Consider the following 55,355-nt stretch of genomic DNA (forward strand, 5'->3'; position numbering starts at 1 on the left):
CCACGAGGGGGACGGGGAACGGGAACGGGGAGGGACCGGGCGGCGGGCGCCCGATCCCTCCCCGAAGGCGGAGGCTAGGCCTCCTGGTCCTCGCGGCGACGGCTGCGGGCGATCAGGAGCGAGCCGAGGCCGAGGGCGACAGCACCTCCCGAGAGCAGCAGCCAGGAGCCGGTCTCCACTCCGGTGGAGGGGAGGCCGCCGGGGCCGGTCGGTGCGGTGATCGGCGCGGCCGTGGCGGTCGGTCCGGCCGTCGGCACGACGGTGGGCTCCGGGGTCGACGTGGGCTCCGGGGTCGGCGTGGGCTCCGGGGTCGACGTGGGCTCGGGGCTCACGGTCGGCTCGGGCGTCGCGGTGGGCTCGGGCGTCGCCGTCGGCTCAGGCGTCGCCGTCGGCTCAGGCGTCGCGGTCGGCTCCGGCGTCGGCGTGGGCTCCGGGGTCCCCGGCAGCTCGACGTCGGCGCCCTCCGGCGCCACGGCGAGCAGCGCCCGGGCGACGTCGCTGAACGCTCCGACCGGGTGGTTGCGGAACACCGGCGAGGTGCCGAAGAGGAAGCCCTCGGTGCCCGACTCCGTCGAGAACGAGACGGCCGAGGCCTGCCCGGCCGCGTCGCTCCGGGACTGACCCTCGGAGTCGACCCAGTGCCCGGCGACGAACGTGCCGTCCTCCGAGTAGCTCTGCTCGACAGCGACCGACTCGTCGAAACCGGCGAACCACAGTGCCGGCGAGACGAACGCGGTGTCCTGCGGGTAGTCGCCCAGGACTCCGCCGGCGGGCGTCTCGACCGAGACGATGCCGTTGGAGCCGCTGGTGCCGGTCTGCGCGGTCAGCTCGGCCAGGCCGAAGTCGGACACGAAGGCCGCTCCAGCGCCACCGCGGCCGACGACGTCGCCGCCCGCCGCGAGGAACTCCTCGACCACGGTGCGGCCTGCGGCCTGCTCCGGGGTGAAGGAGAGGGCGCGTCCCACGTAGAGCACGTCGGCACCCTCGAGGGTCGCGGTGCCCGCGGTGAGCGCGGCCGCGTCGACGGCGACCGCATCGGCGAAGCCGAGCTTGGCCAGCGCGTCGCGGTCCTCGTTCGTGCCGGAGTAGGCGACGCGGAGGGCGTCGAGCGCCTTCCCGTCCTCGGCGCGCACGCGGTCGGCGGTGGTCGCCGTGAAGTCGACGCCGAAGACGGCGGCGGCTCCCTCGGCGGCCGTGAGCCCGGCGGCGTCGGCACGCAGGGCGATGGTGCCGTCCTCGAACTGCTCGAGGGCGACCCCGTCGGCCAGCAGCGCGTTGACGGCCTGGTACTCCAGGACGCCGCGCGGCTCGAAGGCGAGGTAGTCGGCGTCTGCCGGGACGGAGCCGACCGGAGCGACGGCGGTGACCGGCTCCAGGCCGACGGCCGGAAGGGCGTCGGTGGTGGAGCCGATCGCCTGCACGTCGGCGCCCCAGAGGAGCGAGAGGCTCCAGGCCGAGACGTCGTACATCTCGGGCACGCGGCTCGAGATGTCGCTGCCGTCGGCGAGGAGGACGTTGGCGAGGCCGCGGACCGACTGGTGCATGTCGACCAGGTAGGTGCCCGCGGGGTAGGAGACTCCTCCGACGCTCGTGGCGGCCGTGGTCCGCGACACCTCGACTCCGTGGGCGAGCAGCTGCGCGACGAGTGTCTCGGCGTCCGAGACGGAGCGCTGCGTGCCGTCGACGGGGATGACGTAGGCGCGCGGGTACTCGGTCGTGTAGACGTCGGTCTCGTCCCAGATCTCGGTCCACTCGGTCGGCACGCCCGCGGGCAGGTCGGCCGCGGAGACGTCGGCGGGGATCTCGACGGCGGGGGCGCCGGTGACGCCGCGCTCGAAGATGGCGACCTGGTTGCTCAGGAGCGCGTCGCGGTTGGCCTCGATGTAGTCGACGGAGGCGTCCATGACGATCCCGGCGACCTCGACGTCGATGTCCGCGTTGGCCTGGCCCTGGGCGATCTCCTCCGGAGTGCTGTTGGCCGTGCGGCCGAGCGGAAGCTCCACCGTGTTGGTGATCGCACCCTGGAAGGCGACGTACTGCGGGGCGAAGATGGGGGGCCAGTCGTCCCAGCCCGCGCGGATGTCGCGGTAGGGGATGAGGATCTTCCCGGTGTTGTCCGTGGTGGCGCTGCCGTCCTCGGCGAGGTAGGTGTTGCCGGGCACGTCGGCCTCGACGACGCGGCGCTCGATCTCGAGCGCGGTCGCGTAGGCGTGCGGGAGGAAGAGGTCGTACTCGTAGTTCTCGCCGTGCGGCGGGCCGCAGGGCTCGACCTGGAGGATCCCGGTGTAGCCGTGGATGTCGATGAAGTACGTGGGCTGGAGCACGCTCGAGAGGTCGCGGATCACGGCCGCCTCGCTGGTGGCTCCGGTGATCATGTCGCGGTTCGGGTCGTAGCCCGCGGCGACGGCGCGCTGGCCGAGGGCGCGGCCGTCGGGGTTGTTGGTGACGGTGAAGTAGAGGCGGTTGCCCTCGAGCAGCGCCTCGGTCTCCGCGTCCTCGGCGGTGGCGACGCCCTCGATGTACTCGAGGATCGCGTCGCTGCCCTCCCACTCGTTGCCGTGGATGTTGCCGTTGAACCAGACCGGCACCTTGTAGCCGTCCATCAGCTCGGCGTCGGCGGCCGCGGCGGCGGGCTCGTACTTGAGCCGGTCGCGCCACTCGGCCTGCTGCGCCGTCTCGGCCTCGGTCTCGGGGGCGGTGATGGTGACCAGGTAGATGTCGCGGCCGAGGCCGGACTTCCCGACCACCTGGGTCGAGACCCTGTCGGAGCGGGCGGCGAGCGCGTTCAGCTGCGGCGCGATGGCGTCGTAGGGGGTGACTCCGCGCAGGAGCGAGGCGTCGGTCGGGTCGACGGGCACCTCGGTCAGCGGGGTCTGCTGCGGGTAGCTGGTCGGCACCGCGATCGGAGCGGACGGCGGACGCACGATGTCCACGCGGGTGTAGTCGGCGGGTGCTGCGGTCGTGGCGGTCGCCGGCGGGGCGACCAGGAGACCGCCGGCGGCGAGCGCGAGCGCGGCGCATCCGGAGGCGAGGGCGGTTCGAGATCTCAAGCGGAGTTCTTCCCTTGTCGAGGCGTGACGGAACGGATCGGGCCCCCGTCGGCGTCTGGATCTCCGAATCGGATGTGAACCCTCTCAGGAAGATAGAGGCTCCATGTTTCCGTCACGTGTCGGCCGGGTCACCTCCGCGAGATGCCTCTTCGGTACGCCTCGCCCGGCGACTCGAGTGCCCGAGTGGCATCCGGCGAGAGGAGGAAGGAGGGCCCGGTCAGAGGAAGAGGGAGAGGACGAGCGTGGCGCCGAGCGCGAGGACGGAGGCGAGGGAGACGCCGACGGTCACGGACTTGAGAGCGCCGCGGACCGACTGACCGAGGAAGCTCTGCAGCAGCCAGAAGGTGTTCGAGGTGACGTGGATGCAGAACAGCGCGCCGGAGCCCGCGGCGAGTGCGATCAGCAGCGGGTCGAGGCCGAATGTCGCGGCGACCGGCGCGACGACTCCGGCCGCCGTGATCGCCGAGAGGGTGACCGAGCCGACCGCGATGTGCAGCACGGCCGCCATCACCCAGACGAGCAGCAGCGGCGCGGTCGCCGAGGTCGAGAAATAGCCCTTCAGGATCTCGCCGAGGTCGCCCTGGGCGATCACCGCGGCGAGCGCCCCGCCGACGCCGGTGAGCAGGAAGATCTGCCCACCATCCTGGAAGCCCTTGGCGACCGCTTTCTCCATCCGCGCGGTTCCCACGGTGGACCGGCCGACCACTCCGGTGCCGATCACGGCGAGGAGGAGCGCGATGACGGGGTTCCCGAGGAACTGCAGCACCGGCAGCTCGACCCCGGAGACGGTGAGCACCGCCTGCGCGGCGATGAGCAGGAGGGCGAGGAGCATGGGCGCGAAGAGGAGCAGGAGCGGGCGCTCGCGGGCGGCGTGGGCGTCCTGCGCTCCGGCGGGACCCGCCGCGTCCTCGACGGACGAGCCGGACGAGCCGCCCGATGCCGCTCCGGCTCCGCCCGAGGACGCCCCGCCGCTCCCCCGCGCTCCGAACGACGGCAGCCGTCCGCCGTCCGCGGCGGGCGACGCCCCCACCGTCGCGAGCCCGGTCGTGTCGTCGCGCACGACCAGCTGCTCGTCGCGCGCCGGGTCCCAGAAGCCGAGGCGGAACGCGAGCGACATCAGCAGGATCGTGACCACGACCGTCGGCGCCACCACCGCGAATCCGCCGAGCATCATCACGCCCAGCGGCACTCCGAGCAGCCCCGCGAGCGCGACCGCGGCGAAGCCGGGCACCATCATCACGATGCCCGTCTCGAGCCCGACGGCGAAGGTCACGGCGACGATGCCGGTGCCCGCGCGCCCCAGCCGCGGCGCGATCCGGCGGGCGAGCGGGGCCGCGATCACGATCAGCGCGTCGACGAAGATCGTCTGCAGGTAGGTGGCGAAGGAGAGGCCCAGCGCGTAGGGGATCCCGCGGCGGCCGAAGACGCGCAGCAGGCCCTCGACGAGCCGGACGACGGCGCCCATCTCGTTGAGCATCGCGCCGATGAGCACGCCCCAGCCGATCAGGAGGCCCGCCTCCATCATCACCTCGCCGAAGCCGGTGGTCATCGTGGAGACGGTGTCGACGGGGCCGAGCCCGGTGAGCAGGCCGATCGCGGCGGCTCCGACGGCCAGCGCCAGCACCGGGTTGAACCGGAAGCGCACGATCGCGACGACCACCACGACGATCACGAGGGCGACGACGCCCAGGGTGTACCACTCGGGCATGACGTCCTCCTCCGCCCGCGACTGCGCGTGCCGTCACACCCTAGGGGACCGCCGCGCACCCCCTCGCCCCCGCCGGGCACGGGGCCCTAGCGTGGACGCATGGCACTGACGCTCCCCGAGCCCCGACTCCCCTCCCTCCTCGACTCCCCCGTCCTGCGCTGGGGGGTGATCGCGCCCGGCTCGATCGCCGGCTCGTTCGTCGAGGCGCTGCAGAAGCACACCCGGCAGCGCGTGGTCTCGGTGGGCTCCCGCTCGCTGGAGCGCGCGGAGCGGTTCGCGAGCCGGTTCGGGATCGAGCGGGCCTCGGCCGGCTACGAGGCCGTGGTGGAGGATCCGGAGGTCGACGTGGTCTACATCGCGTCGCCGCACTCGGAGCACGCCCGACAGGCGCTGCTCGCCATCGCCGCGGGCAAGCACATCCTGGTCGAGAAGCCGTTCGCGCCGACCCCGGGCGAGGCCGAGATGATGGTGCACGCCGCGCGCGACGCCGGAGTCTTCGCGATGGAGGCGATGTGGATGCGCTACCTGCCGCACATGGACGTCGTGCGGCAGCTGCTCGCCGACGGGGCGGTCGGCGCGCCCGCCGTCGTCTCGGCCGACTTCGGCGCCGCCTTCGACTTCGACCCCTCCAGCCGGATCTTCGACCCGGCGCTCGCGGGCGGCGGCCTGCTGGACGTCGGCGTCTACGCCTCCTCCTTCGTCTCGATGGTGGCGGGCACCCCGCAGAGCACCGTCGTCGCCGGCAGCATGACCTCGACCGGCGTCGACGCGACCGCGACGATCGTCGGCAGCCACGCGCACGGGGTGCAGTCGGTGGCCACCTCGACCGTGCTGGCCGACACCCGCCACGCGGCGAGCGTCGCGGGGCGGGCGGGGCGGATCGACGTGCACCCGTCGTTCTGGACGCCGGGCGGCGTGACGCTCACCCGCGGCTCCGAGAGCGGGTCGTGGATCGACGAGACGCCGCTCCAGGGCGGCGAGGGCCTCGCCTGGGAGGCGCTGCACGTCGCGCAGTACGTGACGGAGGGGCGCACCGAGTCGCCGCTGCACCCGCTCGACGAGGTGGTCGCCGTGGTGCGGACCCTCGACGACGCGCGCCGCCGGCTGGGCGTCTCGGTGTAGGGCGGGCGGCGGGAGACCGCCGTCCCGGCCCTCAGCCCGCCGGCAGCTCGACGCGGAAGCTCGTGCGCCCCGGCTCGGACGCGACGAGGACGCGCCCGCCGTGGGCGTCGACGACCGCCGCCACGATCGCCAGGCCCAGCCCCGTCGATCCGGTCGTGCGCGCTCGGGAGGAGTCGCCGCGGGCGAAGCGCTCGAACAGCACCGGCACCAGCTCCGGCGCGATGCCCGGGCCGGAATCGGTGACCGTCACGACTGCGATCGGCCGCCCCTCCGACACCTCCTCGGCGAGGGCCGCCACGACCCGGGTGCCGGGGGGCGTGTGCACGGTCGCGTTCCGCAGCAGATTGGCGACCACCTGGTGCAGCCGGAAGCCGTCGCCGCGGATCTCGATCGGCTCCTCGGGGAGCTCGAGGTCCCACTCGTGGTCGGGGCCCGCGGCGTGCGCGTCCGAGAGCGCCTCGATCACGAGCAGCGTCAGGTCGACGGGCTCCTTCTCGAGGTCGCGGCCCTCGTCGAGGCGGGCGAGCAGGAGGAGGTCCTCGACCAGCGAGGTCATCCGGGTGGCGGCGGACTCGATCCGATCGAGGGAGTAGGCGGCCGACTCCGGCAGCTCGGTCCCGCCGCGCCGGGGCAGCTCCGCGTAGCCGCGGATCGCCGCGAGGGGAGTGCGCAGCTCGTGCGAGGCGTCGGCGACGAACTGCCGCACCTTGTCCTCGCTCGCCTGCCGCGACTCCAGAGCACCGGTGACGTGGTCGAGCATGCGGTTGAAGGCGGCGCCGACGCGGCCGACCTCGGTGCGGGTGTCGGCGTCCTCCTCCGGGACCCGCTCGACCAGCTCGACGGCGCCGCGGTCCAGCGGCAGCTCGGCCACGCGGGTCGCCGTCGCCTCCACCCGCTCCAAGGGCCGCAGTGCCACGCGGATGATCGCGGTGGCGACGAGGGCGACCAGCAGCATCGCCAGCAGCACCACCACGACGACCACCCAGGTGAGGGAGGCGAGCGTCTCGGCGACCTCGCCCAGGGGGACGCCGACGACGACGACGGAGCCCTCGACCGCCGCCGCGCGCACGCGGTAGGTCCCGAGGCTCCCGGGCAGCTCGATGGTCGCCTCCTCGCCCCCCGCGGCGACGGCCGCCGCGAGCACCGAGTCGGCCGGGTCCGAGAACTGCCGGCAGACCCCGTCGGCGTCGACGTAGGCGCCGATGAAGGAGCCGTCCGAGCCCTGGACGGCGGTGATGGTGCTGAGGTTCTGGCTCGGGCCGCCGCCGAAGGATCCGCTCGGGCAGGTCGTGGCCTGCTCGATCGCGCTCGACCCGCCGAAGCGGCTCGGCTCGTCGAAGTCCTGGAGGCGCGTGACCGACTGGCTGAGCGACGCGTCCGTGCTGCCGTAGAGGATCGACCGCGCCGAGAGCACGCTCACCGCTCCCACGACGCCCGCCGTCACCGCGACGAGCGCGACCACGGCGACGACCATCCGCCGCCGCAGAGTCCACGGCGCGCGCCGGCCGCGGCGGGAGCCGCGGAGGGCGGAGCGGGTCGCGAAGTCGCCGAGCGACGGGCGGCCGGTGCGGCTCACTGGTCGGCGGGCTTCAGGAGGTAGCCGGCGCCGCGCACGGTGTGGATCATCGGCGAGCGGCCGGCGTCGATCTTCTTGCGCAGGTACGAGATGTAGATCTCGACCACGCTCGACTTGCCGCCGAAGTCGTACGACCAGACCCGGTCGAGGATCTGGGCCTTGCTGAGCACGCGGCGCGGATTGCGCATCAGGAAGCGCAGCAGCTCGAACTCGGTGGCGGTCAGCTCGATCTCGTCGCCGCCCCGGCGGACCTCGTGGCTGTCCTCGTTCAGCACCAGGTCACCCACGACGACCTCGGGGTCGTCCGCGTCGTTGGCGAGCAGGGTGCTGCGGCGGATGAGGCCGCGCATCCGGGCGACCAGCTCCTCGAGGGAGAAGGGCTTGGTGACGTAGTCGTCGCCGCCGGCGGTGAGCCCGGCGATCCGGTCGTCGAGCGCGTCCTTCGCGGTGAGGAAGAGGACCGGGGTCTCGCTGCCGTCCGCGCGGACCCGCTGCAGGACCTGGAGGCCGTCGATGTCGGGGAGCATCACGTCGAGCACGATCACGTCGGGCCGGAACTCGCGGGTGATCGTGATCGCGGCGCGGCCCTCGGCGGCGGTGCGCACCTCCCAGCCCTCGTAGCGCAGCGCCATCTGGAGCAGGTCGGTGAGGGTGCTCTCGTCGTCGACGACGAGGACGCGGATCGGCGTCCCGTCGGCCCGCTTCAGGCGGGTGCGCTGCGCGGGGGCGAGGTGCTTCGAGGGGGCCGGGGTGCTCATGACTCCAGTATCGGGAGTTCCCTATGGATCGGCTATGACCGGCCGATGCCGTCGCTGTGCGCTCCCGATGCGTCCTCCGCGGGATCGGCGTCGAGCTCCTCCGGAGCGATCGCCGCGGTGCGCGCGTAGCCGCGGACCCGCCGGTCGATGAAGGTCGCCGCCCAGAGCAGGACGCCGATCACGAGCAGCACCCCCGCGATCCCGTACTGGGCCGTGTCGCGTCCCGAGGTGATCGGCAGCACCAGGTAGACGCAGGCGATCGTGCCCAGCACCGGCAGCACGGTGGGGGTCCGGAAGTGCCGGTGCTCGACCGGCTGCCGCCGCAGCACCAGCACGGAGACGTTGACGACGGCGAAGACCGCCAGCAGGAGGAGCGACGTGGTCCCGCCCAGCAGCACCGCGATGGGGTCGGAGGGGTCGCGCGACACGTAGGCGGTGAGGAGCAGGGCGATCACCGTCGTGAAGAGGATCGCGGCCCACGGCGTGCGCCGTCCGCGCAGCACGTTCTGCAGGAACGGCGGCAGCACGCCCTGGCGGCTCATCCCGTAGAGCAGGCGGCTGGCCATCATCATGTTGATCAGCGCGCTGTTGGCCACGGCGAAGAGCGAGATGAAGGGCAGGAGCGTCGAGATCGGGAAGTCGGGCGCCGCGGCCTCGACGACCGTGACGAGCGGAGTGTCGTTGCCTGCCAGCTCCCCCACGGGGACGATCGCGACGGCGAGCGTGGACACGAGCACGTAGACCACGGCGGTGATGCCGAGACCCGTGAGCATCACGCGCGGGAAGATGCGGCTGGGCTCCTTCGTCTCCTCCGCCATGTTCACGGAGTCCTCGAATCCGACCATCGCGAAGAACGCCAGCGAGGTCGCGGTGCTCACCGCGAGCAGCAGCGACTTGTCCTCCGGCGCCTCGAACGCGACCACCCGCGAGAAGTCGGCCTGCCCGCCGAACACGGCGAAGAAGCACACGAAGATCACCAGCAGCAGGCCCGAGAGCTCGATCAGGGTGAGCACCACGTTCAGCCCGACGCTCTCGGCGACGCCCCGCAGGTTCACCAGGGCGATGCAGACCATGAACACCAGCGCGATGCTCAACCGCGTCCCCGCGCCGTCCCCGAGCCCGAAGCCGATCGCGAAGTTGCTCGCGAAGGCGCCCGAGGCAGCGGAGGCCGAGGTGATCCCGCTCGCCATCACGGTGAAGCAGACGAGGAACGTGACGAAGTGGATCCCGAACGCCTTGTGCGCGTAGAGCGCGGCGCCCGCCGCCTGCGGGTACTTCGTCACCAGCTCCAGGTAGGAGCAGGCGGTGAGCGTGGCGACAACGAACGCGATCACGAAGGGGAGCCACGCGGCCCCGCCCACCTCGGCCGCGACCTGCCCGGTGAGGGCGTAGATCCCGGTCCCGAGGATGTCGCCGACCACGAACAGCAGCAGCAGCTTGGGGCCGAGCACCCGCTTGAGCTCGGGCGGGGCGGACGTCTCTCTCGTGGCGGTCATCGTCGGCCCCTCCCGTTGCGGATGAGCGCGAGCCTACGACCGCGGGCACCGCCCCGGGAAGAGCGGGCGCCCGGAGAGCAGGAGCCGACGACACCCACCACTCTGCCGTCGCGCCGTGCGCAGCGCAGCCTCCACCTCGCCGGCGGGAGGCTGCGCGAGGCCGGCTGACCGGATGCTGCCACGGCCGGAGCCTGCCCGGACGTCCCGTGGGCCCCCGACCCTCCGCCCCGCGCGGAGCCGGGGGTCCGCCGCATGTCCGGATGCTGCCGTGCCCGGATGCTGATCTGGTGCCGCCGACGGGCCTCCGCGAGGCTCGGAGGACCACGACGAGAGGACGCACCATGACCGCCACTGCACCCGCCGCCACCCCGCACCTCGGCCCCGTCGCCGCCGGAGGCGCCCTCGCCTGGGCCGCGCTGGCCGCGCTGCTCCTGCTCGGGGAGCCGCACCCCGCGGCGGTCCTCCTGCTCGTGCTCGCCGCCGCCGCCGCGACCTCGCTGAGCGTCGTCGCCGTCGCCCGCCGGCAGCCCCCCGCCCGCCGTACCGGAGTCGTGATCGGTCTCCTCGCCCCCCTCCTCGCGAACGCCGGTCTCACTCCGCTCGCCGCGCTGGTCGGCCCGGCCGTGTTCGGAGCGGCGGCGCTGGTCCTCGCCGGTGAGCTCGCCGTCGTCGCGGTTCTCGCGCGGCGGCGCTGAGTGCGCGCCTCCTACACTCGGGAGGGTCGGGAGAACGGGGGGCCGCCGGTGCTGAGCGAGAACGCGATCGCGCTGTACCTGCACGCGTCCGTGCGCGGAGACTGGTCTCTCGAGAGCGCGTCGGACGAGCTCGGCGTCACCGTCGACGGCCTCCGCGAGGCGCGTGACGAGCTGATCGGGCTCCGGCTGCTCGCTCCGCTGCACGCGGGGGCGGAATCGCTCGCCACGGCCGCACCGGACATCGCCCTCGCCGAGCTGATCGCCGAGGACGAGCGGCGCCTCCTCGAGCTGCAGACCGGGATCACCCGCCGCCGCAGCGAGCTGATGGCCCTCGTCCCCGCCTACCGGAGCGCCCGCAGCGCCCTCGCCGCCGCGGAGCAGGTGGAGGTGATCGAGGACCCGGCGACCGTCCTCCGGCTGCTCCTCGACCTGCAGCGCGGAGCCTCGGAGGAGGTGCTGATCGCCGCTCCCGGCACCAGCAGCGTGGAGCGGCACGAGGCGAGCGACGCCGTCGACCGCGAGCTGCTCGGGCGCGGCATCGCGAGGCGGACGCTGTACCACGACCGCCGCCGCGACAACGCGGCTCTCCGGCGCTCGGTCGCGGAGCTCGAGCCGCTGGGCGCGCGGTTCCGGACCCTCCCGACGCTGCCCTTCCGGCTGGTGGTCTTCGACCGCTCCCTCGCGATCGTCGCCCGCTCCCGCGACGAGGACGACCGCGCCGCCCTGGTCGTCCGCTCCCCCGAGCTCGCGGCGACCCTGGCGCGCGTGTTCGACGCGGCGTGGGAGTTCGCAGCGCCCCTGCACGCGGCAGGTGCCGAGGAGGAGCCCTCCCTCTCCGCGGTGCAGCGGTCGATCCTGCAGGGCCTCGCCGCCGGGCTCACCGACGAGGCGCTCGCGGCACGGCTGGACCTCAGCGTGCGCACCTGCCGTCGGCACATCGCCGGTCTCTTCGAGCTGCTCGGCGCCGAGAGCCGCTTCCAGGCGGGCGTGCTCGCGGCCCGGCGGGGCTGGCTGCCGATCCGGCCGCGCTGACGCAGGCCGTCGGCGAGCTCAGCGCCGCGGAGCCGGGCGCCGTCCGTCGAGGGCCCGCTCAGCCCGCGTGCGCTCCGAGGAACGCGAGCGCCCGCGGCCAGGCGTCGGTCGCCGCCTCGGCCTGGTAGGTCTGCTCGTTCGCGTCGTTGAAGAAGGCGTGGCCCGCTCCCGGGTAGACGACGACCTCGACGTCCTTGCCCTCGGTCGCCTCGCGGAGGCGCGGCACCTGCTCGACGAGGGGAGCGTCCTGATCGCCCAGGAACGCCAGCACCGGCACCTGCAGCGCTCCGAGCTCCTCGGCGGACGCGGTGACGTGCCCGTAGAACGGCACGGCCGCCGCCAGCCGCGGCTCGGCCAGCGCGAGCGCCCACGAGAAGGTGCCGCCGTAGCAGAACCCGGTGACGGAGACGCTGGTCGCGCCCTCCTGGCGCAGGAGCCGCTCGACGAGGGCGCGGAGGATCGCGACGGTGCGCGTCGCGTGCTCCGGGGTGAAGACGGGGGCGAAGAAGGTGCGCAGCTCGACCTGGCGCGGCAGGCGCCGCACCGGGTGGTCGTAGTCGGCGCGCTGCTCCTCGTCGAGCTGCTCGAGCAGGCCGCTGTCGGCCAGGAGCTCGGGGGCGACGACGCTGTAGCCCTCGGCCGCATAGCGGTCGGCGACCGAGCGGATGTGCCCGTCGACCCCCCAGACCTCGTGGATCAGGATCAGCGCCCGGCCGCCCTCACCGCTGCGGTACACCGGTACGTCGTGCTCGGCCAGGGTCCAGGTCTCATCGCTCGTGGGCATGCTCGCACCCTAGCCCCGGAGCCCGGGAGCACGCGTCGTCAGAAGTCGTACTCGCAGTTGCGGAGGTTCGCCACGTCCTCGGTGAGCGTCGGCTCCCCGCCGAGCAGGAACGCGTAGTTCTTCGAGTTGGAGGCCAGGAAGCGCAGCGTCGAGTCGTGCACGCAGTCGCGCTCGGTCAGCAGCACGGACGAGCCCAGGGCCGCCGCCGTCGTCGCTCCCGAGAGGGCGTCGGCGAAGGAGGACCCCGCGGCGAGGAAGACGCTGTCCTGCAGCAGCGACTGGGGGTAGGCGCTGTTCAGCTCGACACTGGTCTCGTAGCGGTCGCGGCCGGCGATCCTCGAGACCGAGGGGGCGAGGCCGCGACGCGCGAAGTCCGCCACGTACGCGTCCCGGATCGAGGGGTCGCCGCCGAGGAACTCCACGTGCTCCGGCGCCAGGGCGCGCACCGCGGTCGCGGTCGCGGAGTCGGCGCCCGAGGTCGCACCGTCGACCAGCAGCACGGGCTGCGCACGCCAGCCGGCGATCGGCGCGGCCGACAGGGCGTCGGGGAAGTTCGTGCCGGTCGCGACGAACATGTTCGAGTAGGGGCCGGCGCCGAAGGCGTCCGCGACGATCCGGCGGGAGGTGTCGTAGCGGTCCGTCCCGCCGATGCGCTCGGTGCGGCCGACGATCGAGCGGATCGCGGCCAGGACCCCGGGGCTCACGCTCAGCTCGCTGCCGACGACCACGACCCGCTCCGGGCGGAGGCGGCGGATCTCGTCGGAGACGACCCGCGGCAGGCGGTCGGGATCGGTGAGCAGGAGCGCGCCTCCGAGTGCGGCGGCGGCCGGGCCCGCGCTCAGCGCGTCCGGCCAGTTCGCCCCGCTCGCCACGTAGAGCACCGGGATGCCCGGGGAGAAGTAGCCCGTCGCCTCCACCGAGGTCGCGTAGCGGTCCGATCCGGCGAGGCGGCCGGTGTACTGCTGGTAGTCGCTGCTCAGCGAGAGGTCGATCCCGGCGGCCGATCCGCCCACCGGGACGCGCACGTCGCCCGCGTCGCCCGAGCGGAGGACGTGGTCCCAGTAGCTGTCGTCGATCACGTCGTCGCGGCTCGACGCCCGGACGAGGTAGTCGCCGGGGACGACCTGCTGGAACGAGTACGGGTTGTCGCCGCCCGTGATCAGGTCGAGCTCGCCGGTGCGGAAGTAGCCGTCGGTTCCCGGGTCGCGGTACCAGATGTCGACGCGCTGGTCGCCCGCGACGCCGCTCAGGCGTCCCTCGAGCGAGCCCAGCCGTGCGGTGCGCAGCTGCACGCCGGCCGCAGGGGCCTGGAGCGGCTCGGCGCTGCGGGCGACGGCGCTGCCGCCGGACCAGAGGTCGGCGTACAGGTCGGCGTTGTCCTTGATCAGCAGGTAGTAGGTCTGCCCGGCGGTGAGCCCGTCGATGCTGAAGGTGAGGTCGCCGGCGACGGAGTGGTTCCCGAGGAGCCCCGCCTCGCTCGACCAGACCTCGACGTTCAGGAGGGCGCCGCGGGGAGTGGTGGTCGCGATCGAGCCGTCGGCCTCCTCGACCACGACACGGCCGCTGATCGACGCTGCAGCGCTCGCACGGGCGGCGCTCGGCGCCTCGTCCGGCACGGCGGGCAGGGGGGACTCGGCGCTGGGCTGCCAGAGAGGCTGCCCCTCGGGGAGCACGATCGAGCGGGGCGCGTCGGAGGCGGCGCCGAATGCGGCGACGGGGGCGGCCGACGGCGCGGCCGCCGATGCGGCGGAGGCGAGCGGGCTGGAGGTGATCGCCAGGGCGGCGACGAGGACCGCGGAGGCGGCGGACCTCAGAACGAGCGGGGACACGGCGGAGTGCCTGCTTCCAGGAGGAGGTCGCCCTGCGGCCGACCCGGCGGAGGGGATCGCGCTCATGCTAGCGGTGGCCCGCGCCCCGTCGTCCTCCCCGATCCGGGGTCAGGAGACGGGCGGCGCGACCAGGATGTCGTCCCACTCCAGAGCACGCTCGAACCGGAAGCCGTGCCGCTCGTAGAGGCGGCGGGCGTCGCTGCGCTTCAGCACGTCGAGCCGGAAGGGCAGACCCGGCCGCGCCTCCTCCGCCATCACCCGGCGCAGGACGGCGCCGCCGACTCCGCGTCCCTGTGCGTGCGGCGCCAGGTAGAAGTGCTCGATCCAGACCGCGTCCGGCTCGACCCGCGCGGCGATGCTCCCGGCGAAGGCGCCGTCGAGCTCGATCACCCGGGTGAGCTCGGGCCGGTAGCCGTCGAGGAAGCGGTGCCGCACGCGGTGCTCGTCGTAGCGGTCGAGCGTCTCGAGCGACGGGCGCATGACGACCGCGCGCAGCTCGGCGATCGCCGCGGCGTCCTCCGCGGTGGCGGGGCGGAGCGACCAGCCGGCGTCGTCGGCCACGGTCAGCGGCCGCGGGGCTTGCGGGTGCGCCGCACCGCCGGCGCGGACGCCTTGGCGCGGGCCGGCTTCTTCTTGCCGCCGCCGGCCCTCTCCGCCTTCTCGCGCGCCTCCCGCGCCTTCGCCTTGGCGGCCTTCGCCCGCGACTCGACCTTCGGCGTCGCGGCGGTGCCGCGCGTGGTGTTCGCGCTGCGGCCGCGGACGACTCCGATGAAGTCCTCGACGTCGTCGCCCTTGTCGTCCGTCACCCAGGCGAGGCGGACGGAGGAGGGAGCGACGCCGGTCACCGGCACCGCGGTGACGTCCTTGCGGCTGTGCACGCGCGCCACCGACTGCGGCACGATCAGCACGCCCACTCCGGCCGCGACCTGCTCGACCGCGTCGTCGAGGCCGGCCATGCGCGGCAGCGGGCGCCGCGAGCCGTCCGCGAGCTCCTCGGCGACCGCGGCCCACTCCGGCACGTCCTCCGGGTCCTGGAGGAGGTGCTCGCCGGCCAGCTCGGCGACGTCGAGCTCCTCCGCGGCGGCCAGGACGTGCTCGCGGCCGACGACGGCGACGGGCAGCTCGTCGTAGAGGTGGATGGAGCTGAGGGCGGAGGAGGAGACGTCGCCGCGGACGAACGACAGCTGCGCGCGGCCGTCGAGCAGCGCCTGCTCCTGATCGCGCTCGGCGACGACGGTGATGCGCAGCGGGAGATCGGAGCGGCGCTGGCCCCAGACGCGGGTCCACTTGGTGGGGGTGACGCCGGGCACGAGGGCGACGGCGAGCACGGGGCCGGCGGGGACGGCGTCCTCGGCGTCGGAGTCGGCGGCGTCGACATCGCTGTCCCCGGCGTCGCTGTCCTCGGAGTCGAGGTCGTCGGAGTCGCCGTCCTCGGAGGCGCCGTCCGTGTCGTCCGACTCGGTTCCGGCTCCGGCGCCGACCGCGCCCGATCCGGCCGACGCGTCGTCCGCCGCCGCGTCCGCCCCGCCCTCCGGACGCTCCTCCGCCTCGGGAGCGGCCTGCGGGTCGACGGTCTCGGGCTGCTCGCTCATCCCCTCAGGGTAGGTGGTCCGCGCCGCGCCGGTAGGGTTGCCGCATGGCCAAGGCGACACAGACGATGAAGGCTGCGACCGCGGCGAAGAAGCTGCAGGTCTACCTGCCCGCGACCCCGGAGGAGTTCCAGGAGTCGGCGATCACGCGTGAGCAGTACGACGAGCTCGCCGCGAACCCGCCCGCCTGGCTCGTGCAGCTGCGCGAGGAGGGGCCGCACCCCCGCTCCGTCATCGCCTCCCGGCTGAACGTCTCCATCTCGGGGCTCGCCCGCGGCGGGGTCACCGAGGCGCTGACCACTCCCGAGATCCAGGCCCTGCTCGACGAGGTCCCCGAGTGGCTGCGCGTCGAGCAGAACCGCTACGCGGAGGTCCGCCGCGAGCAGGCCCGCATCAAGTCCGAGCGCGCCGCCAAGGCCGCCGACTGACCCCACCCCCGCCTGCAGGACCCCGATCCGGCGCGGGCGACGTGGCCTGCGGACCGGAGCGGGATCCCGGCGAGGGGAGCCGCGCGGCTACTGGTTCGAGAACGCGGCGTCGAACGACGCGGTCGGGGTCCTCCAGAGCAGCGAGCGGATGAAGCCGACGGCCTCCTTCGCGCCGTGGAGGCGGTCCATCCCGGCGTCCTCCCACTCGATGGAGATCGGGCCGGAGTAGCCGATCGACTCCAGCGCCCGGAACGCGTCCTCCCACGGGACGTCGCCGTGCCCCGTCGAGACGAAGTCCCAGCCGCGGCGCGGGTCGCCCCAGGGCAGGTGTGAGCCGAGCACGCCGGCGCGGCCGTTCTTCGGGCGCAGGCGGGTGTCCTTGCAGTCGACGTGGTAGATCCGGTCCTTGAAGTCGACGATGAAGCCGATCGGGTCGATGTCCTGCCACATCATGTGCGACGGATCCCAGTTGAAGCCGAAGGCCGGGCGGTGCCCGATCGCCTCGAGGGTGCGCACGCTCGACCAGTAGTCGTAGGCGATCTCGGACGGGTGCACCTCGTGCGCGTAGACCACGCCGTTCGCGTCGAACTCGTCGAGGATCGGGTTCCAGCGCGTCGCGAAGTCCTCGTACCCTTCGTCGATCACGGAGGCCGGCACCGGCGGGAACTGCGCCACGTAGGGCCAGATCTTCGAGCCGGTGAAGCCGACGACCACGTCCACGCCGAGCTTGCGGGCGACCCGCGCCGAGCGCTTCATGTCCTCGGCGGCGCGCTGCCGCACCCCCTCCGCGTCGCCGTCGCCCCAGGTGTAGTCGCGCACGAGTGCCTTGTGGCGGAAGTCGATCGGGTCGTCGCAGACGGCCTGGCCGGTGAGGTGGTTCGAGATGGCGAAGACCTCGAGGCCGTAGCGGTCGAGGATCTCCAGGCGCGAGGCGGCGTAGGCGTCGTCCTCGTCCGCGCGCTTGAGGTCGAGGTGGTCGCCCGAGGCCGCGATCTCGAGTCCGTCGTAGCCCCACTCGGCGGCGAGTCGGGCGACCTCCTCGAAGGGCAGATCGGCCCACTGCCCGGTGAACAGCGTCACGGGGTGGGTGGCGGGGTAGGTCTTCTCGTCGCTCATGCGGCGATCTCCGTCCGGTCGTCGGCGGCGGGCACGGTCACCCAGGCGCCTGTCTCGGCCGCGTCGAGCACGGCCTCGGTGATGCGCGCCGCGCGGAGGCCGTCGGCGAAGGTCGGCAGACCCTCCACGTCGGCGCCCGCCACGGCGGCGTAGGTGTCGCGGGCGAACGCCGTGAAGGCGTCCTGATAGCCCATCGGATGACCGCTCGGCACGATCGAGAGCCGGGCCGCATCGGGCGCGAGGATCGAGGCGTCGCGCGGCACCAGCAGGGCGCTGTCGCGCCGGCCGACCCACAGCGTCTCGGGGAGCTCCTGCTCGAAGCGCAGCGACTCCTCCAGCCCGGACACCTCGAGCACCAGCTCGTTGCGGTGGCCCGCGGTGACCTGCGAGACGAGGAGCGTTCCGACGGCGCCGCCCTCGAGCCGGACGATCAGGCCGGCCACGTCCTCGGTGGTCACCGGGCGGCCGCCGCGCTCGGCGTGGACGGTGCTCGTGATCGCGGCGAGCGAGTCGATCCGGTCGCCGGTGACGAACTCCAGCAGGTCGACCAGGTGCGAGCCGATGTCGCCGAAGGCGCGCGAGCGGCCGCCGGCGGCCGGGTCGACGCGCCAGTTGTCGTCGGAGGCGCCCAGCAGCCAGTCCTGGAGGTAGCTCCCGCGGACCGTGACCAGGCGGCCGGTCTCGCCGGAGGCGACGCGGGCACGGGCCTCGCGCACCATCGGGTGGAAGCGGTAGGCGAACGGGACGGTCGCCACCACGCCGGCGGAGGACGCGGCCGCAGCGAGCGACTCCGCCTCCCGCAGCGTCGCGGCGAGCGGCTTCTCGCACACCACGTGCTTGCCCGCCTCGATCGCCGCGAGCGCGAGTGCGGCGTGCGTGGCGTTCGGGGTGCAGACGTGCACGAGGTCGATGCTCTCGTCCTCGATCAGGGCCCGGGCGTCCGGGTAGGCGCGCTCGACGCCGAGCTCCGCCGCCGCCCGCTCGCCCTTCTCCGGGGTGGAGGAGGCGACTCCGGCGAGCACCGCTCCGGCGCTGCGGGCCGCGCGGCTGTGCACGGCCGCCATGAAGCCGCCGCCGAGCACGCCGACGCGCAGGGGCGCGGGCATCAGGAAAGGGTCGCTTCGGTCGGGTCCCAGCTCTCGGGCAGTGCGGGGCGGGGCGTCGCGGAGCTCGTGACGAGGACCTTCTCGCCGGTCTCGGCGGCCTCGAGGAGCGAGAGCATCACGTCGGTGACGTGGTACGCGAGGTCTCCGGAGGCGGCCTCGGGGCGGTCGGCCCGGATCGCACGGGCGAGCTCGAGCACGCCGGTGCCGCGGGAGGCGGTCGAGCCGGTCGCCGCGATGACCTCCGGCTCGGCGGACCCGCGGCGGTGCAGGGTGATCTCTCCGTCGTGCTGGTTCGGGTCGGGGAGGACGAGGGTGCCCTCGGAGCCGTTGATCTCGACGAAGCCGGTGCGCGGCAGGCTCGACTCGAAGCTCCACACGCCCTGGGCCGAGGCCCCGGACTCGAAGCGGAGCAGCCCGCCGATGTGCGTCGGGATGGTCACCGGGAACTCGGTGCCCTCCTTCGGGCCGGAGCCCACCACGCGGGTGGCGCGGGCCTGGGACGAGACGGCGGTGACGCTCTCGACGGGGCCGAGGTTCTGCACGAGCGTGGTGATGTAGTACGGGCCCATGTCCAGCAGCGGTCCACCGCCCTCGGCGAAGAAGAACTCCGGGTTCGGGTGCCACGACTCGGGGCCGGGGCCCTGGAAGAGGGTGAGGGCCGAGAGCGGCGTGCCGATGGCTCCGCTCTCGATCACGCGCTGCGCCGTCTGGAGGCCCGCGCCCAGGAAGGTGTCGGGAGCGGTCGCGACGCGCAGCCCCTTCTCCTTGGCCAGCGCGAGCAGCTCGATCCCGCTGTCGCGGTCGAGCGAGAAGGGCTTCTCGGTCCACACGTGCTTGCCCGCCTCGACCGCGCGGCGCGCGACCTCGACGTGCGCGGCCGGGATCGTGAGGTTGACGACGATCTCGACGCCCTCGTGCGCGAGGAGCTCCTCGACGGTGCCGGAGGCGGGGACGCCGAAGGCCTCGGCCTGGGTCCTCGCCCGCTCGAGGTCGATGTCGGCGACGAAGAGCACCTCGAGGTCGGGGAAGACGGTGAGGTTGGTCAGGTACTGGGTGCTGATGTTGCCGGCGCCGATGACGCCGACGCCCACGCGGCCGGTGCCGCTCATGCGCCGAGCCCCGAGACGTAGCGGTGGGCCGACTCCAGGCCCTCGAAGATGTCGCCGGCGTAGGCGTCGAACTCCAGCACGGGCAGGGCCTGCGGAGCGGCGGCGAGGATCGCCGGGACGTCCATCGCGCCCTCGCCCGCGGGCAGCTGCTCCTGGGTGTCGGCCGAGATCGGGCCGTCCTTCACGTGCAGGAATCGCACCTGGTCGCCGAGGCGTCCGAGCACCTCGACCGGGTCGTCGCCGCCGACGGCCGCCCAGTAGGTGTCGAGCTCGAGGACCATGCGCGGGTCGAGCAGGCTCGCGAGGTGCTCGAAGGCGCTGCGGCCGTCGACGCGGTTCTCGAACTCGAAGGCGTGGTTGTGGTAGCCGAGCACCAGGCCGCGGGCGGCGGCGGAGTCGACCAGCGCGTTCAGCTCGTCGGCGATGCGGGCGACGTCGTCCGCGGTGGTCCAGCGGGTCGGGTCGACGAAGGGGTCGATCACGGTCTCGACGCCGAGCGAGGCGGCCGTGTCGAGGATCTCGTCGACGGTGGCGTCGCCCTGCGGGCCGAGGAGGCGCGCGTGGGCGCTGGGAGCGCGCAGTCCGCTGGCCGGGAGCGCCGCGCGGTAGGCGTCGGCCAGGTCGACGAACCCGAAGAGCTCGACCGTGGTGAAGCCGATCGCCGCGAGGCGGTCGAGGGTGGCGGGCAGATCGGCCGCGAGCGGCTCGCGCACCGAGTACAGCTGGACAGAGAGGTCTGGGGGTGTGGCCACCGGTGGGGCTCCTGATCGCATCGGAAGGTGTGCCTCGAACCCTACGCGGACTTTTGCTCACGGACAAGCAAAACTAGCCCTGCGCGCCCGCCAAGTCGGGCACCCGCCGCACAGAAGCACGGGCGCTGTGGTTGACTCTGGCCATGTCCCCGCGCCGCCGCATCACCGTCAGCGCGGTCGGCGAGCTGCTGCTCCTGCTGGCCGACGGGGCGCCCCGGACGCGGGCCGACGTGGTCGCCGAGACGGGCCTGCCGCGTGCGGCCGTCTCCGCCCAGCTCGACGTCCTCACCGCCTCCGGCCTGGTCGCCCGGCAGGACGACGCCCCCTCCTCCGGCGGCCGTCCCGCCGCCCGCGTGGCCTTCGACCCCCGGGCGCGCAGCCTCCTCGCCGTCGACCTGGGCGCCGCGCACGCCGTCGTCGCCCTGACCGACCTCGACGGCACGGTCCTCGCCCGCCGCCGCGAGAGCATCGCCATTGCCGACGGCCCCCTCGCCGTCCTCGGCCACGCCCTCGACGTCGCCGCGGCCCTGCTCGGCCGGACTCCGGCGGCCGGCCCGCTCGCGGGAGTCGGCGTCGGCGTCCCCGGACCCGTCGAGCACGCGACGGGCCGCCCGGTGAAGCCGCCGATCATGCCCGGCTGGGACCGCTTCGACATCCCGGAGTTCGTCGGCCGCCGCCTCCCCGTGCCCGTCCTCGTCGACAACGACGTGAACCTGCTGGCGCTCGGCGAGCACGCCGACCACTACGCCGACGTCGACGACCTCCTCTACGTGAAGGTCTCCACCGGCATCGGAGCCGGGATCGTCAGCGGCGGCGCCCTGCAGCGCGGAGCCCTCGGAGCGGCGGGCGACCTGGGCCACGTGCAGGTCCCCGGCGACCGCGGCGAGGCCGACCTCGAGGCGATCGCGAGCGGCTCGGCGATCGCCCGCCGCCTGACCGAGTCCGGGATCGACGCCGCCAGCACCTCCGACGTCGTCACCCTGCTGACCGGCGGGGACCCCACCACCGTCGAGCTCACGCGCGCCGCCGGCCGCGACATCGGCGAGGTGCTCGCCACCTGCGTGAACCTCCTGAACCCGTCCGTCATCGTCGTCGGCGGCAGCATCGCCCAGGCCAGCCACGAGGTCCTCGCCGGGGTCCGCGAGGTCGTCTACCGCCGCTCCCTCCCCCTGGCGACCCGCGCGCTCGACATCGTGCAGGCCGCGGCCCAGGGCGGAGGCGTCCGCGGCGCCGCCCTGATGGTCCGGCGCCACCTCCTCTCCCCCGCGCACGTCGACGCCTTCCTCGACGCCTGAGCCGCCGGCGCGAGCCGTCGCGCCCCGGTGAGACGCCGCGGGTCGGCGTGCCGATTCGACCGAGCGCCGCAGGGGGCAGAGAATGAATCGGTGCCCGACCTGCAGCTCTCCTTCCCCTGGGAGACGCAGCCCGTCTTCACGGACGCCGAGCCCCCGCACCTCCGGAGGGTCGTCGCCGACTCCTCGGACCGCGTCGCCTGGCTCCGCGCCCGCTCGCGCGGCATCACGGCGACCGACGTCGCCCGCCTCTCCTCCCCCGCCGCGATCGGCAGGGCCGCGCTCGACAAGCTCTACGGCACCGGCTTCGGCGGCAACGCCTTCACCGACCACGGCCGCGCCCGCGAGCCCGAGATCGCCGCCTGGGTGCGGAGCGAGCACGCGATCGAGCCCAGCAGCACCCTCTTCCACGCAAGCCAGGAGCGGCGCCACCTCGCCACGCCCGACGGCATCGGCCTCCGCGAGGACGGCCGGCTCGAGCTCTGCGAGATCAAGACCACGACGAAGCCGTGGCGGAGCATCCCGCGCCACTACCTGCGGCAGGTCTTCTGGCAGCAGTACGTCCTCGGCGCCGAGCGCACGCTCGTCGTCTGGGAGCAGCACCGCGACTTCGTGCCGATCGAGGGCGAGCCGAACTCCCGCTGGGTCGACCGCGACGAGGACGAGATCCACATCCTCGTCCGCCTGGCGGGGATGCTGATGGCCGAGCTGCACGAGCGGACGCGCGCCCGGTGACGGTCCTCCTCCTGCACGGCCTGGGCGGCGACCGCTCCCAGCCGCTGGGGCTGCTGCGCTCCGCCCTCCCCGCCGGCAGCGAGGTCATCGCTCCGGACGTCCGCGCCCACGGCGCCTCCGAGCTGCTCGGCGCGCCCGGCGACTTCGCCCTCGAGGCGCTCGCCGACGAGGTGACGGAGGAGGTCGTGCGCGCCGGAGCCGCGCACAAGCCGCTCACGGTGCTCGGCATCTCGATGGGCGCGGCGATCGCCCTGCGCCTCGCCGTCCGACGCGTGCTGCCGATCGACCGCGCCGTCTTCGTGCGTCCCGCCTTCACCGCCGAGCCGCTGCCCGAGAACCTCACCGTGTTCCCCGTCATCGCGCAGCTGCTGCACAACCACGGAGCGAAGCGCGGCGAGCGGATGTTCCGCGCCTCGGGCCTGTTCGCGCGCGCCGCCGAGGTGTCCCCCGCGTCGGCGGAGGCGCTGACGCTGCAGTTCCGCTCCCCGCGCGCGGCCGAGCGCGCCGTCCGTCTCGCCCAGATCCCGCGGAACGCCGCCTACCGCGACTCCGGAGAGCTGGGCGAGGTCATCGCGCGCACCCTGGTGATCGCGGCCGAGCGCGACCCCGTGCATCCGGTCGAGGTCGCGGAGGCGTGGGCTAGGGCTCTTCCGGATGCGGACTGCGAGCGGGTGCCGGCGCGGGACGAGGGCTTCGCCGCTCAGCAGGACCGGATCCGCGGGCACGTCCGCGGCTGGCTCGCTCAGCGCTGAGGTCCTCGAGCGCGAGCACCAGGCCGACGAACGCGAGCCAGAGCACTGCGATCGCCGTCGCCACGAACTCGAGCGTCCCGCCGAGCCGCAGCCACACGCGCAGGAGGGACAGGATCCCGCCCGTCCCGGCGACGACCGCCACCGAGATCCCGGCGGCGAGCGAGAGCCGCGCGACCGCAGGGCGCCCCCGCACGGTCGCCAGCTGGAGCATCGCGGCGCAGGCGGCCCCGAAGCCGAGCACGGCGGCCGAGGTGTGGATGAGGTCCTGCCAGCGGAAGGCCGGCCCGACCGGCAGCGGGCAGCCCGCCGTGCAGGTCACCTGCGAGGCGAGCGCGAAGCAGGCGGCCGCCAGGAGGATCGCGCCCGCCGGGCGGAGGGCGGGGAGCAGGCGGGCGCGCACCGGCCAGGCGCCCGCGGCGATCAGCGCGCCGCCGGCCGCCACGAGCAGAAGAGCGGCCTCGAAGGCGCCCGCCGTCGGCAGGTCCGGCGCGCCCATCTCGCTGACGTAGACCCAGCGGCTGGTGCCGATGCTGATCCGGGCGGCCAGGAGGACCACGAGCCCGGCCAGGACAAGGAGGGCACCGCCGACCAGCAGGGTACGTCGGCGTCGCATCCCCTCATCGTGCCAGACCGGGCGCCCGCGGCTCCGCGCGCCAATCTTCTCCCGAGGGTGACACCCCCGTAACAGCGCCGACTCATTGCCTCGATTGACTGGTCGCGGCGTCGGATGCGGGGATCGGGGGCGACGTCCTCGGCACGCTCCACCCGCACGCCTCAGCGACAGGAAAGGCGACGATGCACACCAGCGCGCTCGGGCACGGCCTCGCGATCGGCGAGATCCCGGAGGAGGTCGTCCTCCCCGACACGATGACGGCGGCGGTGATCGACGCGCCGGGCGACGCCTCCGCCCTGCACCTGGCGACCGTGCCGACCCCCTCCGCCATCAACGCCGAGTTCACCGTGAAGGTGGTCGCGGCCGGCGTGAACCCGCTCGACGCGAAGACGCGCGCGGGGCAGGGGGTCGCCTCGCAGATCGCCTCCTACCCGGCGGTCCTCGGCCACGACTTCTCGGGCGTCGTCGTCTCGAGCCCCTACCCGGCGCATCCGCTGCGGCCGGGCGACGAGGTCTACGGCTTCGTCATGGTGCCGCGCTACTCGGGCTCCTACGCGGAGTACGTCAGCGTGCCGAGCGTCTCCATCGCGCGGAAGCCGTCAACGCTCTCGCACGTGGAGGCGGCCGGCGTCCCGCTCGCGGCGCTCACCGCCTGGGGCATGGTCGTCGAGCTCGCCAAGGCGCACGAGGGCCAGCGGATCCTCATCCACGCCGGGTCGGGCGGAGTCGGCCACTTCGCGGTGCAGTTCGCCGCCTACTTCGGCGCCTCGGTGATCGCGACCGGCTCGACCCGCAACCTGCAGTGGCTGCACGAGCTCGGCGCCGCGCAGGTGATCGACCACACGGCCGAGCGCTTCGACGAGCTGCTGTCCGGCGTCGACGTGGTCATCGATCTGGTCGGCAACGTCCACGACGACACGGGCTCGCGCTCGCTGAGGGTCCTCCGCCCCGGGGGCCTGATCGTGAACGCGCCCACCGGGAGCTGGCCCGGGTTCTTCGAGGAGGCGGCCGCTGCGGGCGTGCGCGCCTCCACCTACCGCGTCGCTCCCGACGGGGCGACCCTCGGCGTGGTCTCGCGCCTTCTCGAGTCGGGCGACGTCCGCGTCTTCATCGACGGCATCTTTCCCCTCGCCCGCGCCTGCGAGGCGCACGAGCAGCTCGAGACGGGCCACACCCGCGGCAAGATCGTCCTCACCGTCTCCGAGGGCTGACCTCGGCGAGAGGCCACTCGGATACGCCACGCGGTGCGCGTCGCGTACCCGGGTGGCGTCTCGCGGGGAGGGTCAGGCGAGAGAGCGCTCGAGGACGAAGTCGTCCTCCCAGCGGTCGCCGACGAGGAAGCGCTTGCGGCCGACGACCGCGAAGCCGTGCTTGGAGTAGAACCGCTGAGCACGCGCATTCTCCTCGTTGACGCCGAGCCAGACGCCCGCGGCACCGTGATCCAGCGCCTCCTCGAGGGTCGCGGCCATCAGCGCGGCCGCCGCACCGGAGCCGTGCCGGCCGGGCAGGAGGTAGAACTTGCTGAGCTCGACGGTCGGACGCAGCCGGATCGCCGCGACGACGTCGGCGTCGGCGGGCTCCCCGCGCACGAGCATCGCGTAGCCGGTCAGCGCGCCGGAGTCGTCGTCGACCAGGAGCGAGCGGAGCGGATCGGCGAGGTGGTCGCGGAAGCGCTCGACCGAGAGCACGGTGCGCACGAACTCGGCCTTCGCCTCCGCGGTGGTGTGCGGCGGGCAGGCCAGCGGGAAGGTCGCGGCGGCCAGCTCGGCCAGGGCCTCGGCATCGGCGGCCGACGCGCGGCGGACGGTCACGGGACGCGCGGCGGAGCGGAGCGGCGGATCACCGGTCCAGTATGCCGGGACGACGAAGGAGGGGGCCCGCCGAAGCGGACCCCCTCCTCACGTCAGTGCGTGCCCGGCTCAGGCCAGGACGTTGACGTCCAGCGGGATGCCGGGGCCGAAGGTCGTCGAGACGGCGGCCTTCTGGATGTAGCGGCCCTTCGAGGAGGACGGCTTGAGGCGGAGGATCTCGTCGAGCGCGGTCTTGAAGTTCTCCTGGAGCTGCTCCTCGGTGAACGCGGCCTTGCCCACGACGAGGTGCACGTTGGCGTGCTTGTCGACGCGGAACTCGATCTTTCCGCCCTTGATCTCGGTCACGGCCTTCGCCACGTCCGGGGTCACGGTGCCGGTCTTCGGGTTGGGCATGAGGCCGCGGGGGCCGAGCACCTTTCCGAGACGGCCGACCTGGCCCATGAGCTCCGGGGTCGAGACGGCGGAGTCGAACGAGGTGTACCCGCCCGCGACCTTCTCGATGAGCTCGGCGCCGCCGACCTCGTCGGCACCGGCGGCCAGCGCGGCCTCGGCGGCCGGACCGGTCGCGAACACGATGACGCGGGCGGTCTTGCCCGTGCCGTGGGGCAGGATGACCGTGCCGCGGACCATCTGGTCGGCCTTGCGGGGGTCGACACCGAGCTTGAGGGCGACCTCGACGGTGCTGTTGAACTTGGCGGAACCGGTCTCGCGGGCGAGCGCGACGGCCTCGTCGGCCGTGTAGAACTTGCCCTCTTCGAGCTTGGCCGCGGCGGCCCGGTAGGCCTTCGACTTCTGTGCCATGTTGTTTCTCCTTGAAACGAGAATGTGGTTCTAGAGCCTGGCGGGCTCTCCCACGGGGGTGATGGAGTTCTGGTGGTGCCGCGATCGCGGCCGTGACTGCTGCTCACGGGAGGCGGAGAGGTCCTGCGGAGGCGTTTCCGGACCGGGCGCGCGACCCCGCTGAGGGGCCGCCGTCGGGTTCTCGAGGCTTCCGCGGTGGGTCCGCGCCGGTGGGCGCGTCGCTCCCGCCGTCGAGCAGCCGTCGCGCTACTCGACCGTGATGCCCATCGAGCGGGCGGTGCCGGCGATGATCTTCGCGGCGGCGTCGATGTCGTTGGCGTTCAGGTCGACCTGCTTCGCCTCGGCGATCTCGCGGACCTGCGCCTGGGTGAGCTTCGCGACCTTCACGGTGTGCGGGGTCGAGGAGCCCTTGGCGACGCCGGCGGCCTTCTTGATGAGCTCCGCCGCGGGCGGGGTCTTCAGCACGAAGGTGAACGAGCGGTCCTCGTAGACGGTGATCTCGACGGGGATGACGTTGCCGCGCTGCGACTCGGTCTGCGCGTTGTACGCCTTGCAGAACTCCATGATGTTGACGCCGTGCTGACCGAGCGCCGGACCGATCGGGGGCGCGGGGTTGGCCGCGCCGGCCTTGATCTGGAGCTTGATCAGGCCGGTGACCTTCTTCTTGGGGGCCATTCTGATTCCTTTTCTCAGGGTTCGAGCGGTCGGGGGCTCCCGGCCGCTCTCCCGCGCATCCGACGGTGCCGGATCGCGGTGGAGGAGGGTCGTCCGGCGCGCACAGAGGCGGGCGCCGACACGAAAACCCGTACGAGCTTACACGAGCGGGGCCACCCCCGACAGGGCGGAGGAGGGGCCGACGCCCGGGTGCGCGTGGGGCGGTGCCGGAGGGAGCGCCGCCCGGAACGGCGAACGCCCCCTCCGACCTGCGGAGGGGGCGTTCATGCGCCGCGGAGGCGACGCGTCAGAGCTTGGTGACCTGGTCGAACGACAGCTCGACCGGGGTCTCGCGCTCGAAGAGCGAGACGAGCACGGTGAGCTTGCCGCTCTCGGGCTTGATCTCGCTGATCGAGCCGGGAAGACCCGCGAACGAGCCCTCCTTGATGGTGATGGTCTCGCCGATCTCGAAGTCGACCTCGGCGGGCAGCACGCGCTGGGCCTGCTTCTGGCCCTTGGCACCGGAGGTCTTCGAGGGGGCGACGTCCTTGATCTCGACGAGGCTCTTCAGCATCGTGAAGGCCTCCTCGAAGCGCAGCGGGGTCGGGTTGTGGGCGTTGCCCACGAAGCCGGTGACGCCCGGGGTGTGGCGGACGACCGACCACGAGTCCTCGTTGAGGTCCATGCGCACCAGCACGTAGCCGGGGATGCGCACGCGGGTGACCATCTTGCGCTGGCCGTTCTTGATCTCGACCACGTCCTCCATCGGGACCTGGACCTCGAAGATGTAGTCCTCGGCCTCGAGCGAGACCTTGCGGTTCTCGATGTTCGACTTCACGCGCTTCTCGAAGCCGGCGTAGGAGTGGATGACGTACCACTTGCCCGGCTTGCCGCGCAGCTCGGTGCGGAAGGCCTCGTACGGGTCGATGTCGGCGAGGTCCTCACCGGCGGACTCGGCGTCCTCGGCGGCGACCTCGGCCTCGTCCTCGACGGCCTCGAGGGCCGCTTCGGCCTCCTCGACGGTGTCGATGTGCGCGGCCTCGTCGACGGCGGAGTCGGCCTCGGGGTCGTCGACGGAGCCGATGGCGTCCAGCGCTGCCTCGAGGTCGGAGGCGAGGTCGTCCTCGGACTCGTTCTCGTCGATGATGCTCAGCGCACCCTGCTCGGCGGGCTCGACGGCGTCCTCAGCCTGCGACTGGACGTCGCCCTCCTGCTCCTCCTCGACCTCCGACGACTGCTCGGCAGCCGTCGCCCAGTCGACGTCGTCGCGGTTTCTGTCAGACACTCGTCACAACTCTCTCTCGATCGATCGGTCGCGCCCCTCGGGGCGCGTCCCGCTGTCGCCGGCACCCTCCGCTCGCGCGGCCCGGATGCTCTCGGGTCAGGCGGCGGGTGTGCCGAACACGTACGTCACGGCCAGGGCGAACACCCAGTCGAGGAAGGACACCAGCGCCATCATGATGACGACGAAGATCAGCACGACCACGACGTAGTTGCCCAGCTCCTTGCGGGTGGGCGTCACGACCTTCTTCAGCTCGGCGATGACCTGCCGGATGAAGAGGGCGATGCGCGCGAACGGGTTGCGCCGCGCGGCTCGCTGCTGATTGGCGATCGCGACGACGTCCTCGCTCGGCTCGTCGACTGCTTTCCCGGCCACCTGCACGCACCTTTCCCGCACCGGAACCTCCGGTGTGGCCGACCGCCCGTCATGGGCGGCCCTGGACCGATGACCGCAGCGTCGCGGGGACCGCGTGCGACGGGCATCGATGTGCAGGGCGGACAGGGCTCGAACCTGCAACCTGCGGTTTTGGAGACCGCTGCTCTACCAATTGAGCCACCGCCCTATGGATGCCGTTGCGAGCATCCGAGGAGGAGACCGACCCGCCGCCCCACCGCCGCGACCCTCGCGGGCGCTGTGGATGAGGGCAGAGATCGACTACCTCGGACGAGTGTACGTGGACCCGCAGGGCGTGTCCAGCCGAGCGGCGGGGGGCCTCGGAGCCCCGTGCGCGCGCAGGATACGCTGGCCGTCGTGTCCTCCACCACGCGCATCTCCGCCCGCATCGCCGCCATCGCCGAGTCCGCCACTCTGAAGGTCGACGCCAAGGCGAAGGCCCTCCAGGCCCAGGGCCGACCGGTCGTGTCCTACGCCGCCGGCGAGCCCGACTTCCTCACTCCCGAGCACATCGTCGAGGCCGCCTCGGCCGCCGTGCTCGACCCGAGGAACTACCGCTACACCCCCGCGGCGGGCCTCCCCGACCTCCGCGCGGCCATCGCGGAGAAGACGGCGCGCGACTCCGGATGGGCCGTCGACCCCTCGCAGGTCGTGGTCACCAACGGCGGCAAGCAGGCCGTCTACCAGGCCTTCCAGACCCTCCTCGACGACGGCGACGAGGTGCTGGTGCCGACCCCGTACTGGACCACCTACCCCGAGGCGATCAAGCTCGCCGGCGGCGTGCAGGTGGACGTGTTCGCGGGCGCCGACCAGGGCTACCTGGTCACGGTCGAGCAGCTGGAGGCCGCGCGCACCGAGCGCACCAAGGTGCTCCTGTTCGTCTCCCCCTCCAACCCCACCGGCGCCGTCTACTCGGCCGAGCAGACCCGCGAGATCGGCGAGTGGGCCGAGGAGCACGGCCTCTGGATCATCGCCGATGAGATCTACCAGAACCTCGTCTACTCCACCGGCGACCAGGACGACGCGAGCCCGCTCGAGCACGCGACCTCGATCGTCGAGGCGGTGCCGGCCCTGCGCGACCGGACGATCCTCGTCAACGGCGTCGCGAAGACCTACGCGATGACCGGCTGGCGCGTCGGATGGATGGTCGGCCCGGCCGACGCGATCAAGGGCGCCTCGAACCTGCAGTCGCACCTCTCGAGCAACGTCTCGAACATCTCGCAGCGCGCCGCGATCGCCGCCCTCACCGGCCCGCAGGAGCCGGCCGAGGAGATGCGCCTGGCCTTCGACCGCCGCCGCCGCACCATCGTCGCCGAGCTGAACGCGATCGACGGGATCGAGTGCCCCACCCCCGGCGGCGCGTTCTACGTCTACCCCGACGTGAACGGGCTCCTGAACCGCGAGTGGAACGGCACCACCCCGACGACCTCCCTCGAGCTCGCCGACCTCATCCTCGAGCAGGCCGAGGTCGCCACCGTCCCCGGCGAGGCCTTCGGACCGAGCGGCTACCTCCGCCTGTCCTACGCCCTCGGCGACGACGCGCTCCTCGAGGGCGTGCGCCGCTTGCAGCAGCTCTTCGGCACCGTCTAGCCCCTCTCCTCCTGCGTCGTCGATCGGCCGCGGCCGGCTCGACGACGAGGTGCGTCGCAGAGAGCGGGATGCGCAGCGCGGACGACGATCCGCCGACACGCGGATCGCCGGTCGCCGCTCGACCGTGCCTCACGGTGACCGGCGGGTACTGCGACGGGCCTGTCCGACAGGTGAGGGCTGCCTGGCATCTCGGGGCGGGGAGGGCAAGAGGGAGGCGGAAATCGGGGATCACTGTCGCCGGAGGGGTGCGACAGGGCACGCTGTGACGATGAGCGAAGACCACGCCGTCCGAGTCCGCGACCTGCGGAAGGACTACGGGGGCGCTCCGGCGGTCGCGGGAGTCTCCTTCGACATCCACCGGGGCGAGACCTTCGCGCTCCTCGGCCCGAACGGCGCCGGGAAGTCGACGACCATCGAGATCCTCGAGGGCTACCGCGACCGCTCCGGCGGCGAGGTGTCGGTGCTCGGGGTCGACCCGCGCCACGGCGACCTGGCGTGGAAGGCGCGTCTGGGGATCGTCCTGCAGTCCAGCGGCGAGTCCGGCAACGCGACGGTGCGCGAGCAGATCGCGCACTTCGCCAGCCTCTATCCGCGACCGCGCGACGTCGACGAGACCATCGAGGCCGTCGGGCTGACGTCCAAGGCCCGCTCGCGCATCGGGCGCCTCTCCGGCGGACAGCGCCGCCGTGTCGACGTCGCCCTCGGCATCATCGGCCGTCCCGAGCTGGTGTTCCTCGACGAGCCCACCACGGGATTCGACCCCGAGGCCCGCCACTCCTTCTGGGACCTGATCGCTCTGCTCAAGAGCGAGGGCACGACCATCCTGCTCACCACCCACTACCTCGACGAGGCCGCCCGCCTCGGCGACCGCGCCGCCGTGATCTCCGGCGGGCGGCTCCTGGCCATCGGCCCGATGAGCGCGATCGGAGGGGACGAGGCGCGCGTCCCGATCGTGCAGTGGCGCGAGGACGGCGTGCTGCACCGGCTGCGCACCACCGAGCCCGCCCGGACCGTCGCCGAGCTGCACTCCCGGATCGGTGAGCCGACGGCCCTCGAGGTCGTCCGCCCCAGCCTCGAGGACATCTACCTCGACCTCATCCGCGAGGACCGCGACGCGGTCGACCTGATCGGAGAGCCCGCGTGACCGCCGTCGCCACCCGCCCCCGCACCCTCTCCACCGGCCCGGGACGCACCGTCCGCCTCGGACTCGCCCGGGCCCGCTACGAGATCCGCTCGTACTTCCGCGCTCCGGACCAGGTGTTCTTCACCTTCCTCTTCCCGGTGCTGCTCCTGACGATCTTCTCGGTCGCGTTCGGCGACACCGCGGTGATGCAGGCGAACCCGCAGGACCCGGGCATCCCGATGGCGGAGTACTACGTGCCGGGCCTGGCCGCGGCCGGGATCCTGCTCTCGGGCGTCCAGAACCTGGGCGTCGACATCGCGGTCGAGCGCGGCGACGGCACGCTCAAGCGCCTCGCGGGAGCACCGCTCCCGGTCTTCAGCTACTTCATCGGCAAGTTCGGCCAGGTGCTCGTGACGAGCCTCGCGCAGACGGCCCTGCTGCTCCTCGTCGCGGCGACGGTGTTCTCGGTCGAGCTGCCCACCGACAGCGGGCGCTGGGCGACCTTCGCCTGGGTCTACCTGGCAGGAGTCGCGACGTCGGCCATCCTCGGCATCGCCGTCTCCGCGCTGCCCCGCTCGGGCAAGAGCGCGACCGCCGTGATCGTGCCGCCGCTGCTCGTGCTGCAGTTCATCTCGGGGTCGTACCTGTCGTTCACGACGCTGCCGGACTGGCTGCAGAACACGGCGAGCGTCTTCCCGCTCAAGTGGATCGCGCAGGGCATGCGCGCCGTGTTCCTGCCGAGCGGATTCGAGGAGGCGGAGGTGAACGGGTCGTGGGACCTCGGCGGCGTCGCGCTGGTGCTCGGGATCTGGCTCGTCGTGGGGCTCGTCGCCTGCCGCTTCGGCTTCCGCTGGATCCGCCGCGACAGCTGAGCCGGAGGAGGCCGCGGCCGGAGGGCGCGCGTCCCCGGGAGCGCGGCGCCTGCGGGCGCAGACCGCGCGGACTCAGACCGCGGCGCCGACCACGACGGGCTCGGGGTGCAGCAGCACGCCGAACTCCGCCAGGACGCGGCCCTGGACGTACCGGGCGAGCTCGGCGACCTGCTCGGCCGTCGCTCCTCCGCGGTTGGTCAGGGCGAGGGTGTGCTTGCTCGACACAGCGGCCCGCGAGCCGGGCAGGGCGAAACCGCGCGAGACGCCGGCGTGCTCGATCAGCCACGCGGCGCTGAGCTTCACCAGGCCGTCGGCGCGGGGAGGCACGGGCAGCCCGACGGGCGCTCCTGCCTCGACCGCGGCGAGCGGAGTGATGACGGGCGCCTCCGCCGTCGGCTCGACCGGCCAGCGCGGCGCCTCGGGCGGCAGGGAATCGGCGAACGCGCTCGTGACGAGGGGGTTGGTGAAGAAGGAGCCGGCGCTCGCGGTGTCCGGGTCCTCCGGATCGAGGACCATGCCCTTGCCCGCACGCAGCGCCAGCACGGTCTCGCGCACCCGCGCGAGCGGCACGCGGTCGCCGAGCGCGACTCCGAGCGCCGACGCCAGCTGACCGTAGGCGACGGGAGTGCCGTCGCCCTCGGCGCCGACCTCCTCGAGCGCGAACTCGACGGCCAGCACCGCGCCCCGGCGGCCCTGCTTGATCACGGAGGTGCGGTAGGCGAACTGCAGCTCCTCCGCCGTCAGCCGGACGGGCTCGCGGGCGCCCTCGTCGAGGAAGTCGACCGCGACCAGCGTGTCCGAGAGCTCCTGGCCGTAGGCGCCGATGTTCTGCACGGGCGACGCACCGACCGTGCCGGGGATGCCGCTGAGGGCCTCGAGGCCCGCCCAGCCGCGCTCCACCGTCGTCGCGACGAGGCCGTCCCACGACTCGCCCGCCTGCACCCGCAGGAGCACGCGCCCCGGCTCGTCGGAGGGGAGCCGCTCGACGCCGGTGGTGCACACGCGCACGACCGTGCCCTCGACCCCGTCGTCGCCCACGAGGAGGTTGGAGCCCCCGCCGAGCAGCAGCCACGGCTCGTCGTCCGACCACAGGCCGACGAGCGTCTCGACCAGCTCCGCCTCGGTGGCGGGCTCGACGAGGCGCTCGGCGGGTCCGCCGACGCGGAGGGTGGTCAGGGCGGAGAGCAGCGGCGCGGAGCTCACGCGAGTCGGACCCGCGCCTGGGCCTTGCCGAGGACGGACTGGCCCTCGACCGAGACGGCGAGATCGACGCGGACCCAGCCCTCCTCGGCGCTCACAGCACCGATCCTGGCGACCACGTCGATCGCGGCGCCGTCGCGCGGGTCCACCACGACGGGGCGGGTGAAGCGCACCTGGTAGTCGACCACGCGTCCGGGGTCCCCGACCCAGTCGACGACGACCTGCACCGCGGTGCCCATCGTGAGCATGCCGTGCGCGAGCACGCCGGGCAGGCCGACCTCGGCGGCGACGTCGTCGCGGTAGTGGATGGGGTTGAAGTCGCCCGAGGCGCCCGCGTAGCGCACCAGGGTGCCGCGGTCGATCGGGAAGCGGCTCTCGGCGACGACCTGGCCGACGCTCAGCTCGGCGAGAGCGGGCAGTGCGGTGCTCATTCGTCTCCCCTGACCACGAGGGTCGAGATCGCGGTGACGACGTGCTCGCCGCTCGCGTCGACCATGCGGGACTCGGTGGTGACCATCGAGTGGGCGCCGAGCTTCTTGATGGCGGCGACCGAGAGGGTCGCGGTCAGCTCGTCGCCGGCCACGACCGGACGGGACAGCACGAAGCGCTGGTCTCCGTGCACGACGCGGCTGAAGTCGATCCCGCCGTCGGGCTCGGCGAGCAGCTGCTGGAGCGTGAACTCCTGCACGACGACGGCGAAGGTGGGCGGAGCGACGAGGTCGGGGTGCCCGGCGGCGCGGGCGGCCTCGACGTCGTGGTGCAGGGGGGAGGTCGCGGAGACGGCGCGGGCGAACTCGCGCACCTTCTCGCGCCCCACCTGATAGGGCTCCGTGGGCGCGAAGACGCGCCCGACGAGTTCGGGGTTCACTGGCACCCGGCCATACTAGGCGCTGCCGTCGCGGGGCCCTCGGGGCTCCGGAGGCGCCGCCTGTGGTCACCCGGGTATGACCACCGGGAATTTCCCATCCGTGTATGGCTGACCCGCGGCCGAACTTCTCCGAAGCTGGCGGGCATGTCGACACCCACTCCCGAGCGCGACTGGGCGACCTACGCCCGCGAGCTCGGCACCAACATGCACCGGGCCCGCATCGCCAAGGGCGCCAGCCAGGAGCGGATCGCCCACGCGGCCGGGCTCGCGGGCTACACCTACCAGAAGTTCGAGAAGGGCGAGTCGAAGCCCGGCTCGCCCGCGAACCCCACGCTGCACACCCTCCTCGCGCTCTGCGAGGCGCTCGAGATCGAGCTGACGGACCTCCTGCCGCCCGACCCGCCGCGCACCTCACGCGGCGCCGAGTAGCCGGAGCACCGCGCCGGCCAGCCGCGACCCCGAGCTGAGATCGAGGTCGACCTCGCCGAGCCCGTCGGCCTCCAGGCGGAGCCTGTCCTCCCCCGACTCCCCCGGGCGGCACAGGGAGACGTGCACCGTCGCGCCCGCGGCCCCGTCTCCACCCGCCCAGAGCACCACCGGGAGCGAGCTCGCCGCGGAGCGGTGCAGCCGCTCCCCCGCCGCGACCAGCTCGTCGTGCTCGCCCGCGCACCAGCGCGGGCACCCCTCGTCGTTCCTGCCGTCCATCCGCTCCTCCACGTTCCGCACCCCTCGGTCGAGGAGACCAGCCCACCAGGCGGTACCGACACCGAGGGCCCGCCGCGCCCCGATCCCGACCGGGGTGTGGACAGGAGACGGTCGTCCGCCCGTTGTGGAGGAGCGAGGACCAGGGTCCCATACGCAGGTGGTGCCGCCAGGGGTCCGGCACGAAGCACCGGCGCGGTGTCAGCGGTGGACGATCAGCCAGGTCGCGATCGCCGTGGTCGAGCCCGTGTTGACCATGCGGTGCGGCCGCTCGCACGGGAACGTGATGGCGTCGCCCGGCCCGAGGACGACCGACTCGTCCTCGAACTCGACCGTCAGCTCTCCGAGCGTCACCGTCCCCATCTCGAACCCGTCGTGGCGGAGCAGCTGCCGGTGCGCCGTCGAGGTCGAGCCCGGCGGGTAGGTCGACTCGAAGAAGTCGACGGCGTCCAGCGGACGCGGCGCCAGACGGCGGAACAGCACTCCGCCCTCGAGCGCCACGGGCGCCGACTCGCGCGCCCGGACGACCGCGGTCTCGACCGGCGCCGACGCGCCCTGGTCGAACACGGCGGACAGCGGGACCCCCAGCGCGTCCACGAGGGCGATCAGCCGGCCGACCGAGGGCTGCATGGCTCCGCGCTCGATCTGCGAGACGGCGCTCACGGAGATGCCGAGTCGCCCGGCGAGTGCCTTCAGCGACAGGCCCGCCGAGAGCCGCAGCTCCCGCAGCCGGGCGCCGAGTCCGGCCCCGTCCGCGATCGCCCGGGCGGCCGCCTCGTCGGGCGCGGTGTCGTCGGAGGGCATGGCCCGTCCCCTCTCGCGGATCGTCACACAGCCGTAACGGAGCCGAAACGAGCGGCGGCCTCCCGACTCGTAGCGTGGCCCGCGTGAAGTGATCACTTCACTCGGAACGCTCTCCGCGACGCCCCGCCTCCTCGGCCGGACGTCCCGACCACCCTGACACATCCGCTCCGTGCCGCTCTGCGCACGACCGCCCGAGAGGTGGATCCACCCATGTCCGACCGCGTCACCGCACCCCGAGTCACCGCTCCCCCCGTCGATCCGGATCCCGCCGCCGCGGCGAGCGCCGGCTACGACGACCGCCTCTCCAACGAGGACCTCGCCCCGCTCCGGAAGCAGCGCTGGTCGAGCTACAACATCTTCGCGTTCTGGATGTCGGACGTGCACAGCGTCGGCGGGTACGTGACCGCGGGCTCGCTCTTCGCGCTGGGCCTGGCCGGCTGGCAGGTGCTCGTCGCCCTCGTGGTGGGCATCGTGATCGTGCAGGTCTTCTGCAACCTCGTCGCCAAGCCCAGCCAGGTCACCGGCGTGCCCTACCCCGTCATCAACCGCGCGATCTTCGGCATCCGCGGCGCGAACATCCCGGCGATCATCCGCGGACTGATCGCGATCGCCTGGTACGGCGTGCAGACCTACCTGGCGGCGCAGTCGCTGAACATCGTCTTCCTCAAGTTCTTCCCGGGCATGGCCGCCCTGAACACGCCCGAGGCGTCGTTCCTCGGCCTCTCGGCCCTGGGCTACCTCTCCTACGCGATCCTCTGGGTCGCGCAGGCCGCGCTGTTCTGGCGGGGCATGGAGTCGATCCGCCGCTTCATCGACTGGGCGGGACCGGCGGTCTACGTGGTGATGCTCGTGCTGGCCGTCTACCTGGTGTCGCAGGCGGGCTGGGAGAACATCTCGCTCACCCTCGGCTCCGGCGAGCCGCTCGACCTCGCCGCCGCGGTGCCGGTGATGATCTCGGCCGTCGCCCTGGTCGTCTCCTACTTCTCGGGCCCGATGCTCAACTTCGGCGACTTCTCCCGGTACGCCCGCAGCTACGGCGCCGTGAAGCGCGGCAATCTGCTCGGCCTCCCGATCAACTTCCTCTTCTTCTCCCTCCTCACCGTGATCACCGCGTCGGCGACCGTGCCGGTCTTCGGCGAGCTGATCACCGACCCGATCGAGACCGTCGAGCGGATCGACACCTGGTTCGCCGTGCTCCTCGGCGGGCTCACCTTCGTCATCGCGACGATCGGCATCAACATCGTCGCCAACTTCATCTCCCCCGCGTTCGACTTCTCGAACGTCAACCCGAAGAAGATCAGCTGGCGGATGGGCGGCATGATCGCCGCCGTCGGCTCGGTGCTGCTCACCCCGTGGAACTGGTACTCGAACGACACCGCCATCCACTACACGCTCGGCATCCTCGGCGCGCTGATCGGACCGCTGTTCGGCGTCCTCATCGCGGGTTACTACCTGATCAGCCGCCAGCGCGTCTGGGTGGACGACCTCTACACGATGAGCGAGAAGGGCCGCTACTGGTTCTCGCGCGGCTTCAACCCCAACGCCGTCTGGGCGACCGTGATCGGCGGAGTCCCCTCCGTCGCCTCGGTGCTCGTGCCGCGCTGGATCGCGGAGGCGGGAGGCGCGGAGTTCACCTGGCTCGGCGACTACAGCTGGTTCCTCGGCTGCGGGCTCGGATTCGTCGCGATGGCCGTGCTCGAGCGGCGCGCGCCGCGGATCGGGCGCCTCGACGAGGACCTCGAGCACGTCAGCGACGGCTCGACCGTCTGATCCGGCCGGCACGGAGGAGGGATCCGCTCCGGCTGCTCCGGATCCCGCGGACCGGCCGTCGGGCGGGTCCCTCCCCCTCCCGGCACCCGAACCGAGGAACCACCATGCGCATCACCGTCGTCAACCCGAACACCAGCACCGCGATGACCGCGGCGATCGGCCGGGCCGCCCGCTCCGTCGCCTCGCTCGGCACCGAGATCACGGCCGTCACCCCGCCGATGGGTCCGGCGTCGATCGAGAGCCACTACGACGAGGCGCTCGCCGTGCCCGGCGTCCTGCACGAGATCGCCCGGGCGGAGGCGGCCGGCAGCGACGGCGCGGTCGTCGCGTGCTTCGGCGACCCGGGCGTCGACGCCGCGCGCGAGATCGCGAGCGGCCCGGTCGTGGGGATCGCCGAGGCCGCCATGCACATGGCCGCGCTCGTCGGCCGGGGCTTCAGCGTGGTCACCACGCTCTCGCGCACGAGCGGCCGCGCCTGGGACATCGCCCGCCGCGCCGGGTTCGGCGACGCCTGCCGTCAGGTGCGCGCCTGCGACATCCCCGTGCTCGAACTCGACGACCCCCGCTCCGACGCCCGCCGCGCGATCCTGGCGGAGTGCGCCGAAGCGCTGGCCGTCGACGGGTCCGACTCGATCGTGCTGGGCTGCGCGGGCATGGCCGACCTGTGCCGCGACCTCTCACGGGAGCTGGGAGTGCCCGTGATCGACGGCGTCGCCTCGGCGGTGCGCCTGGTGGAGGGGCTCGTCGCGATGGGCGTCAGCACCTCGCGGCGCGACGAGTACGCCGCGCCGCGGACGAAGGCGATGGCGGGGCTGCTCGCTCCGTTCGAGCGGGTCTGAGGTTCCACGTCCCGTGCAGTCGGGCGTTCTGCCGGACCCCCGACCCGGACCCACCTGCGAGGATCGGGGGATGAGCGTCCTCCGCGATCTCGGCCTCGGTGCCCGGCTCTTCCTCCGCGGCTTCCGCACCTGGGTCCGCTCGCCGCGGGCGATGCTCCTCGGCGCGATCCCGCCCCTGATCGTCGGCCTGGTCTTCGTCGGCGTGCTGGTCCTGGTGCTCACGCGGGTGCAGGACGCGGTGACCGCGCTCACCCCGTTCGCCGGCGGCTGGGACGAGGGCACGGCCGCCACCGTCCGCCTGGTGCTCTCGATCGCGGTGGTCGGCGCCGCGCTCGCCCTCGGCGTGGTCCTCTTCGCCGCGGTGACCCTGCTGGTCGGCGACCCCTTCTACGAGCGGATCTGGCGGCGGGTCGAGGACGACCTCGGCGGCGTGCCCGACGAGCGCGAGAGCACCTTCTGGCAGGGGGTCGGCCGCGGCCTCCGCGACTCCGCCGTGCTGGTCGCCACCTCCCTCGGGATCGGCGTGGTCCTGGTGCTGCTGGGCCTGGTGCCGCTGGTCGGCTCGATCGTCGGCCTCGTCGCGGGCGCCCTGGTCGGCGGGAGGGCCCTCGCGCTCGAGCTGACCGGATTCGCGGGCGACGCCCGGGGGCTCTCCCTCCGCGACCGCCGCCGCCTCCTCGGCGAGCACCGCGCGGTCTCGCTCGGCTTCGGCATCGCCGTCTACCTGGCGTTCCTCGTCCCCGGGGGCGCGGTCGTCGCCACCCCCGCCGCGACGGCCGGCGCGACCCTCCTGCTCCGGACCCTGCGGGGCGAGCCGACCGAGCGGCCGGCCGCCTGACACCGCTTGGCCGCCGCCCGGCTCTCCCCTAGACTCGCCGCGTGCGCACGTCGATCCGAAGCCCCTGGTGGCCCGCCTCCTAGGCGGACCGACGCGCAGACCCCTCGCACGCGACCGCCTCCTCCGGGCGGTCGTTCTGCATGTCAGGGCCCGGGTGGGGCACGACCCGATACAAGGACCACGATGACCTCGCTCCTCTCCCGCATCCTCGCCTCCGACGGGACGCTGCCGTTCGCGGTGGTCCTCCGCCAGGGCCGCGACGCCGTCGACGTGTTCGCGGGCGACGTGCTCGACGTCGAGGGCCTGGCCGACATCCCGCTCGACGGCGACGACGTGCTGACCCTCGTGCCCTACCGGCAGGTGCGCGAGCGCGGCTTCGCGGCGAAGGACGACGGAGCCCCGCTGCGCAACCTCGTGGTGCGCGAGCGCGAGAGCGTCCCCCTGGCCGAGGTGCTGCGGCTCCTGCCCGAGCGGGAGATCCCGGTCGAGGAGCGCGGCTTCGACGTGCCGGACGACGAGTACGCCGACATCGTCCGCCGGGTGATCGAGGACGAGATCGGCCGCGGCGAGGGCGCCAACTTCGTCATCAACCGCGCCTTCGTCGCGCAGACCGACGCGCCGCCCGTCGAGGCGGTCCTGGCCTGGTTCCGCCGCCTGCTCACCGACGAGTCCGGCGCGTACTGGACCTTCGCGATCCACACCCCCGGCGTCGACGGAGCGCAGACGGTCACCGCCGTCGGCGCGACCCCCGAGCGCCACGTCTCGGTGCGCGACGGCGTCGCGATGATGAACCCGATCAGCGGCACCTTCCGCCACCCCGCGGCCGGACCCACCGGGGAGGAGGTGCTCGCGTTCCTCGCCGACGTCAAGGAGAGCGAGGAGCTCTTCATGGTCGTGGACGAGGAGATGAAGATGATGAGCGCGGTCTGCCCGGACGGCGGCCGCATCCTCGGGCCGTTCCTCAAGCAGATGTCGCGGCTCAGCCACACCGAGTACCTGCTCGAGGGCCGCACCGGACTCGACGTGCGCGAGGTCCTGCGGCTGACGATGTTCGCGCCCACGGTCACCGGCTCGCCGATGGAGAACGCGTGCGCCGTGATCGCCGAGTACGAGAAGGAGCCGCGCGGCTACTACTCCGGCGTGCTCGCCCTCTTCGAGCCGGAGGAGCACGGCTACACGGTCGACGCCCCCATCCTCATCCGCACCGCCTACCTCCGCGCGGACGGCCGCCTCACCGTGCCGGCCGGCGCGACGCTCGTGCGCCACTCCACCCCCGAGGGCGAGGTCGCCGAGACGCGGGCGAAGGCGTCGGGCGTCCTCTCCGCCCTGGGCCTGCTGCCGCACCGCGAGGTGCCGCCGGCCATCGACCTGAACGCGCAGCCGGGCGTGCAGGAGGCGCTCGAGGCGCGCAACGAGCGGCTCGCCTCGTTCTGGCTCCGACCCCAGGCGCCCGAGCACATCGCCGGCCTCGCCGGGCACACCGCGCTGATCGTCGACAACGAGGACCAGTTCACGACGATGCTCGCCCACCAGCTGCGCCACCTCGGGATGAACGCCCGGGTCGAGCGCTGGTCGGAGGTCGCCGACGTGCTGAGCGACGACCTCGTCGTCTTCGGCCCCGGCCCGGGCGACCCCCGCGACGACTCCGAGCCGCGGATCGCGCACCTGCGCGCGCTGATGACCGCGCGCCTCGAGGCGGAGCGGCCGATGCTCGCCGTCTGCCTCAGCCACCAGATGCTGTCGCTGCTGGCGGGCCTCCCTGTCGAGCCGCTGCCCGCGCCCCGCCAGGGCGTGCGCCTGGCGGTGGACGTGTTCGGCGAGGACGCCGCGATCGGCTTCTACAACACCTTCTCCTCGGTCGCCCCCGGCGTCGCGCGCACGCCCCGGCTGGGGCTCGAGGTGTCGGTCGATCCGGAGACGGGAGTGGTCAACGCCCTGCGGGGCGAGCACGTCGCGTCGGTGCAGGGGCACCTGGAGTCGGTGCTCTCCTCCGACGGCCTGCGCACCCTGGAGCGGCTGGTCCGCACCGCGACCGCTCAGCCCGCGCGCGCATGAGCGGCCGGCGGCTGATCGCGTCGCCCGCCTACCCGGCCGAGCTGCAGGAGGCGGTGGCCGCCGCCGTGCGCGCGGCGGCCGAGGCGGCGCGCGGCTGGTACGGGCGCGGCGACAAGATCGCGGCGGACGACGCGTCGGTCGCGGCGATGCGCGCCGTGCTGGCCGACGCTCCGTTCGACGGCGTCGTCGTGATCGGCGAGGGCGAGAAGGACGAGGCCCCGATGCTCGCGAACGGCGAGCGCCTCGGCCGCGCCTCCGCACCCTCCTGCGACGTGGCGGTCGATCCGCTCGACGGGACCCGGCTCACGGCGGAGGGGCTCCCCGGCTCGGTGAGCGTGATCGCGCTGGCCCCGCGAGGCACGCTGTTCGACCCGCGCGACGTCTTCTACATGGACAAGCTGGTCTGCTCGGGAGCGGGCCGGGGCGCCGTCTCGCTCGACCTCCGTCCCGCCCAGAACGCCGCACGGCTGGCGGCGGCGCTCGGGAAGCCCGTCGCGGAACTGGTCGTCGTCGTGCTCGACAAGCCGCGTCACTCCGGGCTCATCGCGGCTCTGCGCGCGGCCGGGGTCGCGCTCGAGCTGCGCGGCGAGGGCGACGTGTCGGTCGCGATCGAGGCGGCCGATCCCGCGGGCCGCGTCGACCTCGTCCTCGGCATCGGCGGAACCCCGGAGGGAGTGGTCGCCGCGTGCGCCGTCCGCGCCCTCGGCGGGGTCATGGAGGGGCGCCTCGCCCCCCAGACCGCACCGGAGCGCGCCAACGCCCTGGCCGCCGGCCACGACCTCGACCGCCTGCTGACCCTGGAGGATCTGGTCTCCTCGGACGACGTGCTCTTCGCGGGCTGCGCGGTCTGAGACCTCTCCCGCGGGCAGGACCTCGCCCGGGAACGCCGGAGGCCCCGGTTCGACGCGCGAACCGGGGCCTTCTCGCTGTAGCGGGAGCGGGACTTGAACCCGCGACACCACGATTATGAGCCGTGTGCTCTAACCACCTGAGCTACCCCGCCGCGCGTTCTTCGCAGGTCTGGCCTGCGGGGAACGGAGCCCCCTGTGGGAATCGGACCCACTACCTCTTCCTTACCAAGGAAGTGCTCTACCAATGAGCTAAGGGGGCGCACCTGCGGGTCTGACAGCCCCTCTCGGGGCGTGCCCGCGATTTGGCACCGTTAGACGATAGCACCTCCGCGGAGCGTCGATGACCGCGGGGCACGCGCCCCCGCGGCCGCCCGTCTGCGGCTACGCCCGGCTCGCCTCGTCGAGCGCGGCGAGCTCCTCGGCGCTCAGCTCGAGGGAGGCCGAGGCGATCAGCGCCGGCAGCTGCTCCATCACGCGGGCGCTGGCGATCGGCGCGACCACTCCGGGCTGCGAGCGGAGCCACGCGAGCGCCACCGTCGCCACCTCGGCGCCGTGCGCCTCCGCCGCCGCGTCGAGCGCCGCCAGCACCCGGCGGCCGCGGCCGTCGAGGTAGCGGGAGGCGCCGTCGGCGCGCGGACCCTCGGGCGTCGATCCGTCGCGGTACTTGCCGGTCAGGAATCCTGACGCCAGGGCGGAGTAGGGGACGACGGCCAGCCCCGCCTCGCGGGCGAGGGGCAGCAGGTCGGCCTCGATCCCGCGCTCCACGAGGTTGTAGTGCGGCTGCAGCGCGACGGGCGAGTGCAGGCCCTCCTCGCCCGCGATGCGCAGCCACTCCGCGACGCGCTCGGCGCTGAAGTTCGACACTCCGATCGCGCGGACGAGGCCCTGGTCCACGAGCTCGGAGAACACGGCGGCGATGTCGGCCATCGGCACGGCCTCGTCGTCGAAGTGGGCGTAGTAGAGGTCGATCCGGTCGGTCGCGAGGCGCTCGAGGGAGGCGCGGGCGGCCGCGCGCACGGTGTCGGGCGCGAGGCCGGTGAACTGCGGGTGGCGGCCCGCCTTCGTCGCGATCACCACGTCGTCCCGGTCCCCCGAGCGCTGCGCGAGCCACTCGCCGATGATCGTCTCGGACTCGCCGCCCGTGTTGCCCGGGACCCAGGCGGAGTAGGCGTCGGCGGTGTCGATGAAGTCGCCGCCCGCGGCCGTGTAGCCGTCGAGGACGTCGAAGGAGGTCTGCCGGCCCGCGGTCCAGCCGAAGACGTTGCCGCCGAGCGAGAGCGGGAAGACGTCGATGCCGGAGTCGCCGAGCGGCGAGCGGGTGACGGAGGAGGATGCTGCGCTGTCGATGCTCATCCCCCGATTCAAGACCCGCTCCCCGCCGTGATCGATCCCCCTCCCGCGCATGCGCGGCAAGGACTCAGGCTCTCAGCGCCGCGGGTAGTCGGCGTAGGCGAAGCGCGTCGAGTCCGGCGCCCAGCCGGAGACGTTGATCGTCCCCTGCCCGCCGTGGAGGCGCTCCAGCACACGGCCGGGCTCGAGCGTCGAGCGCCCGGGGAGGTCGAGCAGCCGCAGCTCGACGTCGACGTTCTCGGGGTGCCCGGCCGTCCCCTCCGGATAGGCGAGGTAGAGCAGGTGCGCGCCGTCGGGCGACTCGTGCGGGAACCAGTCGACCGTGTCCGACTCGACCAGGCGGGAGAGCGCGGAGCCGTCGAGGCCGATGCGGAACAGCTGCGCCCCGCCTCCGGCCCGCTCGGAGTTGAAGACGAGGGTGCGGCCGTCGGCCGAGACGTCGACGCCGTCGTCGGCCGGCTCGTCGTCGGTCAGGGCGGTGAGCGCGCCTCCTCCGACCGGCATCGTGTAGACATCGGTCCGCCACCGCCCGGAGGCGTCGCCGCCGCCGATCAGCGCGAGGGTCGCGCCGTCGGGCGAGACGCCGTGCAGGTAGTGCTTGAAGCGCGCGCCCTCGCGCTCGGCGGTCAGGCGGCGGGCGGGGGCGGAGCCGTCGAGCTCGACCGCGTAGAGGTGCCCGTCGCGCGCCGAGACGTAGGCGAGCCCGCCGGACGGGGCGAGCACGTGGTCGTTGTTGAGCTCGGCCGGCACCCCGTCGAGCGGGATCGGCTCGAGCACGGGCGCCCCCTCGAGCGGCAGCCGGAAGAGGCCGCCGTCGCCGTTCACGATCAGGGCGGAGCCGTCCGGAGTCCAGTTCGGCGCCTCCACGAGGACGGAGTCGGACTCGAAGACGGTCGTCGACTCCCCCGACGCGAGGTCGTGGACGCGGAGTCGGCAGAGCTGGTCGGGGAGGAGCGAGCGGGCCATGCTCCCCACGGTAGGGCCCTGGCGGATCACGACGGGGCCGTCAAGCCTCCGCGCACTCAGGTTCCGCGGGAGGGCGCTCCGATATTCTTGACCGACGTATGCGCTGGGTACACCTTGGGAGGAACATGTGATGCTCCTCATCCTCGTGATCTCGTTCGCGATCGCCGTGGTGACCCCTTGGCTGGTGGACCGGTTCGGGCCGAAGACGTTCTACGCGCTGGCGCTGATCCCGGCCGCGAGCTTCGTCGCCACCGCGACCGCCCTGCCGACGATCCTCGACGGCGGCGAGATCCGCGAGTCCGTGCCGTGGATCCCCGCGCTCGACATCGCCCTCTCCTTCCGCCTGGACGCGCTCTCGATCGTCCTCGCCCTCGTGGTCAGCGGAGTCGGCGCCCTGGTCCTCGCCTACTGCGCGACGTACTTCAGCCGCGACGAGCCCTCGCTGGGCCGGTTCGCAGCGCTCCTGTCCGCGTTCGCCGGAGTGATGTACGGGCTGGTCACGGCCGACGACGTGATCATCCTCTTCGTCTTCTGGGAGGCGACGAGCGTCCTCTCCTACCTCCTCATCGGCCACTACAGCGGGCGCAAGGAGAGCCGGGGTGCCGGGCTCCAGGCGCTCCTGGTCACGACTCTCGGCGGGCTGGCGATGCTGGTCGGGATCATCGTCCTGATCGTGCAGGCCGGCACCACCAGCCTCTCCGGGATCGTCGCCGCCGCCCCCTCCGGCCCGATCGTGTCGACGGCGCTGGTGCTCGTACTGCTCGGCGCGTTCTCGAAGTCCGCCCTGGTGCCGTTCCACTTCTGGCTGCCGGCCGCGATGGCCGCTCCCACGCCGGTCAGCGCCTACCTGCACGCCGCCGCGATGGTGAAGGCGGGCATCTACCTCGTCGCGCGCCTCGCGCCGGGCTTCGCCGACGACTCCGTCTGGCTGCCCGTGGTGGTGAGCGTCGGAGTCTGGACCATGCTCGTCGGCGGCTGGCGCTCGCTCCGGCAGTACGACCTCAAGCTCGTGCTGGCCTACGGCACCGTCAGCCAGCTCGGCTTCCTGACCGTCGCCGTCGGCTTCGGCTCGCGCGACGCCGCGCTGGCCGGACTGACCCTGCTCGTCGCCCACGCCCTCTTCAAGGCGCTGCTCTTCCTCACCGTCGGCATCGTCGACCACCGCGCCGGCACGCGCGACCTCCGCAAGCTCAGCGGCCTGGGACGGCAGGCGCCGGTGCTCGCGGGCGCCGCCCTCGTCGGCGTGCTGTCGATGGCGGGCATCCCGCCGCTGCTGGGCTTCGTCGCCAAGGAGGCCGTGTTCACGAGCCTGATCTCGGCGATCGAGCAGGGCTCGTTCTGGGCCTGGGTCGCGCTGGTCGGCCTCGTCCTCGGCTCGATCCTCACCGTGGCCTACTCCGCGCGCTTCTTCTGGGGCGCCTTCGCCCGGAAGAAGGGGCTCGAGGACACGCACCTGCACGCCGAGCCGTGGACCTTCACCGCCGCCCCGGTGCTGCTGGCCGCCGCCAGCGTGATCGGCGGGATCGCCGCCTCCGTGCTCGACCCGCTCGTCGCCGTCTACGCGGACACCCTCCCCTACGCCGCCCCGGACGCCGACCCGGAGCTCGCCGCCGCCGCGGAGGCCTCCGACCACGGCGGCTACCACCTCGCGCTCTGGCACGGCTTCGAGCCCGCGCTGGCACTCAGCGCCCTCGTGATCGCCGTCGGACTCCTGCTCTTCGCCAAGCGCGTCGCCGTCGCGCGCGCCCAGTCGATGCTGCCCAACCGGATCGACTCCGCCGAGGGCTACTGGGCCACCGTCCGCTGGCTCGACCGTGTCGCCAGCACGGTCACCGAGTCCGTCCAGCGCGGCTCGCTCCCCCGCTACCTGACGGTGATCTTCGCGGTCTTCGTCCTCGGCGTCGGCGGTGCGGCCGCCCTCAACCGCACCTGGCCGGGCGATCTCGTCTTCTGGGACAGCCCGGGCCAGCTCGCGGTCGCGGCCGTGATGATCCTCGCGGCGGTGCTGTGCGCGATCGCCCGCAACCGCGTCGCCGCCGTGCTGCTGGCCGGCGCCACCGGCTACGGGATGGTGGCCCTCTTCGCCCTGCAGGGCGCACCGGACCTCGCCCTCACCCAGGCGCTGATCGAGACGGTGACCCTCGTGGTCTTCGTCCTGGTGCTGCGCCGCCTCCCGACCCGCATCGCCGCGAAGCACCAGCCGATGCGCAAGCGCCTGCGCGCCGTCATCGGCATCGCGGTCGGAGCGGTCATGGCCCTCGCCGCCACCATCGCCCTCGGTGCCCGGACCGCGACGCCGATCTCGGCCGAGCTGCCCCGCCTCGCCTACGAGGAGGGCAAGGGCCGCAACATCGTCAACGTCCTGCTCGTCGACATCCGCGCCTGGGACACGATGGGCGAGATCTCGGTCCTCGTCGTGGTCGCCACCGGCGTCGCGAGCCTGATCTTCCTCTCCAGCCGGGCCGGAGGCGCTCCCCGCCTCGAGTCGCAGAGCGCCGACGACCGCCGCGAGCGCGCGATGGACCTGACCGCCTCCTCCGCCGACGCCGAGCGCGACGGCGACCGCGGCTCCTGGCTCGTCGCCGGGCGCACGCTCCGGCCGGAGAACCGCTCGATCGTGCTCGAGGTGCTGGTGCGCCTGCTCTTCCACCCCGCGATGATCGTGTCGGTCTACCTGCTCTTCACCGGACACAACACCCCGGGCGGAGGCTTCGCGGGCGGCCTGCTCGCCGGTCTCGCCCTCGTCGCGCGCTACCTCGCCGGCGGCCGCTTCGAGCTCGGCGAGGCCGCGCCGATCGACGCGGGCAAGGTCCTCGGACTCGGCCTCTTCTTCGCCGTCGGCACGGCCGTCTCCTCCCTCGCCTTCGGCCTCGAGGTCCTCGAGTCGAGCTGGCTCGACCTCGAGGTGCCGGTGCTGGGCGAGCTCCACCTGGGCACGTCCACCCTCTTCGACATCGGGGTGTACCTGATCGTGATCGGCCTCGCCCTCGACATCCTCCGCAGCCTCGGCGGCGAGGTCGACCGCCACGGCGAGGAGGCCGAGCAGGGCTCCCCCTCGGGCGACGGCGTCACGCACTCGACGGACAGCACCCCCGGCCCCGGCCAGGGCACGGTCGACGGGCTCGAGACCTCGCTCCCCACCGGCTCCACGGTCGTCGGCGGACCGGGCAGGGGGGACGGCGCATGAGCATCACCCTCGTCCTCGTCGTCGTGATGGCGGTGATGTACGCGGCGGGCGTCTACCAGATGCTCGAGCGCAGCCTCACCCGCATCCTGATCGGGTTCCTGCTCGTCGGGAACGCGACCAACATCCTCATCCTGCTGATGGCCGGCCGCTCGGGCATCGCGCCGTTCGTCACCGACGACGGGCGCTCCTACGAGCAGATCGCCGCCGAGATGGCCGACCCGCTGCCGCAGGCGCTGATCCTCACCGCGATCGTGATCACCTTCGGGGTGTCCGCCTTCCTCCTCGCGATGATCTACCGGCGCTGGCGCCTCGCCAACGCCGACCAGGTGGAGGACGACGAGACCGACGCCTCCGTCCGCGAGGACGCGGCGGGCATCTCGGCCCAGACCACCGCCGACGACCGGGCGCTCGACGTCCTGCTCGAGTCCAGCGACGAGGGCACCGCCGCCAAGCACGGGGAGAGCGCCATGACCGACGACAGGAAGGAGGACCGATGAACGCCCTGATCCCGCTCGTCGTCACCCTCCCCCTCCTGGGGGCGGCCGTCGCGCTGATCCTCGGACGCCACCGGCGCGCGCAGATCACCGTGAACATCGTGACGCTCTCGAGCGTTCTGGTGATCTCCTCGGTGATGCTCGTGCTGGTCCTGACCGGCGACGGAGGCGGCAGCGCTGTCTACGTGGGCGGCTGGGAGCCGCCGTGGGGCATCGTGCTGGTCGTCGATCCGCTCGCCGCGCTGATGCTCGTGATCACCTCGATCACCCTGCTGGGCGTCCTGCTGTTCTCGGTCGGCCAGGGCCTCGTCGACGGCAACCGCGAGACGCCGGTCACGATCTTCCACCCGACCTACCTGATCCTCTCGGCGGGCATCCTCAACGCCTTCGTCGCGGGCGACCTCTTCAACCTCTACGTCGGCTTCGAGATCCTGCTGGCCGCGAGCTACGTGCTGATCACCCTGGGCGGCACCGCGCCGCGGATCCGCGCCGGCACGACCTACGTGGTCGTCAGCCTGGTCTCGAGCGTGTTCTTCCTCTCGGCCATCGGCCTGCTCTACGGCGCCACCGGCACGGTCAACATGGCGCAGCTCTCGATCCGCATCGCCGAGCTCCCCGCCGACGTGCAGCTGGTGCTCCACGTGGTGCTGCTGCTCGGCTTCGGGATCAAGGCGGCCGTGTTCCCCCTGTCGTTCTGGCTCCCGGACTCGTACCCCACGGCTCCGGCGCCGGTCACCGCCGTCTTCGCCGGACTCCTCACCAAGGTCGGCGTGTACGCGCTGATCCGCACCGAGACCCTGCTCTTCCCCGGCGGGAGGCTGAGCGAGGTGCTGCTGGTGGTGGCGCTGCTGACGCTGATCGTCGGCATCCTCGGCGCCGTCGCGCAGGCCGACATCAAGCGGATGCTGTCCTTCACGCTGGTCTCGCACATCGGCTACATGGTCTTCGGGATCGCCGTGGGCACCCCGGCGGGCTACGCGGCGACGATCTTCTACGTCATCCACCACATCACGGTGCAGACGACGCTCTTCCTCGCGACCGGCCTGATCGAGCGCGTCGGCGGCACCACCTCGATCCTGCGCCTCGGCGGGCTGCTCAAGGCCTCGCCGCTGCTGGCGCTGCTCTACTTCATCCCCGCGATGAACCTCGGCGGGATCCCGCCGTTCACCGGCTTCCTCGGCAAGGTGGGGCTCTTCGTCGCCGGCACGGAGTCGGCCGTCGACCAGCCGTCGTGGCTGATCTGGGCCGTCATCGCCGCCGGGGCCGTCACCTCGCTCCTGACCCTCTACGCCGTCGCGCGCGTCTGGAACATGGTCTTCTGGCGCCGCCAGGAGGAGGTGCCCGGCTACGAGTCGCCCCTGATCGACCAGCTGCAGGAGGACCCCCACGACACGGGCAGCATCCGCACCCGCCACTCGCCGCCCATGATGGTGCTCGCCACCGCGGGGATGGTCGTCGTCGGCGTCGTGCTGACCGTCGGCGCCGGTCCCCTCTACGACGCGAGCGAGCGAGCGGCGAGCGCGGTCGCCGACCCCGCGACCTACATCGCGACGGTCTACCGCGACTCGTCCTTCGGAGAGGAGGGGCCGCGATGAGCCCCCGCCGCCGCGTCGACATCTGGAACCGCGTCGCGATGTTCGTGACCCTCGTCGGGATCTGGGTGCTGCTCTGGGACGACGTCTCGGTGCTGTCGATCGTCACCGGCTTCCTGGTCGCCCTGCTGATCACCCGGGTGTTCTACCTGCCGCCGGTCGAGTTCTCGAACCGCATCAACCCGTGGTTCGTGCTCCTCTTCCTCCTGCGCCTGCTGGCCGACATCGCGGTGGCCTCGGTGCGGGTGTCCTGGCAGATCCTGACCCTGCCGGTCCCGGTGCACAACGCCATCGTCGCCGTGCACCTGCGCAGCCGCTCCGAGGGGATGCTCGTCTGGACGACGGAGGCCGTCTCGCTCGTCCCCGGCTCCCTGGTGATCGACGTGGACCCGCAGCTGAACGTCCTCTACCTGCACGTGCTCGGCGTGACCCACGACGAGGGCGAGCGGATCGACGAGGTGCGCCGGACGGTCCTCCGGACGGAAGCGCGCATCGTCCGGGCCATCGGCTCCCGCGAGGACGTGCAGCGCGTGAATCGGCCGATCGAGGCCGGATCGGGGGTGGTCCGGTGATCGACTGGCTGATCTGGATCCTGGTGCCGGTCTTCGGCGCCGCCTGCCTGCTCGCGCTCGTGCGGATCCTCCGCGGTCCGTCCGTGCTCGACCGGGTCGTCGCGGCCGACGTGCTCGTCGCGACGATCATCTGCGGGATCGGCGCCGAGATGGCGGTCAACCACCACGCGCGGACCCTGCCCGTCGCGCTCGGGCTCGCGCTGTTCGCCGTCTTCGGATCGATCAGCGTCGCCAAGTTCATGGCCAACCGCGAGGAGGACTGACATGGACCTGTTCTTCGACGTGCTCACCGCTGTGCTGCTGCTGGTCGGCGCCCTGCTCTCGCTGCTGGCCGCGATCGGCTTGATGCGGTTCGACGACCTGCTCTCCCGGATGCACGCGGGCACGAAGCCGCAGGTGCTCGGACTGATCTGCGTGATGCTCGCGGTCGCCATCCGGAACCCCGGCTTCGCCGCCGCGGGGACGATCGTGCTGGTGATCGGCTTCCAGCTGCTGACCGTGCCCGTCTCGGCGCACATGGTCGGCCGGGCGGCCTACCGGGCCGAGGCCGTCTCTCCCGGGTACCTCGTCGCCGATGAGCTCGCGGAGGCGGTCACCCGCGCCGACGAGCAGGCCCGCGCGACCGGACCCGAGACCGCGCACGCGTCCGAGGAGCGGGCGCGCACCTCCTCCGCGCCCCCGCCCGAGGACGAGGACGGCCCGGCCGCGACCGCCTAGGCGACGAGGACGAGCTGCACGGCGGACGCGCCGGTCATGCTGCGCAGCGCGAATCCGCCGATCGCGAGGGTGACGGCGACCAGGCCGCCGACCAGCAGCACCAGCAGCGGCACCACCCACAGCAGCGCCCGTCGGCGTCGGGCTCGGGCCTCGTCCGGTGTCTCATCGATCACCCGTCGACTGTACGGGACGGCGGAGGGCGTGCCCCCGGCGCCCCCGGGGCGCCCGATAAACTCGACCGCATGACCCTGGACTCCGCTACCTCCGGCGCGCCCGAGAACTCCCCCGGCCCCGACTCCGAGGCCGAGCACCGCCGGGGAGCCGAGTGGTGGCGCACCGCCGTCATCTACCAGATCTACCCGCGCTCCTTCGCGGACGCGGACGGCGACGGCATCGGCGACCTGCCCGGCATCGCCTCGCGCCTCGAGAGCCTCGCCGAGCTCGGCGTCGACGCGATCTGGCTCTCGCCCTTCATGACCTCGCCGCAGAAGGACGCGGGCTACGACGTCGCCGACTACTGCGACGTCGATCCGCTCTTCGGCACCCTCGCCGACTTCGACGCGATGCTCGCCCGCGCTCACGCCCTGGGCATCCGCATCATCGTCGACCTCGTGCCCAACCACTCCTCCAGCGCCCACCGCTGGTTCCAGGAGGCGCTCGCCGCTCCCGCGGGCAGCGCCGAGCGGGCGCGCTACCTGTTCCGCGACGGCCGGGGCGAGTCGGGCGAGCTGCCCCCGAACAACTGGGAATCGGTCTTCGGCGGCCCCGCGTGGACCCGCGTCATGGAGCCCGACGGCTCGGCCGGCCAGTGGTACCTGCACCTCTTCGACACCTCGCAGCCCGACTTCGACTGGACGAACGAGTGGGTGCGCGAGCGCTTCCGGGAGGTCCTCCGATTCTGGCTCGACCGCGGCGTCGACGGCTTCCGCGTCGACGTGGCGCACGGGATGATCAAGGCCGAGGGGCTGCCCGACTACACGCCGCCCGCCGACAGCGGGTCGATGGGCGGAGTCGCTCCCGCCGACGGCGAGGAGCCCGCCACCGCCCCCTACTGGGCGCAGGACGGCGTCCACGAGATCTACCGCGACTGGCACTCCCTGCTCGCCGAGTACCCGGACGACCGCGTGCTCTGCGCCGAGGCGTGGGTGCAGCCGCTCTCCAAGCTCGCCCGCTGGGTCCGCCCCGACGAGATGCACCAGGCCTTCAACTTCGCCTACCTCGAGACCCCGTGGAGCGCACCCGCCCTCCGCGACATCATCGACTCCTCCGTCGAGGCCTTCGCCGCCGTCGGCGCCCCGTCGACCTGGGTGCTGTCGAACCACGACGTCGTGCGCCACGCGAGCCGCCTGGCACTGACGTCCGACAACCCGCAGGGCTACGGCATCGGCCCGCGCACGCCCGGACTCCCCGACCCCGTCCTGGGGCTGCGCCGCGCTCGTGCCGCGACCGCCCTCATGCTCGCGCTCCCCGGCTCCGCCTACGTCTACCAGGGCGAGGAGCTCGGGCTCCCCGAGGCGATCGACCTGCCGGACTCGGCGCGTCAGGACCCGACCTGGTTCCGCACCGGCGGCGAGCGCTACGGCCGCGACGGCTGCCGGGTGCCGATCCCGTGGGAGGCGGACGCGCCCGCGTACGGCTTCAGCGGCTCCGGCGACTCCTGGCTGCCGCAGCCCGGCGACTGGGCGCCGCTCGCGCGCGACCGCCAGCGCGGTGTCGCGGGCTCGACGCTCGAGCTGTACCGGTCCCTGCTCGCGGTGCGCCGCGCCGAGGACCTGGGCTCCGGCGCCGTCGAATGGCTCGAGGGCTACCCGGAGGACGTCGTGGCGTTCCGCAACGGAGCCGTCACGGTGATCGCGAACCTCGGCGAGGCTCCGGTCGAGCTGCCCGTCGGCTCCGTGGTGCTGTCCTCGGAGGGGCTGCACGAGCCGGCGCTGCCCGCCGACACCACGGTCTGGCTGCGCGCGGAGTAGCGGGCCGCGGGGTCCGCCCGGCGACTCCCGCGTCCCGCCGCCGGGTCAGCGCCCGGCGTTGGCCTTGAGCCAGAGGTAGGAGTCGACCTTCGTCACGCCGTCGAGGCGGATCTCGAAGTGCAGGTGCGGGCCGGTCGACATGCCGGTCGTGCCCACCAGGCCGAGCAGCTGGCCGACCTTCACCGGGTCGCCCTCGTTCACGGCCGCCGAGCCGTGCTGCATGTGCGCGTACACGCTCGAGACGAGCTGCCCGTCGATCTCGTGGTCGACGATCACGTGCACGCCGAGCGAGCCCTCGCCGTCGATGACCGTGCGCACGACGCCGTCGGCGATCGCCTGGATGGGCGAGCCGTCGCCCGGGTTGAAGTCGGTGCCGCCGTGGTTCACCGAGCAGCCCGCGCAGTTGCGGTAGCCGAAGCGGTCACCCACCGGCACGCCGACGGCGAAGGGCCACTGGATCGACGCGTTCGGGTCGTTCGTGAAGCCGGTGTCGGAGGTGCGGACGATGTCGGCGACGTTGGTCTGCGTCTTGCGCTCCTGCACGCCGAAGCCGTCGCGGGCGACCGTCTCGGCGCTGACCTCGCCGGCGACGAACGACTGCGCGCCGCGGCGGGCGTCGGCGCCGAAGGGGGTCGAGAGGCTCTGCGCCTGCACGTCCTCCGCGGTCAGGAGCGATGTGGCCGGCAGAGAGGTCGCCGCCACGATGGCCGCGACGAAGGAGAGGGCGACGAGTCCGCCGACCCGGGCCCGGCGCACGGGCCGGAGCGGCGTCGCGCGCGGTGCGGGGACGGGGGCCGGGGCGCTGCGGACCGAGGCGACGCGGCGCTCCGCCTCGCGCAGCTGCTCCGCCGTGGGAGCCGCGAGGAGGTCGTCGGAGCCGCTCGCGAGCGAGACGTCGGAGGCGAGGGCCAGAGCGCGCTCGCGCTCGCGGAGCTCGCGACGGGAGAGGGGTGGAGTCGATTCGCCGGGGATCGATGCAGGGGCAGCGGGGGCGGGCGAATCGGGGCTCACGAAATCGATGTCTTCCGTCGGGGGCAGGGGACGAGCGGGCCTCCAGGGAGAGGCACCGCTCGGCTCCGTGAGCGCAGCCTGTGCGAACATCACGAATTCATAAAGGATAACCACGGCCGGCGGGATCCGGCCAGAGGCCGCCGCGCACAGGCGCGATCGGGGCACGACGCGCGGCGAGCCCCGGCGGGATCCTGCGCCGATCCGCCTCTCGGCGCACGGAATCCTTGTCGGCCCGGCCTGGGAGAGCGGTTACACCTCGTCCGCGCGCAGGCGGCGCAGCAGATCCTCCAGCTCGGCGAAGAGAGGATCCGGTGCCGCGATGAGCAGGCCGGAGCCGAAGGGCGCGCCGTCGAGTCCCGCGACCCGCGCGCCCGCCTCCTCGGCGATGAGGGCGCCCGCAGCGAGGTCCCATGGGTTCAGGCCCCGCTCGTAGTACGCGTTCAGCTGGCCGGTGGCCACCGAGCACAGATCGAGCGCCGCCGAGCCGATGCGGCGGATGTCGCGGACCGAGCCCAGGAGCTCCTGCACCACGGCGCCCTGGCGCATCCGGCGGCCCGCGTCGTAGCCGAAGCCGGTGCCCACCAGCGCGAGCGAGAGGGAGGAGGGAGCCGAGACCTGCAGCGCGACTCCGTCCCGCTCGGCTCCCCCGCCTCGGCTGGCCGTGGTCACCTCGCCCGTCGCTCCGTTCACGACCGCGCCGGCGAGCGCGGTCCAGGTCGCGGGATCCGGCTCCCCCTCCACCACAGCGATGCTGACCGCGTAGGAGGGGATGCCGTAGAGGTAGTTGACGGTCCCGTCGATCGGATCGACGACCCAGGTCAGCCCGCTCGTGCCGCCCCCCGACCCCGACTCCTCGCCGAGGAAGCCGTCGTCCGGACGCGCCTCGGCCAGGCGCCGGCGGATCAGCTCCTCGACCTCCCGGTCCGCGGCCGTCACCACGTCCTCCGGGGACGACTTCGACGCGGCGATCTCGACGCCGTCCTGCCGCCGCTGGCGGGCGAGGTGCGCCGCCTCGACGGCGATCGAGCGGGCGATGGCGAGGAGGGGGGCGTTGTCGCTCATGGCCCCAGCCTAGGGATCGGGCCCATCATGAGGGGATGAGCACCCCTATCGCCCTCACCGGAGCCACCGGAGCCGTCGGCGGCCGCGTCGCGCGCGAGCTCGCCGACGCCGGTCACGCCCTCCGCCTGCTGGTCCGCGACCCGTCCCGCGCGCCCGAGCTCCCCGGGGCCGAGGTGGTGCGCTCCTCCTTCGCCGACGCGGGCGACTCGCTCGAGGGCGTGCGCCTCCTCCTGATGGTCTCCGCCTCCGAGAACGAGGAGCGCCGCGCCGAGCACCTCGCGTTCGTCGACGCAGCCGCCGCCGCGGGTGTCGAGCACGTCGTCTACACCTCCTTCGCCGGAGCCGCACCCGACGCGGTCTTCACCCTCGCCCGAGACCACGCGGCCACCGAGGACGCGATCCGCCGCTCCGGCATGTTCTGGACGTTCCTCCGCGACAA

General features: G+C 73.2%; 54 protein-coding genes and 3 tRNA genes (1 of these 57 running past the window's edge). 25 read left to right on the forward strand and 32 right to left on the reverse strand.

The window, feature by feature from the left end; all coding sequences use genetic code 11:
* Positions 1–74 precede the first annotated feature (74 nt).
* Entirely contained in the window at positions 75–3,050 is a 2,976-nt protein-coding gene (locus C5D50_RS00105; RefSeq protein WP_104282403.1) for a M14 family metallopeptidase, read from the reverse strand.
* 217 nt (positions 3,051–3,267) lie between these two features.
* Entirely contained in the window at positions 3,268–4,758 is a 1,491-nt protein-coding gene (locus C5D50_RS00110) for a GntP family permease (RefSeq protein WP_104282404.1), read from the reverse strand.
* 99 nt (positions 4,759–4,857) lie between these two features.
* On the opposite strand from C5D50_RS00110, the gene C5D50_RS00115 reads away from it, so the two are divergent.
* Complete coding sequence (locus tag C5D50_RS00115) at positions 4,858–5,880, forward strand: Gfo/Idh/MocA family protein (protein ID WP_104234222.1); 1,023 nt, start codon at positions 4,858–4,860, stop codon at positions 5,878–5,880.
* Between the two features lie 31 nt (positions 5,881–5,911).
* Here the strand turns inward: C5D50_RS00115 and C5D50_RS00120 are convergent, their stop codons facing one another.
* Genes C5D50_RS00120 through C5D50_RS00130 form a run of 3 tightly spaced genes read right to left on the reverse strand, consistent with a single transcriptional unit; the run spans position 5,912 to position 9,710 of the window.
* Positions 5,912–7,456: a cell wall metabolism sensor histidine kinase WalK gene (locus C5D50_RS00120; protein WP_219814675.1), complete on the reverse strand. Its 1,545-nt coding sequence runs from the start codon at positions 7,454–7,456 to the stop codon at positions 5,912–5,914.
* Positions 7,453–8,214 (reverse strand): response regulator transcription factor, encoded by a 762-nt coding sequence (locus tag C5D50_RS00125; RefSeq protein ID WP_104223650.1) that lies wholly within the window; start codon positions 8,212–8,214, stop codon positions 7,453–7,455. The genes C5D50_RS00120 and C5D50_RS00125 overlap by 4 nt, the downstream gene beginning before the upstream one ends.
* Before the next feature lie 32 nt (positions 8,215–8,246).
* Positions 8,247–9,710, reverse strand: a complete 1,464-nt coding sequence (locus C5D50_RS00130; protein ID WP_104247764.1) for an APC family permease — start codon at positions 9,708–9,710, stop codon at positions 8,247–8,249.
* 341 nt (positions 9,711–10,051) lie between these two features.
* Between C5D50_RS00130 and C5D50_RS00135 the strand changes: the two genes are divergently transcribed.
* Complete coding sequence (locus C5D50_RS00135; protein ID WP_104227061.1) at positions 10,052–10,405, forward strand: hypothetical protein; 354 nt, start codon at positions 10,052–10,054, stop codon at positions 10,403–10,405.
* Positions 10,406–10,453: 48 nt separating this feature from the next.
* Complete coding sequence (locus tag C5D50_RS16750; protein ID WP_104282407.1) at positions 10,454–11,437, forward strand: LuxR C-terminal-related transcriptional regulator; 984 nt, start codon at positions 10,454–10,456, stop codon at positions 11,435–11,437.
* Positions 11,438–11,495: 58 nt separating this feature from the next.
* Here the strand turns inward: C5D50_RS16750 and C5D50_RS00145 are convergent, their stop codons facing one another.
* From C5D50_RS00145 to C5D50_RS00160, 4 genes are all read right to left on the reverse strand, one after another.
* Positions 11,496–12,221 carry a dienelactone hydrolase family protein gene (locus tag C5D50_RS00145; RefSeq protein ID WP_104282054.1) on the reverse strand — a complete coding sequence of 242 codons (726 nt, stop codon included), beginning with the start codon at positions 12,219–12,221 and terminating at the stop codon, positions 11,496–11,498.
* 38 nt (positions 12,222–12,259) lie between these two features.
* A complete protein-coding gene (locus C5D50_RS00150; RefSeq protein ID WP_104282408.1) occupies positions 12,260–14,050 on the reverse strand; it encodes a cell wall-binding repeat-containing protein in 1,791 nt (596 codons plus the stop codon).
* 108 nt (positions 14,051–14,158) lie between these two features.
* The gene (locus C5D50_RS00155) at positions 14,159–14,611 is read right to left on the reverse strand and encodes a GNAT family N-acetyltransferase (RefSeq protein ID WP_258061255.1); all 453 of its coding nucleotides are present in this window, start codon (positions 14,609–14,611) and stop codon (positions 14,159–14,161) included.
* 2 nt (positions 14,612–14,613) lie between these two features.
* Positions 14,614–15,642 carry a LysR substrate-binding domain-containing protein gene (locus tag C5D50_RS00160; protein ID WP_104288914.1) on the reverse strand — a complete coding sequence of 343 codons (1,029 nt, stop codon included), beginning with the start codon at positions 15,640–15,642 and terminating at the stop codon, positions 14,614–14,616.
* A gap of 44 nt (positions 15,643–15,686) precedes the next feature.
* On the opposite strand from C5D50_RS00160, the gene C5D50_RS00165 reads away from it, so the two are divergent.
* Positions 15,687–16,067, forward strand: coding sequence for a DUF5997 family protein (locus C5D50_RS00165; RefSeq protein ID WP_104223641.1), 381 nt, complete (start codon positions 15,687–15,689; stop codon positions 16,065–16,067).
* Between the two features lie 87 nt (positions 16,068–16,154).
* On the opposite strand, the gene C5D50_RS00170 is transcribed toward C5D50_RS00165, so the two are convergent.
* From C5D50_RS00170 to C5D50_RS00185, 4 genes are read right to left on the reverse strand one after another with little or no spacing between them, the layout of a single operon-like run.
* Positions 16,155–17,183, reverse strand: a complete 1,029-nt coding sequence (locus C5D50_RS00170; protein WP_181137254.1) for a sugar phosphate isomerase/epimerase — start codon at positions 17,181–17,183, stop codon at positions 16,155–16,157.
* A complete protein-coding gene (locus C5D50_RS00175) occupies positions 17,180–18,289 on the reverse strand; it encodes a Gfo/Idh/MocA family protein (RefSeq protein ID WP_104282410.1) in 1,110 nt (369 codons plus the stop codon). The genes C5D50_RS00170 and C5D50_RS00175 overlap by 4 nt, the downstream gene beginning before the upstream one ends.
* The gene (locus C5D50_RS00180; protein WP_104282411.1) at positions 18,289–19,398 is read right to left on the reverse strand and encodes a Gfo/Idh/MocA family protein; all 1,110 of its coding nucleotides are present in this window, start codon (positions 19,396–19,398) and stop codon (positions 18,289–18,291) included. Before C5D50_RS00180 ends, C5D50_RS00175 begins: the two co-directional genes overlap by 1 nt.
* Positions 19,395–20,150, reverse strand: coding sequence for a sugar phosphate isomerase/epimerase (locus C5D50_RS00185; protein WP_244230510.1), 756 nt, complete (start codon positions 20,148–20,150; stop codon positions 19,395–19,397). Before C5D50_RS00185 ends, C5D50_RS00180 begins: the two co-directional genes overlap by 4 nt.
* Before the next feature lie 143 nt (positions 20,151–20,293).
* Here C5D50_RS00185 and C5D50_RS00190 point away from each other — a divergent pair, with 143 nt between their 5' ends.
* The 3 genes from C5D50_RS00190 (at position 20,294) to C5D50_RS00200 (ending at position 22,929) form a co-directional block, all read left to right on the forward strand.
* Positions 20,294–21,445 carry an ROK family transcriptional regulator gene (locus tag C5D50_RS00190; protein ID WP_104223637.1) on the forward strand — a complete coding sequence of 384 codons (1,152 nt, stop codon included), beginning with the start codon at positions 20,294–20,296 and terminating at the stop codon, positions 21,443–21,445.
* Positions 21,446–21,544: 99 nt separating this feature from the next.
* Positions 21,545–22,177: a YqaJ viral recombinase family protein gene (locus tag C5D50_RS00195; protein WP_104238303.1), complete on the forward strand. Its 633-nt coding sequence runs from the start codon at positions 21,545–21,547 to the stop codon at positions 22,175–22,177.
* A complete protein-coding gene (locus C5D50_RS00200; protein ID WP_181137255.1) occupies positions 22,174–22,929 on the forward strand; it encodes an alpha/beta fold hydrolase in 756 nt (251 codons plus the stop codon). The genes C5D50_RS00195 and C5D50_RS00200 overlap by 4 nt, the downstream gene beginning before the upstream one ends.
* On the opposite strand, the gene C5D50_RS00205 is transcribed toward C5D50_RS00200, so the two are convergent.
* Positions 22,817–23,542 (reverse strand): DUF998 domain-containing protein, encoded by a 726-nt coding sequence (locus tag C5D50_RS00205; RefSeq protein WP_104282412.1) that lies wholly within the window; start codon positions 23,540–23,542, stop codon positions 22,817–22,819. The two genes, C5D50_RS00200 and C5D50_RS00205, sit on opposite strands and share 113 nt — an antisense overlap.
* Before the next feature lie 182 nt (positions 23,543–23,724).
* Between C5D50_RS00205 and C5D50_RS00210 the strand changes: the two genes are divergently transcribed.
* Complete coding sequence (locus tag C5D50_RS00210; RefSeq protein ID WP_374952914.1) at positions 23,725–24,753, forward strand: NADP-dependent oxidoreductase; 1,029 nt, start codon at positions 23,725–23,727, stop codon at positions 24,751–24,753.
* Between the two features lie 72 nt (positions 24,754–24,825).
* Here the strand turns inward: C5D50_RS00210 and C5D50_RS00215 are convergent, their stop codons facing one another.
* The 6 genes from C5D50_RS00215 to C5D50_RS00240 form a co-directional block, all read right to left on the reverse strand.
* Positions 24,826–25,353, reverse strand: coding sequence for a GNAT family N-acetyltransferase (locus tag C5D50_RS00215; protein ID WP_104249802.1), 528 nt, complete (start codon positions 25,351–25,353; stop codon positions 24,826–24,828).
* A 108-nt stretch (positions 25,354–25,461) separates the two neighbouring features.
* Entirely contained in the window at positions 25,462–26,154 is a 693-nt protein-coding gene (rplA, locus tag C5D50_RS00220) for a 50S ribosomal protein L1 (RefSeq protein WP_104223633.1), read from the reverse strand.
* Positions 26,155–26,400: 246 nt separating this feature from the next.
* A complete protein-coding gene (gene rplK / locus C5D50_RS00225; RefSeq protein ID WP_104223632.1) occupies positions 26,401–26,829 on the reverse strand; it encodes a 50S ribosomal protein L11 in 429 nt (142 codons plus the stop codon).
* Positions 26,830–27,115: 286 nt separating this feature from the next.
* Positions 27,116–28,093: a transcription termination/antitermination protein NusG gene (nusG, locus tag C5D50_RS00230; protein WP_104223631.1), complete on the reverse strand. Its 978-nt coding sequence runs from the start codon at positions 28,091–28,093 to the stop codon at positions 27,116–27,118.
* Positions 28,094–28,189: 96 nt separating this feature from the next.
* Positions 28,190–28,465, reverse strand: coding sequence for a preprotein translocase subunit SecE (gene secE / locus C5D50_RS00235; RefSeq protein WP_068208793.1), 276 nt, complete (start codon positions 28,463–28,465; stop codon positions 28,190–28,192).
* Between the two features lie 114 nt (positions 28,466–28,579).
* Positions 28,580–28,652 (reverse strand) — tRNA-Trp (locus tag C5D50_RS00240).
* 179 nt (positions 28,653–28,831) lie between these two features.
* Here C5D50_RS00240 and C5D50_RS00245 point away from each other — a divergent pair.
* The 3 genes from C5D50_RS00245 to C5D50_RS00255 all read left to right on the forward strand — a co-directional run bounded on the left by C5D50_RS00245 (position 28,832) and on the right by C5D50_RS00255 (position 32,068).
* Positions 28,832–30,073: a pyridoxal phosphate-dependent aminotransferase gene (locus tag C5D50_RS00245; protein ID WP_374953347.1), complete on the forward strand. Its 1,242-nt coding sequence runs from the start codon at positions 28,832–28,834 to the stop codon at positions 30,071–30,073.
* Positions 30,074–30,341: 268 nt separating this feature from the next.
* Complete coding sequence (locus tag C5D50_RS00250; protein WP_104254889.1) at positions 30,342–31,217, forward strand: ABC transporter ATP-binding protein; 876 nt, start codon at positions 30,342–30,344, stop codon at positions 31,215–31,217.
* Positions 31,214–32,068, forward strand: a complete 855-nt coding sequence (locus tag C5D50_RS00255) for an ABC transporter permease (protein WP_104223629.1) — start codon at positions 31,214–31,216, stop codon at positions 32,066–32,068. Before C5D50_RS00250 ends, C5D50_RS00255 begins: the two co-directional genes overlap by 4 nt.
* 72 nt (positions 32,069–32,140) lie before the next feature.
* On the opposite strand, the gene C5D50_RS00260 is transcribed toward C5D50_RS00255, so the two are convergent.
* The 3 genes from C5D50_RS00260 to C5D50_RS00270 are packed head-to-tail and all read right to left on the reverse strand — an operon-like array spanning position 32,141 to position 34,142.
* Positions 32,141–33,271 (reverse strand): UDP-N-acetylmuramate dehydrogenase, encoded by a 1,131-nt coding sequence (locus C5D50_RS00260; protein WP_104282413.1) that lies wholly within the window; start codon positions 33,269–33,271, stop codon positions 32,141–32,143.
* A complete protein-coding gene (locus C5D50_RS00265; RefSeq protein WP_104282414.1) occupies positions 33,268–33,699 on the reverse strand; it encodes a MaoC/PaaZ C-terminal domain-containing protein in 432 nt (143 codons plus the stop codon). Before C5D50_RS00265 ends, C5D50_RS00260 begins: the two co-directional genes overlap by 4 nt.
* Positions 33,696–34,142, reverse strand: a complete 447-nt coding sequence (locus C5D50_RS00270) for a MaoC family dehydratase N-terminal domain-containing protein (RefSeq protein ID WP_104227045.1) — start codon at positions 34,140–34,142, stop codon at positions 33,696–33,698. The genes C5D50_RS00265 and C5D50_RS00270 overlap by 4 nt, the downstream gene beginning before the upstream one ends.
* A 138-nt stretch (positions 34,143–34,280) precedes the next feature.
* Between C5D50_RS00270 and C5D50_RS00275 the strand changes: the two genes are divergently transcribed.
* On the forward strand, positions 34,281–34,565 hold the full coding sequence (locus C5D50_RS00275) for a helix-turn-helix domain-containing protein (RefSeq protein WP_104223625.1): 285 nt from the start codon (positions 34,281–34,283) through the stop codon (positions 34,563–34,565).
* Here the strand turns inward: C5D50_RS00275 and C5D50_RS00280 are convergent.
* Positions 34,548–34,841, reverse strand: coding sequence for a DUF6907 domain-containing protein (locus tag C5D50_RS00280; protein ID WP_104238285.1), 294 nt, complete (start codon positions 34,839–34,841; stop codon positions 34,548–34,550). The genes C5D50_RS00275 and C5D50_RS00280 overlap by 18 nt on opposite strands.
* A gap of 198 nt (positions 34,842–35,039) precedes the next feature.
* The gene (locus C5D50_RS00285; RefSeq protein ID WP_104227043.1) at positions 35,040–35,642 is read right to left on the reverse strand and encodes a helix-turn-helix domain-containing protein; all 603 of its coding nucleotides are present in this window, start codon (positions 35,640–35,642) and stop codon (positions 35,040–35,042) included.
* Positions 35,643–35,852: 210 nt separating this feature from the next.
* Between C5D50_RS00285 and C5D50_RS00290 the strand changes: the two genes are divergently transcribed.
* From C5D50_RS00290 to C5D50_RS00310, 5 genes are all read left to right on the forward strand, one after another.
* Entirely contained in the window at positions 35,853–37,412 is a 1,560-nt protein-coding gene (locus tag C5D50_RS00290) for an NCS1 family nucleobase:cation symporter-1 (RefSeq protein WP_104227042.1), read from the forward strand.
* A 104-nt stretch (positions 37,413–37,516) separates the two neighbouring features.
* On the forward strand, positions 37,517–38,251 hold the full coding sequence (locus C5D50_RS00295) for an aspartate/glutamate racemase family protein (protein WP_104249798.1): 735 nt from the start codon (positions 37,517–37,519) through the stop codon (positions 38,249–38,251).
* Between the two features lie 70 nt (positions 38,252–38,321).
* Positions 38,322–39,089, forward strand: a complete 768-nt coding sequence (locus tag C5D50_RS00300; protein WP_104260448.1) for an EI24 domain-containing protein — start codon at positions 38,322–38,324, stop codon at positions 39,087–39,089.
* Between the two features lie 183 nt (positions 39,090–39,272).
* On the forward strand, positions 39,273–41,144 hold the full coding sequence (locus C5D50_RS00305) for an anthranilate synthase family protein (protein ID WP_104282415.1): 1,872 nt from the start codon (positions 39,273–39,275) through the stop codon (positions 41,142–41,144).
* Complete coding sequence (locus C5D50_RS00310) at positions 41,141–41,995, forward strand: fructose-bisphosphatase class II family protein (protein WP_104282416.1); 855 nt, start codon at positions 41,141–41,143, stop codon at positions 41,993–41,995. The genes C5D50_RS00305 and C5D50_RS00310 overlap by 4 nt, the downstream gene beginning before the upstream one ends.
* 78 nt (positions 41,996–42,073) lie before the next feature.
* Here C5D50_RS00310 and C5D50_RS00315 read toward each other — a convergent pair.
* The 4 genes from C5D50_RS00315 to C5D50_RS00330 form a co-directional block, all read right to left on the reverse strand.
* Positions 42,074–42,147, reverse strand: a tRNA-Met gene (locus C5D50_RS00315).
* Between the two features lie 35 nt (positions 42,148–42,182).
* Positions 42,183–42,254, reverse strand: a tRNA-Thr gene (locus C5D50_RS00320).
* 122 nt (positions 42,255–42,376) lie between these two features.
* Entirely contained in the window at positions 42,377–43,348 is a 972-nt protein-coding gene (locus C5D50_RS00325) for an aldo/keto reductase (protein WP_104282417.1), read from the reverse strand.
* 72 nt (positions 43,349–43,420) lie between these two features.
* Positions 43,421–44,311 carry a PD40 domain-containing protein gene (locus C5D50_RS00330; protein ID WP_104282418.1) on the reverse strand — a complete coding sequence of 297 codons (891 nt, stop codon included), beginning with the start codon at positions 44,309–44,311 and terminating at the stop codon, positions 43,421–43,423.
* Between the two features lie 130 nt (positions 44,312–44,441).
* Here C5D50_RS00330 and C5D50_RS00335 point away from each other — a divergent pair, with 130 nt between their 5' ends.
* From C5D50_RS00335 to mnhG, 6 genes are read left to right on the forward strand one after another with little or no spacing between them, the layout of a single operon-like run.
* Positions 44,442–47,498: a Na+/H+ antiporter subunit A gene (locus C5D50_RS00335; RefSeq protein ID WP_104282419.1), complete on the forward strand. Its 3,057-nt coding sequence runs from the start codon at positions 44,442–44,444 to the stop codon at positions 47,496–47,498.
* Complete coding sequence (locus C5D50_RS00340; protein WP_104223614.1) at positions 47,495–47,995, forward strand: Na(+)/H(+) antiporter subunit C; 501 nt, start codon at positions 47,495–47,497, stop codon at positions 47,993–47,995. Before C5D50_RS00335 ends, C5D50_RS00340 begins: the two co-directional genes overlap by 4 nt.
* Positions 47,992–49,587, forward strand: a complete 1,596-nt coding sequence (locus C5D50_RS00345) for a Na+/H+ antiporter subunit D (RefSeq protein ID WP_104223613.1) — start codon at positions 47,992–47,994, stop codon at positions 49,585–49,587. The genes C5D50_RS00340 and C5D50_RS00345 overlap by 4 nt, the downstream gene beginning before the upstream one ends.
* A complete protein-coding gene (locus C5D50_RS00350) occupies positions 49,584–50,156 on the forward strand; it encodes a Na+/H+ antiporter subunit E (RefSeq protein ID WP_104234245.1) in 573 nt (190 codons plus the stop codon). Before C5D50_RS00345 ends, C5D50_RS00350 begins: the two co-directional genes overlap by 4 nt.
* Entirely contained in the window at positions 50,153–50,419 is a 267-nt protein-coding gene (locus C5D50_RS00355; RefSeq protein WP_308470711.1) for a monovalent cation/H+ antiporter complex subunit F, read from the forward strand. Before C5D50_RS00350 ends, C5D50_RS00355 begins: the two co-directional genes overlap by 4 nt.
* 1 nt (position 50,420) lies before the next feature.
* Positions 50,421–50,873, forward strand: a complete 453-nt coding sequence (mnhG, locus tag C5D50_RS00360) for a monovalent cation/H(+) antiporter subunit G (protein WP_244229587.1) — start codon at positions 50,421–50,423, stop codon at positions 50,871–50,873.
* Here mnhG and C5D50_RS16400 read toward each other — a convergent pair.
* Complete coding sequence (locus C5D50_RS16400; protein ID WP_159939698.1) at positions 50,870–51,046, reverse strand: hypothetical protein; 177 nt, start codon at positions 51,044–51,046, stop codon at positions 50,870–50,872. The genes mnhG and C5D50_RS16400 overlap by 4 nt on opposite strands.
* 69 nt (positions 51,047–51,115) lie before the next feature.
* Here C5D50_RS16400 and C5D50_RS00365 point away from each other — a divergent pair, with 69 nt between their 5' ends.
* Complete coding sequence (locus tag C5D50_RS00365) at positions 51,116–52,843, forward strand: glycoside hydrolase family 13 protein (RefSeq protein WP_104282420.1); 1,728 nt, start codon at positions 51,116–51,118, stop codon at positions 52,841–52,843.
* 45 nt (positions 52,844–52,888) lie between these two features.
* Here the strand turns inward: C5D50_RS00365 and C5D50_RS00370 are convergent, their stop codons facing one another.
* Complete coding sequence (locus C5D50_RS00370; RefSeq protein WP_146087915.1) at positions 52,889–53,854, reverse strand: M23 family metallopeptidase; 966 nt, start codon at positions 53,852–53,854, stop codon at positions 52,889–52,891.
* Between the two features lie 249 nt (positions 53,855–54,103).
* Entirely contained in the window at positions 54,104–54,916 is an 813-nt protein-coding gene (locus C5D50_RS00375; RefSeq protein WP_104223609.1) for an inositol monophosphatase family protein, read from the reverse strand.
* A gap of 35 nt (positions 54,917–54,951) precedes the next feature.
* Here C5D50_RS00375 and C5D50_RS00380 point away from each other — a divergent pair, with 35 nt between their 5' ends.
* A protein-coding gene (locus C5D50_RS00380) for an SDR family oxidoreductase (protein ID WP_104282424.1) crosses the window boundary here: on the forward strand, positions 54,952–55,355 show its beginning. The gene runs 433 nt beyond the window's last position; 404 of the gene's 837 nt are visible here — the first part of the coding sequence; its start codon is at positions 54,952–54,954; the stop codon falls past the right edge of the window.

Origin of the sequence: Rathayibacter sp. RFBD1, assembly GCF_002932915.1 — a bacterium.
In the GTDB taxonomy this organism is placed as follows: Bacteria; Actinomycetota; Actinomycetes; order Actinomycetales; family Microbacteriaceae; genus Rathayibacter.

Coding starts and splice junctions, on each gene's coding strand:
- C5D50_RS00325 (WP_104282417.1), bottom strand. CDS start 43,348: ATGAGCATCGACAGCGCAGCATCCTCCTCCGTCACCCGCTCGCCGCTC.
- C5D50_RS00365 (WP_104282420.1), top strand. CDS start 51,116: ATGACCCTGGACTCCGCTACCTCCGGCGCGCCCGAGAACTCCCCCGGC.
- C5D50_RS00265 (WP_104282414.1), bottom strand. CDS start 33,699: ATGAGCACCGCACTGCCCGCTCTCGCCGAGCTGAGCGTCGGCCAGGTC.
- C5D50_RS00345 (WP_104223613.1), top strand. CDS start 47,992: ATGAACGCCCTGATCCCGCTCGTCGTCACCCTCCCCCTCCTGGGGGCG.
- C5D50_RS00375 (WP_104223609.1), bottom strand. CDS start 54,916: ATGAGCGACAACGCCCCCCTCCTCGCCATCGCCCGCTCGATCGCCGTC.
- C5D50_RS00205 (WP_104282412.1), bottom strand. CDS start 23,542: ATGCGACGCCGACGTACCCTGCTGGTCGGCGGTGCCCTCCTTGTCCTG.
- C5D50_RS00310 (WP_104282416.1), top strand. CDS start 41,141: ATGAGCGGCCGGCGGCTGATCGCGTCGCCCGCCTACCCGGCCGAGCTG.
- C5D50_RS00300 (WP_104260448.1), top strand. CDS start 38,322: ATGAGCGTCCTCCGCGATCTCGGCCTCGGTGCCCGGCTCTTCCTCCGC.
- C5D50_RS00125 (WP_104223650.1), bottom strand. CDS start 8,214: ATGAGCACCCCGGCCCCCTCGAAGCACCTCGCCCCCGCGCAGCGCACC.
- C5D50_RS00175 (WP_104282410.1), bottom strand. CDS start 18,289: ATGCCCGCGCCCCTGCGCGTCGGCGTGCTCGGCGGCGGCTTCATGGCG.
- C5D50_RS00170 (WP_181137254.1), bottom strand. CDS start 17,183: ATGAGCGACGAGAAGACCTACCCCGCCACCCACCCCGTGACGCTGTTC.
- C5D50_RS00330 (WP_104282418.1), bottom strand. CDS start 44,311: ATGGCCCGCTCGCTCCTCCCCGACCAGCTCTGCCGACTCCGCGTCCAC.
- C5D50_RS00280 (WP_104238285.1), bottom strand. CDS start 34,841: ATGGACGGCAGGAACGACGAGGGGTGCCCGCGCTGGTGCGCGGGCGAG.
- C5D50_RS00190 (WP_104223637.1), top strand. CDS start 20,294: ATGTCCCCGCGCCGCCGCATCACCGTCAGCGCGGTCGGCGAGCTGCTG.
- C5D50_RS00180 (WP_104282411.1), bottom strand. CDS start 19,398: ATGAGCGGCACCGGCCGCGTGGGCGTCGGCGTCATCGGCGCCGGCAAC.
- C5D50_RS00210 (WP_374952914.1), top strand. CDS start 23,725: ATGCACACCAGCGCGCTCGGGCACGGCCTCGCGATCGGCGAGATCCCG.
- C5D50_RS00110 (WP_104282404.1), bottom strand. CDS start 4,758: ATGCCCGAGTGGTACACCCTGGGCGTCGTCGCCCTCGTGATCGTCGTG.
- C5D50_RS00115 (WP_104234222.1), top strand. CDS start 4,858: ATGGCACTGACGCTCCCCGAGCCCCGACTCCCCTCCCTCCTCGACTCC.
- C5D50_RS00290 (WP_104227042.1), top strand. CDS start 35,853: ATGTCCGACCGCGTCACCGCACCCCGAGTCACCGCTCCCCCCGTCGAT.
- mnhG (WP_244229587.1), top strand. CDS start 50,421: ATGGACCTGTTCTTCGACGTGCTCACCGCTGTGCTGCTGCTGGTCGGC.
- C5D50_RS00295 (WP_104249798.1), top strand. CDS start 37,517: ATGCGCATCACCGTCGTCAACCCGAACACCAGCACCGCGATGACCGCG.
- C5D50_RS00145 (WP_104282054.1), bottom strand. CDS start 12,221: ATGCCCACGAGCGATGAGACCTGGACCCTGGCCGAGCACGACGTACCG.
- rplA (WP_104223633.1), bottom strand. CDS start 26,154: ATGGCACAGAAGTCGAAGGCCTACCGGGCCGCCGCGGCCAAGCTCGAA.
- C5D50_RS00305 (WP_104282415.1), top strand. CDS start 39,273: ATGACCTCGCTCCTCTCCCGCATCCTCGCCTCCGACGGGACGCTGCCG.
- C5D50_RS00160 (WP_104288914.1), bottom strand. CDS start 15,642: ATGAGCGAGCAGCCCGAGACCGTCGACCCGCAGGCCGCTCCCGAGGCG.
- C5D50_RS00350 (WP_104234245.1), top strand. CDS start 49,584: ATGAGCCCCCGCCGCCGCGTCGACATCTGGAACCGCGTCGCGATGTTC.
- C5D50_RS00340 (WP_104223614.1), top strand. CDS start 47,495: ATGAGCATCACCCTCGTCCTCGTCGTCGTGATGGCGGTGATGTACGCG.
- C5D50_RS00275 (WP_104223625.1), top strand. CDS start 34,281: ATGTCGACACCCACTCCCGAGCGCGACTGGGCGACCTACGCCCGCGAG.
- C5D50_RS00335 (WP_104282419.1), top strand. CDS start 44,442: ATGCTCCTCATCCTCGTGATCTCGTTCGCGATCGCCGTGGTGACCCCT.
- C5D50_RS00250 (WP_104254889.1), top strand. CDS start 30,342: ATGAGCGAAGACCACGCCGTCCGAGTCCGCGACCTGCGGAAGGACTAC.
- C5D50_RS00285 (WP_104227043.1), bottom strand. CDS start 35,642: ATGCCCTCCGACGACACCGCGCCCGACGAGGCGGCCGCCCGGGCGATC.
- C5D50_RS00130 (WP_104247764.1), bottom strand. CDS start 9,710: ATGACCGCCACGAGAGAGACGTCCGCCCCGCCCGAGCTCAAGCGGGTG.
- C5D50_RS00165 (WP_104223641.1), top strand. CDS start 15,687: ATGGCCAAGGCGACACAGACGATGAAGGCTGCGACCGCGGCGAAGAAG.
- C5D50_RS00135 (WP_104227061.1), top strand. CDS start 10,052: ATGACCGCCACTGCACCCGCCGCCACCCCGCACCTCGGCCCCGTCGCC.
- rplK (WP_104223632.1), bottom strand. CDS start 26,829: ATGGCCCCCAAGAAGAAGGTCACCGGCCTGATCAAGCTCCAGATCAAG.